The sequence below is a fragment of the Bradyrhizobium sp. WSM2254 genome, from assembly GCF_000472645.1.
Taxonomy (GTDB): domain Bacteria; phylum Pseudomonadota; class Alphaproteobacteria; order Rhizobiales; family Xanthobacteraceae; genus Bradyrhizobium; species Bradyrhizobium niftali.
The window spans coordinates 1-53,195 of the sequence record NZ_AXAB01000002.1 but is presented as its reverse complement, the minus strand read 5'-3'; the positions used below and the strand labels follow the sequence as shown (position 1 = coordinate 53,195).

The 53,195-nt window shown below is 64.7% G+C and carries 68 protein-coding genes (1 of these 68 running past the window's edge); 34 read left to right on the top strand and 34 right to left on the bottom strand.

Annotation, left to right across the window (positions count from 1 at the left end; translation table 11 throughout):
• Both A3M7_RS0102720 and A3M7_RS0102715 read right to left on the bottom strand, forming a co-directional pair.
• Positions 1–596, bottom strand: the 5' portion of a protein-coding gene (locus A3M7_RS0102720; RefSeq protein WP_027542541.1) for an FMN-binding negative transcriptional regulator. 46 nt of this gene lie to the left of the window's left edge; only the first 596 of its 642 coding nucleotides appear in the window; the start codon lies at positions 594–596; its stop codon lies beyond the left edge, outside the window.
• 92 nt (positions 597–688) lie between these two features.
• A complete protein-coding gene (locus A3M7_RS0102715) occupies positions 689–1,333 on the bottom strand; it encodes a TetR family transcriptional regulator (protein WP_027542540.1) in 645 nt (214 codons plus the stop codon).
• A 98-nt stretch (positions 1,334–1,431) separates the two neighbouring features.
• Between A3M7_RS0102715 and A3M7_RS0102710 the strand changes: the two genes are divergently transcribed.
• From A3M7_RS0102710 to A3M7_RS0102700, 3 genes are all read left to right on the top strand, one after another.
• A complete protein-coding gene (locus tag A3M7_RS0102710) occupies positions 1,432–2,097 on the top strand; it encodes an O-methyltransferase (protein WP_027542539.1) in 666 nt (221 codons plus the stop codon).
• Between the two features lie 215 nt (positions 2,098–2,312).
• Entirely contained in the window at positions 2,313–2,657 is a 345-nt protein-coding gene (locus tag A3M7_RS0102705; RefSeq protein ID WP_027542538.1) for a multidrug efflux SMR transporter, read from the top strand.
• Positions 2,657–3,226: a TetR/AcrR family transcriptional regulator gene (locus tag A3M7_RS0102700; RefSeq protein WP_027542537.1), complete on the top strand. Its 570-nt coding sequence runs from the start codon at positions 2,657–2,659 to the stop codon at positions 3,224–3,226. The genes A3M7_RS0102705 and A3M7_RS0102700 overlap by 1 nt, the downstream gene beginning before the upstream one ends.
• A gap of 17 nt (positions 3,227–3,243) precedes the next feature.
• On the opposite strand, the gene A3M7_RS0102695 is transcribed toward A3M7_RS0102700, so the two are convergent.
• The 5 genes from A3M7_RS0102695 to A3M7_RS0102675 form a co-directional block, all read right to left on the bottom strand.
• Positions 3,244–3,564: a hypothetical protein gene (locus A3M7_RS0102695; RefSeq protein WP_027542536.1), complete on the bottom strand. Its 321-nt coding sequence runs from the start codon at positions 3,562–3,564 to the stop codon at positions 3,244–3,246.
• 72 nt (positions 3,565–3,636) lie between these two features.
• The gene (locus A3M7_RS0102690) at positions 3,637–3,816 is read right to left on the bottom strand and encodes a hypothetical protein (RefSeq protein ID WP_027542535.1); all 180 of its coding nucleotides are present in this window, start codon (positions 3,814–3,816) and stop codon (positions 3,637–3,639) included.
• Between the two features lie 215 nt (positions 3,817–4,031).
• Positions 4,032–4,310, bottom strand: a complete 279-nt coding sequence (locus A3M7_RS0102685; RefSeq protein WP_027542534.1) for a hypothetical protein — start codon at positions 4,308–4,310, stop codon at positions 4,032–4,034.
• A gap of 169 nt (positions 4,311–4,479) precedes the next feature.
• A complete protein-coding gene (locus A3M7_RS0102680; RefSeq protein WP_027542533.1) occupies positions 4,480–5,526 on the bottom strand; it encodes an SH3 domain-containing protein in 1,047 nt (348 codons plus the stop codon).
• Between the two features lie 145 nt (positions 5,527–5,671).
• Complete coding sequence (locus A3M7_RS0102675; protein ID WP_027542532.1) at positions 5,672–7,594, bottom strand: FAD-binding monooxygenase; 1,923 nt, start codon at positions 7,592–7,594, stop codon at positions 5,672–5,674.
• Between the two features lie 103 nt (positions 7,595–7,697).
• On the opposite strand from A3M7_RS0102675, the gene A3M7_RS0102670 reads away from it, so the two are divergent.
• The gene (locus A3M7_RS0102670; RefSeq protein ID WP_027542531.1) at positions 7,698–8,162 is read left to right on the top strand and encodes a MarR family winged helix-turn-helix transcriptional regulator; all 465 of its coding nucleotides are present in this window, start codon (positions 7,698–7,700) and stop codon (positions 8,160–8,162) included.
• Between the two features lie 119 nt (positions 8,163–8,281).
• Positions 8,282–8,716: a hypothetical protein gene (locus tag A3M7_RS0102665; RefSeq protein ID WP_027542530.1), complete on the top strand. Its 435-nt coding sequence runs from the start codon at positions 8,282–8,284 to the stop codon at positions 8,714–8,716.
• Between the two features lie 23 nt (positions 8,717–8,739).
• Here A3M7_RS0102665 and A3M7_RS0102660 read toward each other — a convergent pair whose 3' ends face one another.
• Positions 8,740–8,937 (bottom strand): hypothetical protein, encoded by a 198-nt coding sequence (locus tag A3M7_RS0102660; protein ID WP_027542529.1) that lies wholly within the window; start codon positions 8,935–8,937, stop codon positions 8,740–8,742.
• Positions 8,938–9,059: 122 nt separating this feature from the next.
• Positions 9,060–9,713, bottom strand: coding sequence for a L,D-transpeptidase (locus A3M7_RS0102655; RefSeq protein WP_027542528.1), 654 nt, complete (start codon positions 9,711–9,713; stop codon positions 9,060–9,062).
• 275 nt (positions 9,714–9,988) lie between these two features.
• On the opposite strand from A3M7_RS0102655, the gene A3M7_RS0102650 reads away from it, so the two are divergent.
• Both A3M7_RS0102650 and A3M7_RS0102645 read left to right on the top strand, forming a co-directional pair.
• Positions 9,989–11,005 carry a hypothetical protein gene (locus A3M7_RS0102650; protein ID WP_027542527.1) on the top strand — a complete coding sequence of 339 codons (1,017 nt, stop codon included), beginning with the start codon at positions 9,989–9,991 and terminating at the stop codon, positions 11,003–11,005.
• 424 nt (positions 11,006–11,429) lie between these two features.
• A complete protein-coding gene (locus tag A3M7_RS0102645) occupies positions 11,430–11,660 on the top strand; it encodes a hypothetical protein (RefSeq protein WP_027542526.1) in 231 nt (76 codons plus the stop codon).
• Between the two features lies 1 nt (position 11,661).
• On the opposite strand, the gene A3M7_RS0102640 is transcribed toward A3M7_RS0102645, so the two are convergent.
• Positions 11,662–12,444 carry an SDR family NAD(P)-dependent oxidoreductase gene (locus tag A3M7_RS0102640; protein WP_027542525.1) on the bottom strand — a complete coding sequence of 261 codons (783 nt, stop codon included), beginning with the start codon at positions 12,442–12,444 and terminating at the stop codon, positions 11,662–11,664.
• A 128-nt stretch (positions 12,445–12,572) separates the two neighbouring features.
• Between A3M7_RS0102640 and A3M7_RS0102635 the strand changes: the two genes are divergently transcribed.
• Positions 12,573–12,962 carry a hypothetical protein gene (locus A3M7_RS0102635; protein ID WP_027542524.1) on the top strand — a complete coding sequence of 130 codons (390 nt, stop codon included), beginning with the start codon at positions 12,573–12,575 and terminating at the stop codon, positions 12,960–12,962.
• Positions 12,963–13,072: 110 nt separating this feature from the next.
• Positions 13,073–13,318, top strand: a complete 246-nt coding sequence (locus A3M7_RS0102630; protein WP_027542523.1) for a hypothetical protein — start codon at positions 13,073–13,075, stop codon at positions 13,316–13,318.
• A gap of 19 nt (positions 13,319–13,337) precedes the next feature.
• Here A3M7_RS0102630 and A3M7_RS49440 read toward each other — a convergent pair whose 3' ends face one another.
• The 5 genes from A3M7_RS49440 to A3M7_RS0102605 form a co-directional block, all read right to left on the bottom strand.
• The gene (locus tag A3M7_RS49440; protein ID WP_027542522.1) at positions 13,338–13,523 is read right to left on the bottom strand and encodes a hypothetical protein; all 186 of its coding nucleotides are present in this window, start codon (positions 13,521–13,523) and stop codon (positions 13,338–13,340) included.
• Between the two features lie 178 nt (positions 13,524–13,701).
• Positions 13,702–13,983 (bottom strand): cell division topological specificity factor MinE, encoded by a 282-nt coding sequence (gene minE / locus A3M7_RS0102620; RefSeq protein WP_025575378.1) that lies wholly within the window; start codon positions 13,981–13,983, stop codon positions 13,702–13,704.
• Entirely contained in the window at positions 13,980–14,795 is an 816-nt protein-coding gene (gene minD, locus A3M7_RS0102615) for a septum site-determining protein MinD (protein ID WP_025575380.1), read from the bottom strand. Before minD ends, minE begins: the two co-directional genes overlap by 4 nt.
• Before the next feature lie 21 nt (positions 14,796–14,816).
• Positions 14,817–15,515, bottom strand: coding sequence for a septum site-determining protein MinC (gene minC, locus A3M7_RS0102610; RefSeq protein ID WP_027542521.1), 699 nt, complete (start codon positions 15,513–15,515; stop codon positions 14,817–14,819).
• Positions 15,516–15,797: 282 nt separating this feature from the next.
• The gene (locus A3M7_RS0102605) at positions 15,798–16,802 is read right to left on the bottom strand and encodes an ABC transporter substrate-binding protein (protein WP_027542520.1); all 1,005 of its coding nucleotides are present in this window, start codon (positions 16,800–16,802) and stop codon (positions 15,798–15,800) included.
• A 100-nt stretch (positions 16,803–16,902) separates the two neighbouring features.
• On the opposite strand from A3M7_RS0102605, the gene A3M7_RS0102600 reads away from it, so the two are divergent.
• The 6 genes from A3M7_RS0102600 to A3M7_RS0102575 all read left to right on the top strand — a co-directional run bounded on the left by A3M7_RS0102600 (position 16,903) and on the right by A3M7_RS0102575 (position 22,130).
• Positions 16,903–17,550: a TetR/AcrR family transcriptional regulator gene (locus tag A3M7_RS0102600; protein WP_027542519.1), complete on the top strand. Its 648-nt coding sequence runs from the start codon at positions 16,903–16,905 to the stop codon at positions 17,548–17,550.
• Between the two features lie 83 nt (positions 17,551–17,633).
• Positions 17,634–18,404, top strand: a complete 771-nt coding sequence (locus tag A3M7_RS0102595) for an ABC transporter permease (RefSeq protein ID WP_027542518.1) — start codon at positions 17,634–17,636, stop codon at positions 18,402–18,404.
• A 48-nt stretch (positions 18,405–18,452) separates the two neighbouring features.
• Positions 18,453–19,490: an NAD(P)-dependent oxidoreductase gene (locus A3M7_RS0102590; RefSeq protein ID WP_027542517.1), complete on the top strand. Its 1,038-nt coding sequence runs from the start codon at positions 18,453–18,455 to the stop codon at positions 19,488–19,490.
• Positions 19,477–20,298 carry a GNAT family N-acetyltransferase gene (locus tag A3M7_RS0102585; RefSeq protein ID WP_027542516.1) on the top strand — a complete coding sequence of 274 codons (822 nt, stop codon included), beginning with the start codon at positions 19,477–19,479 and terminating at the stop codon, positions 20,296–20,298. Before A3M7_RS0102590 ends, A3M7_RS0102585 begins: the two co-directional genes overlap by 14 nt.
• Positions 20,299–20,304: 6 nt before the next feature.
• On the top strand, positions 20,305–21,360 hold the full coding sequence (locus tag A3M7_RS0102580) for a dihydrodipicolinate synthase family protein (RefSeq protein ID WP_027542515.1): 1,056 nt from the start codon (positions 20,305–20,307) through the stop codon (positions 21,358–21,360).
• A complete protein-coding gene (locus A3M7_RS0102575; protein WP_027542514.1) occupies positions 21,348–22,130 on the top strand; it encodes an ABC transporter ATP-binding protein in 783 nt (260 codons plus the stop codon). Before A3M7_RS0102580 ends, A3M7_RS0102575 begins: the two co-directional genes overlap by 13 nt.
• A gap of 169 nt (positions 22,131–22,299) precedes the next feature.
• On the opposite strand, the gene A3M7_RS0102570 is transcribed toward A3M7_RS0102575, so the two are convergent.
• The 3 genes from A3M7_RS0102570 to A3M7_RS0102560 all read right to left on the bottom strand — a co-directional run bounded on the left by A3M7_RS0102570 (position 22,300) and on the right by A3M7_RS0102560 (position 24,890).
• A complete protein-coding gene (locus tag A3M7_RS0102570) occupies positions 22,300–23,391 on the bottom strand; it encodes a TRAP transporter substrate-binding protein (protein ID WP_027542513.1) in 1,092 nt (363 codons plus the stop codon).
• A 224-nt stretch (positions 23,392–23,615) separates the two neighbouring features.
• Complete coding sequence (locus A3M7_RS0102565) at positions 23,616–23,873, bottom strand: hypothetical protein (protein WP_027542512.1); 258 nt, start codon at positions 23,871–23,873, stop codon at positions 23,616–23,618.
• A gap of 66 nt (positions 23,874–23,939) precedes the next feature.
• Positions 23,940–24,890, bottom strand: coding sequence for a DUF2778 domain-containing protein (locus tag A3M7_RS0102560; protein ID WP_027542511.1), 951 nt, complete (start codon positions 24,888–24,890; stop codon positions 23,940–23,942).
• 191 nt (positions 24,891–25,081) lie between these two features.
• On the opposite strand from A3M7_RS0102560, the gene A3M7_RS0102555 reads away from it, so the two are divergent.
• Positions 25,082–25,519: a DUF1810 domain-containing protein gene (locus A3M7_RS0102555; protein WP_027542510.1), complete on the top strand. Its 438-nt coding sequence runs from the start codon at positions 25,082–25,084 to the stop codon at positions 25,517–25,519.
• Between the two features lie 105 nt (positions 25,520–25,624).
• Positions 25,625–27,706, top strand: a complete 2,082-nt coding sequence (locus tag A3M7_RS0102550; RefSeq protein ID WP_027542509.1) for a methyl-accepting chemotaxis protein — start codon at positions 25,625–25,627, stop codon at positions 27,704–27,706.
• A gap of 166 nt (positions 27,707–27,872) precedes the next feature.
• On the opposite strand, the gene A3M7_RS0102545 is transcribed toward A3M7_RS0102550, so the two are convergent.
• Positions 27,873–28,463, bottom strand: a complete 591-nt coding sequence (locus A3M7_RS0102545; protein WP_025575402.1) for an NADPH-dependent FMN reductase — start codon at positions 28,461–28,463, stop codon at positions 27,873–27,875.
• A gap of 52 nt (positions 28,464–28,515) precedes the next feature.
• Complete coding sequence (locus A3M7_RS0102540) at positions 28,516–29,463, bottom strand: helix-turn-helix domain-containing protein (protein ID WP_027542508.1); 948 nt, start codon at positions 29,461–29,463, stop codon at positions 28,516–28,518.
• 300 nt (positions 29,464–29,763) lie between these two features.
• Here A3M7_RS0102540 and A3M7_RS0102535 point away from each other — a divergent pair, with 300 nt between their 5' ends.
• Genes A3M7_RS0102535 through A3M7_RS0102525 form a run of 3 tightly spaced genes read left to right on the top strand, consistent with a single transcriptional unit; the run spans position 29,764 to position 32,395 of the window.
• Positions 29,764–30,891 carry a DUF2336 domain-containing protein gene (locus A3M7_RS0102535; protein ID WP_027542507.1) on the top strand — a complete coding sequence of 376 codons (1,128 nt, stop codon included), beginning with the start codon at positions 29,764–29,766 and terminating at the stop codon, positions 30,889–30,891.
• A complete protein-coding gene (locus A3M7_RS0102530; RefSeq protein ID WP_027542506.1) occupies positions 30,888–31,220 on the top strand; it encodes a PilZ domain-containing protein in 333 nt (110 codons plus the stop codon). Before A3M7_RS0102535 ends, A3M7_RS0102530 begins: the two co-directional genes overlap by 4 nt.
• Positions 31,221–31,270: 50 nt before the next feature.
• Complete coding sequence (locus A3M7_RS0102525; protein WP_027542505.1) at positions 31,271–32,395, top strand: HD-GYP domain-containing protein; 1,125 nt, start codon at positions 31,271–31,273, stop codon at positions 32,393–32,395.
• A gap of 49 nt (positions 32,396–32,444) precedes the next feature.
• Here the strand turns inward: A3M7_RS0102525 and A3M7_RS0102520 are convergent, their stop codons facing one another.
• Positions 32,445–32,648, bottom strand: a complete 204-nt coding sequence (locus A3M7_RS0102520) for a hypothetical protein (protein WP_025575410.1) — start codon at positions 32,646–32,648, stop codon at positions 32,445–32,447.
• A 151-nt stretch (positions 32,649–32,799) separates the two neighbouring features.
• Entirely contained in the window at positions 32,800–33,477 is a 678-nt protein-coding gene (locus tag A3M7_RS0102515; protein WP_027542504.1) for a nitroreductase, read from the bottom strand.
• Positions 33,478–33,597: 120 nt separating this feature from the next.
• Between A3M7_RS0102515 and A3M7_RS0102510 the strand changes: the two genes are divergently transcribed.
• The 4 genes from A3M7_RS0102510 to A3M7_RS0102495 all read left to right on the top strand — a co-directional run bounded on the left by A3M7_RS0102510 (position 33,598) and on the right by A3M7_RS0102495 (position 37,908).
• Positions 33,598–34,560 (top strand): alpha/beta hydrolase, encoded by a 963-nt coding sequence (locus tag A3M7_RS0102510; RefSeq protein WP_027542503.1) that lies wholly within the window; start codon positions 33,598–33,600, stop codon positions 34,558–34,560.
• 26 nt (positions 34,561–34,586) lie between these two features.
• Positions 34,587–35,462, top strand: a complete 876-nt coding sequence (locus A3M7_RS0102505; protein WP_027542502.1) for a dienelactone hydrolase family protein — start codon at positions 34,587–34,589, stop codon at positions 35,460–35,462.
• 93 nt (positions 35,463–35,555) lie between these two features.
• On the top strand, positions 35,556–35,804 hold the full coding sequence (locus A3M7_RS0102500) for a hypothetical protein (protein WP_038970146.1): 249 nt from the start codon (positions 35,556–35,558) through the stop codon (positions 35,802–35,804).
• Between the two features lie 310 nt (positions 35,805–36,114).
• The gene (locus A3M7_RS0102495) at positions 36,115–37,908 is read left to right on the top strand and encodes an adenylate/guanylate cyclase domain-containing protein (RefSeq protein ID WP_245284187.1); all 1,794 of its coding nucleotides are present in this window, start codon (positions 36,115–36,117) and stop codon (positions 37,906–37,908) included.
• A gap of 157 nt (positions 37,909–38,065) precedes the next feature.
• On the opposite strand, the gene A3M7_RS0102490 is transcribed toward A3M7_RS0102495, so the two are convergent.
• A complete protein-coding gene (locus A3M7_RS0102490; protein ID WP_027542500.1) occupies positions 38,066–39,688 on the bottom strand; it encodes an ABC-F family ATP-binding cassette domain-containing protein in 1,623 nt (540 codons plus the stop codon).
• Positions 39,689–40,315: 627 nt separating this feature from the next.
• On the opposite strand from A3M7_RS0102490, the gene A3M7_RS48220 reads away from it, so the two are divergent.
• Positions 40,316–40,552, top strand: a complete 237-nt coding sequence (locus A3M7_RS48220) for a hypothetical protein (protein ID WP_156936808.1) — start codon at positions 40,316–40,318, stop codon at positions 40,550–40,552.
• Positions 40,553–40,729: 177 nt separating this feature from the next.
• Here the strand turns inward: A3M7_RS48220 and A3M7_RS0102480 are convergent, their stop codons facing one another.
• Complete coding sequence (locus A3M7_RS0102480; RefSeq protein WP_027542498.1) at positions 40,730–41,434, bottom strand: GrlR family regulatory protein; 705 nt, start codon at positions 41,432–41,434, stop codon at positions 40,730–40,732.
• On the opposite strand from A3M7_RS0102480, the gene A3M7_RS48215 reads away from it, so the two are divergent.
• Positions 41,427–41,705 (top strand): hypothetical protein, encoded by a 279-nt coding sequence (locus A3M7_RS48215; protein WP_156936807.1) that lies wholly within the window; start codon positions 41,427–41,429, stop codon positions 41,703–41,705. The two genes, A3M7_RS0102480 and A3M7_RS48215, sit on opposite strands and share 8 nt — an antisense overlap.
• Here the strand turns inward: A3M7_RS48215 and A3M7_RS46050 are convergent.
• Positions 41,702–41,851, bottom strand: a complete 150-nt coding sequence (locus A3M7_RS46050) for a hypothetical protein (protein ID WP_007609497.1) — start codon at positions 41,849–41,851, stop codon at positions 41,702–41,704. The two genes, A3M7_RS48215 and A3M7_RS46050, sit on opposite strands and share 4 nt — an antisense overlap.
• Positions 41,852–41,957: 106 nt before the next feature.
• On the opposite strand from A3M7_RS46050, the gene A3M7_RS0102470 reads away from it, so the two are divergent.
• Entirely contained in the window at positions 41,958–42,416 is a 459-nt protein-coding gene (locus A3M7_RS0102470) for a hypothetical protein (protein ID WP_027542497.1), read from the top strand.
• A gap of 87 nt (positions 42,417–42,503) precedes the next feature.
• On the opposite strand, the gene A3M7_RS0102465 is transcribed toward A3M7_RS0102470, so the two are convergent.
• From A3M7_RS0102465 to A3M7_RS0102450, 4 genes are all read right to left on the bottom strand, one after another.
• On the bottom strand, positions 42,504–43,325 hold the full coding sequence (locus A3M7_RS0102465; RefSeq protein WP_027542496.1) for a tetratricopeptide repeat protein: 822 nt from the start codon (positions 43,323–43,325) through the stop codon (positions 42,504–42,506).
• Positions 43,326–43,357: 32 nt separating this feature from the next.
• Positions 43,358–44,044 (bottom strand): substrate-binding domain-containing protein, encoded by a 687-nt coding sequence (locus tag A3M7_RS0102460; protein ID WP_027542495.1) that lies wholly within the window; start codon positions 44,042–44,044, stop codon positions 43,358–43,360.
• An 18-nt stretch (positions 44,045–44,062) separates the two neighbouring features.
• On the bottom strand, positions 44,063–44,764 hold the full coding sequence (locus A3M7_RS0102455) for a GrlR family regulatory protein (RefSeq protein WP_027542494.1): 702 nt from the start codon (positions 44,762–44,764) through the stop codon (positions 44,063–44,065).
• 196 nt (positions 44,765–44,960) lie between these two features.
• A complete protein-coding gene (locus A3M7_RS0102450; protein ID WP_025575433.1) occupies positions 44,961–45,995 on the bottom strand; it encodes a glutamine synthetase beta-grasp domain-containing protein in 1,035 nt (344 codons plus the stop codon).
• A gap of 97 nt (positions 45,996–46,092) precedes the next feature.
• Between A3M7_RS0102450 and A3M7_RS46045 the strand changes: the two genes are divergently transcribed.
• On the top strand, positions 46,093–46,557 hold the full coding sequence (locus A3M7_RS46045) for a hypothetical protein (RefSeq protein ID WP_198033684.1): 465 nt from the start codon (positions 46,093–46,095) through the stop codon (positions 46,555–46,557).
• Positions 46,535–46,738 (top strand): DUF2735 domain-containing protein, encoded by a 204-nt coding sequence (locus tag A3M7_RS0102445; protein WP_027542493.1) that lies wholly within the window; start codon positions 46,535–46,537, stop codon positions 46,736–46,738. The genes A3M7_RS46045 and A3M7_RS0102445 overlap by 23 nt, the downstream gene beginning before the upstream one ends.
• Positions 46,739–46,848: 110 nt before the next feature.
• Here the strand turns inward: A3M7_RS0102445 and A3M7_RS0102440 are convergent, their stop codons facing one another.
• Entirely contained in the window at positions 46,849–47,175 is a 327-nt protein-coding gene (locus A3M7_RS0102440) for an MliC family protein (protein WP_027542492.1), read from the bottom strand.
• Positions 47,176–47,223: 48 nt separating this feature from the next.
• On the opposite strand from A3M7_RS0102440, the gene A3M7_RS0102435 reads away from it, so the two are divergent.
• Positions 47,224–47,967 carry a tyrosine-protein phosphatase gene (locus tag A3M7_RS0102435; protein WP_027542491.1) on the top strand — a complete coding sequence of 248 codons (744 nt, stop codon included), beginning with the start codon at positions 47,224–47,226 and terminating at the stop codon, positions 47,965–47,967.
• On the opposite strand, the gene A3M7_RS43665 is transcribed toward A3M7_RS0102435, so the two are convergent.
• The gene (locus A3M7_RS43665) at positions 47,912–48,703 is read right to left on the bottom strand and encodes an SGNH/GDSL hydrolase family protein (protein ID WP_049823180.1); all 792 of its coding nucleotides are present in this window, start codon (positions 48,701–48,703) and stop codon (positions 47,912–47,914) included. The genes A3M7_RS0102435 and A3M7_RS43665 overlap by 56 nt on opposite strands.
• Before the next feature lie 119 nt (positions 48,704–48,822).
• On the opposite strand from A3M7_RS43665, the gene A3M7_RS0102425 reads away from it, so the two are divergent.
• The 3 genes from A3M7_RS0102425 to A3M7_RS0102415 all read left to right on the top strand — a co-directional run bounded on the left by A3M7_RS0102425 (position 48,823) and on the right by A3M7_RS0102415 (position 50,744).
• Positions 48,823–49,503 carry an SDR family oxidoreductase gene (locus A3M7_RS0102425; RefSeq protein WP_027542490.1) on the top strand — a complete coding sequence of 227 codons (681 nt, stop codon included), beginning with the start codon at positions 48,823–48,825 and terminating at the stop codon, positions 49,501–49,503.
• Between the two features lie 145 nt (positions 49,504–49,648).
• A complete protein-coding gene (locus A3M7_RS0102420; protein ID WP_027542489.1) occupies positions 49,649–50,335 on the top strand; it encodes a DUF2161 domain-containing phosphodiesterase in 687 nt (228 codons plus the stop codon).
• 103 nt (positions 50,336–50,438) lie between these two features.
• Entirely contained in the window at positions 50,439–50,744 is a 306-nt protein-coding gene (locus A3M7_RS0102415; protein ID WP_027542488.1) for a hypothetical protein, read from the top strand.
• A gap of 60 nt (positions 50,745–50,804) precedes the next feature.
• Here the strand turns inward: A3M7_RS0102415 and A3M7_RS0102410 are convergent, their stop codons facing one another.
• Both A3M7_RS0102410 and A3M7_RS0102405 read right to left on the bottom strand, forming a co-directional pair.
• On the bottom strand, positions 50,805–51,410 hold the full coding sequence (locus A3M7_RS0102410; protein WP_027542487.1) for a GNAT family N-acetyltransferase: 606 nt from the start codon (positions 51,408–51,410) through the stop codon (positions 50,805–50,807).
• A 150-nt stretch (positions 51,411–51,560) separates the two neighbouring features.
• The gene (locus tag A3M7_RS0102405) at positions 51,561–51,962 is read right to left on the bottom strand and encodes a PaaI family thioesterase (RefSeq protein ID WP_027542486.1); all 402 of its coding nucleotides are present in this window, start codon (positions 51,960–51,962) and stop codon (positions 51,561–51,563) included.
• A gap of 119 nt (positions 51,963–52,081) precedes the next feature.
• Here A3M7_RS0102405 and A3M7_RS0102400 point away from each other — a divergent pair, with 119 nt between their 5' ends.
• Positions 52,082–52,870 carry a cobalamin-binding protein gene (locus A3M7_RS0102400; protein ID WP_027542485.1) on the top strand — a complete coding sequence of 263 codons (789 nt, stop codon included), beginning with the start codon at positions 52,082–52,084 and terminating at the stop codon, positions 52,868–52,870.
• A gap of 101 nt (positions 52,871–52,971) precedes the next feature.
• Here A3M7_RS0102400 and A3M7_RS43660 read toward each other — a convergent pair.
• The coding region (locus A3M7_RS43660; RefSeq protein WP_156936805.1) for an integrase core domain-containing protein at positions 52,972–53,195 on the bottom strand (224 nt) is incomplete at its 5' end.

Sequence of the window (53,195 nt, the reverse complement as noted above, 5' to 3'; positions counted from 1 at the left end):
CGCGCCAGCCGGCGGTGGCCACTCTCCGCCGACCGCGCCAGGTAGCCGGCGACCGCGACATGGTCCGCATCGCTCTTGTGCTGGTTGAGCTTCGCCTGCCCCTCGATTTGGTCGACCACGAGATCGATGACGCGGATCGCAGCCAACATGCTCTCGCGCTTGTCCGGCTCCATCTGCGCGAGGTCCCAGGGCTGCTTCGGCAGCCGCGCCTCGGCGACCGCGAGCAGCGCATCGCCATGCCGGCGGTTCTCGTCGAGCCCGCGCAGATGCGCCACACCCGACAGGTGCACCGCCTCGTAGAGCCAGGTCGAGACGTTGTCTTGCGAGGCGTACCAGTCGTTGGAGATGTAGGCATCGTCGCCGGCAACGATCAGCAGGAAGCGCCTGGCGCCGTCCGCAAGCGGCACGAGTGGATTCCTGGCCGTGAGATGGATCTGCACGATGGCTTGCCCGTCGCGCTGGTCCAGCACGAACGGCACGTGCGAGGCGCGCGGGCCGCGCTCGTCCGCCGCCACGATCACGCCGAAGCCGCGCTCACTTGCGAATTCCAGCGCGCGCTGCTCCTCGATGCGGAACTGGGGACGGAGGACATGCATGGCGCGGCGCTCGATGGCTGGACGAAGGATGATGCGAGGCTAACTCATCATCCGGCGAAATCCGAAACGATATTGGGCCGCAAACGCAGATATCAGGAATGATCTCGGCGTCGTGAGAGCTCGCCGAGATAGGCGCAAAACATGTCGGCGAGCCCGTCGGCATGGCGCGCGATCTCCGCCTCGCTGCGCGGCGCCTCCGAGAAGTGCTTGCCGACCTCGCTCAGCGTCGTCTTGATCAGCTCCCCGGCGAGTTCGCGCGTCGCCTCCGAGGCTTTTGGTAGTGCCTCTTGCATGAAGGTCGCGACGATGCCCTTGCCGGCGGCCCGCGCATCGTGTGCCTCGGGCGCATCGCGATAGAGCGGCGCGGCGTCGCTGAGCGCCGTACGGATCGCAGCCTCCTCGCACTCGGAACGAATGAAAGCCTGGACCAGCGCACGCAGCCGCGCCGGTGGCGGTTTCGCCCGGTCGGCAAGGATCCCGCGCAGCAGTTCGCTCGTGCGTTGCCACTCGTCGCTCTGGAGGCGGAACAGGATTGCCGCCTTGTTCGGAAAATACTGATAGAGCGATCCGACGCTCACCCCGGCCCGCTCGGCCACCCGCGCCGTCGTGAAGCGCTGCGCGCCCTCCTTTGCCAAAACCTGAACGGCGGCATCCAAAATAGCCGCGACCAGCTCGTTGGAGCGGGCCTGTTGCGGCTGTTTTCGCGAGGAAACTGAACGACTTCGACGATCGGCCATGATGCGCTCGGGGTAATGCGAATAGGAAATGCGACGAATTAGTCGTATTTCAGTTCGCACGCAAGCCCGCGCATTGCCGCGAACTCTGGAGACACCAAATGACCACCCCGACTATCACGTCGCTGGCGCCGCTGCTGGATCGCCTGTTCGACCAGGACGAAGCAGCACGCAGCGCAACGCGAGCCGCGTTCGCTCATCTCACCGACGCCGACCGGGCGCGAATGATGCGGAGCAAGACCGATTACGCCGACCTCTACGGACGCCTGAAGGACGTCCCGCTCGCGGTCTCCCGCGAGACCGGCGCGCTGCTCTACATGCTGGCGCGCAGCTCCCGCGCCAGAACGATCGTCGAGTTCGGCACCTCGTTCGGCATCTCGACCCTGCACCTTGCCGCAGGCCTGCGCGACAATGGTGGCGGGCGCCTCATCACCAGCGAGTTCGAGCCGTCCAAGGCGGCGCGGGCACGCGACAACCTCTCGGCCGGCGGGCTGCTCGATCTCGTCGAAATCCGCGAAGGGGATGCGCTGAAGACGCTCAGCGCCGATCTGCCTGATACGATCGACCTCGTGCTGCTCGACGGCGCCAAGGCGCTCTACCCTGAGATCCTGGAGCTGGTCGAAGGCCATCTCAAGCCGGGCGCGATCATCATCGCCGACAACGCCGACGACAGCCCCGACTATCTGGCGCGGGTGCGCATGCCCGGCAGCGGCTACATGTCCACGGCCTTTGCCGAGGACGTCGAACTCTCCGTGCGGATCAACTGACGCCACATCGAACTGCCACGATACCACGGAGCCGCCGCACGATTCATCGCGCGGCGGCTTCGCCTTGTCGGCGACAGATCGCGGAACATCGGATCCGCGGCCGTGTCGCAGCCTCGTCACTCACATGTGATAGCTGCTGCCGGCAAGAGCCGTCTTCCACTGCTAAACATACCTACCGCGCGGTATCTTTCCTGCGCGCCACGCCCGAGCCTGCCATGACCTCCGCCTTTAACGCCTACATCGCGCTTGCCCTTGCCATCGTCTTCGAGGTCATCGCATCGGCCTTCCTGCAGCAGTCCGCGCAGTTCACGCGGCCGTGGCCGACGCTGGCCATGGTGCTGTTCTATGTCGCCTCGTTCTACGCGCTGTCGGTCGCGATCCGGGTGATCCCCCTGAGCATCGCCTATGCGATCTGGGGCGGGGTCGGCATCATCCTGACCGCCACGGTCTCCTTCGTGCTGTTCCGCCAGATGCTGGACGCCGCGGCCTTCGTCGGCATCGCGCTGATCGTGTCCGGGGTCGTCGTCATCAACCTGTTCTCGGAGACGACGGTGCATTGATGCCGGCCAGCGCCTATAGCCGCGCCAAGCAGCCGGAGCAGGTGCGGCGCGCCCTGCTCGACCACGCTGCGGCCATTGCCATGGACCATGGCGTCTCCGGCATCACGGTGCAGGCGGTGGCGGCGGCAGCCGGCGTCACCAAGGGCGGCCTGTTTCATCACTTCGGCAGCAAGCAGGCGCTGATCGAGGGCCTGTTCGCCGATCTGCTTGCGCGCGTCGATGCCGAGATCGACGCCGCAATCGAAGCCGATCCCAAACCGCGCGGCAGCTTTACGCGCGCCTATGTCAATGCGGTGTTTACCGGCAAGGCGTTCGGCTTTACGACGCCCTGGGCGGCGCTGAGCATGGTCGTCGTCACCGATCCGTCACTACGCCGGCTCTGGAACGACTGGATGAAGGCACGCCTGAAGCGGCATCGCGCAACCGACGGCACGCCCGAGCTCCATGTCGTGCGCCTCGCCGCCGACGGCGCCTGGCTGTCCTATGTCACGACGGGACAGACGCGCATGAATGCCGAGCTGCGCGCCGTGCATGGCCGGCTGATCGCGCAGACCTATCGGCGCGAATAGCGACCTTGTCGCACTGACTACTGGCTTGTCGCCGGCTTTGGCGGACGCGGCGCGGACCGGGATGATTTTGCGCCGGGCTTGGCCGCGGCCCGCGGCGGCGGCGCATCGACCGACACCAGATACGCGGCGAGCGCCTTGGCCGAGTCGGAACTGGTCGCGTAATGGTCCTTCAGGAACCAGGACAGCGTCAGGCTGAAGCGACCCTTGGCAAGACCGCGCGGGCTCCGATGGCAGGTCGCGCAACCATCGGCAAACAGCTTTTCGGGCGGCTTGCCGGCATCGAGATTTTGCGCGAACGCGACCGTCGCCGTCAGTGCGACGGCGGCTGAAAGAGTCATCAGGGGCGCGATCAGGTCGCGCCCCGGTCGAAAGTGCGAAGTCAAATGTCGTCCCCTAGCCCCGTCCTGCGGTCACGCCGCCAGCAATTGATCGAATTCGGGTGGCGCGTAGGCCTTGCCGTCCTGATCGGTGATGACGACCCGCCACCCCTCGCTCGCCCACACCCTTGCCTTCGCCACGATGAGCAGCCGGCTTTCGCGGGCGAAACTGTACTTCTCATTGTCGCGTTCTGCGACCATTTTGTAGGCCAATGCGCGTCCCCTTGCGTTGCCCTTGCACCCGCTCCCCTCGTGGCAGCGGGCTTTGGCGGCAATTCGCCGGGAGCGTGGCAATTTGGTGCCATCCGCAGGCAGCATCGCACCGGCGCACCCGCAGCCGGGTGACCGGATCGAGCGCTCCGCACTGGTAGCAGGGGGCCGGCCCGTCACATCAGCAACGGAACCGATCGCGCCCTGTCCGAGCTCCGCTAATGGACGCGGATGATGTGCGGACGGCCGAGATCGATCAGCCCTTGCACCGCCGACAGGCGATCGTCCAGGGCCGCGATCGTGAGCAGCAGATTGTTGCGCCGTTCGTCGAGAGCACCCATCTCGGCGCCAGACAGCTTGGTGTTCGCCCGCTGCTTGCGGATGCCGTCGAGCGATTCACGCAGTGTGGCGATCAAGCCGGTCAACTGCTTGACCTCTTTTGTCATCGACCGCTTCGCGACATTTTGGCGGCGCGTCTCCGCCTGGTTCTGTCTCATCGTCATCCTCCCGTGCCCCGCTGCCCCGAGTGGATGCTTACAGCTTTGGATAGACATATTACGATCGATGAAATCTGCCGGCGAAGAACTTTCTTAAATTGTACGCGCACGGAACCCGGGCCGCTCCGAAAAGAAAGCCCGGCACGAGGGCCGGGCTTTCGCAACGACGTTAGCGCTTCTCGTGACCGCCGCCGGGACCACCGGCCGGCGCGCCGCCACGCGGAGCGGCGTTGATGTGCGGAGCACCGCCGCCGGGATGCGGCGTCGCAGGTGCTGCCGCGCGCGGCGCAGGCATCTGCGCATGGGCATTCATCGGCGAGCCGTGGCTGACGTTCGGCTGTGCCACATGCGGCGTCGCGGGCCGGGCCGCAGGCGCGGCCGACACACGCGGAGCTTCATGAGCACGCGCCATCGGCTGAGTACGCGCCATCGGCTGCGCATGCGTTGGCTGTGCATGCGTTGCGGCGCGGTTCGCCGCATGCTCGTGCACCATGCGCGCCTGCGCATCGCGCGAGTTGCGGTTCTGCTGCACGCTCGTCCGCGCGTTCACCAGGCGATCGCTTCGTCCGGCGCGAGTCCGGTCCGCCGCAACCGCAGCGTCGCGCTTGGCGATCGCGGCGCCGCGCTTTGCGGTCGCAGCGTCGCGCTTTGCGATGGCCGCGTCATGCCGTGCCGTCGTCGCATCACGGCCGGAGATCGCGGGAGCGGCCTTTGCGTTCGCGCCGCCGCGTCCCAGTGCGATCGCCGCGTCGCGCGTCGCTGCACGCCCGATACGCGCCGCGCGCGGATCGATCGTCATCCGCGTCGCGAAGCGCTCGTGCGACGTCCAGTAATTATTCCAGTAGGCATGGCGGCGATACCAGGGTCGCCCCTGATAATAGCTCGACCAGTACGAGGTCAGCACGAAAGGCGCGACGGGTACGTCGATCTCGTCGACATAGTCGGGGAGATAGACGTAGTGATTGCGGTAGAGATATTCGAGATATTGCGACGACACCCAGCCGCGATCGTCGGAGAAGCTCACGTCGCACCAGGCATTGCCGCGCAGGCAGCCATGGATGTTGACGCGGGCGCCCTCGGGGATGCGATCGACCACGGGGAATCCCGAACCCGGCCCGGCGCGCAAGCCGGTCGAGACGGTGACGATGCCCGGCGCGGCCAGCGCGGCCGTGGGGGCGAGCAGCAATGCTGCAACCAAAATGCTTCTGAGTCTCATGGCGTATTCCTCCTCTGCGAGTCCGAACGCGCGGGAGGAACGAGCGTTCCGCCTGGAGCCGCCGCATCAGCCGAAAGATTGAATGCGCGCGAAGTTCAGTATTCATCCGCCGTTCATCTGCACGACGAGCGCAACACCGCGAACGTCAGTTCACCGGCAGCATGAACCCGTCGAAGTACGACGCGAGCCCAGTAAAATCGTCGAGCGGCAGCACGTTCGCGACATATTGGTCCGGCCGCACCACGACCATGCAGCCGGCCTTCCGATCGATGCCGCGCATCGCAAACACGTCGTGACCGCTCTTGAGATCCGGACAGAACATTTTTTCGTAGTCGAGCAAACCGTAGCGGCCTTTGCGCGGGAGCAGCAGCGACGGCATCGCCTCGACGGCGAGCTCGCGATGATCCTGCTGGAAGACCGCCCGCAGGTCGATCACGGCGTCGATGTCGGCGCCTTCGGGAGTATATCGCCTCACCGGCGATTCCCTCACCTCGGTGAGAAAGTTGCACAGCGCGCGAATGGCAGAGCCGGCCGCCGCCGGATTCTCCGCACCGGAAAATGCATAGATGCGGAAGCGTCCGTCGGCTTGCGCGGCGTGGCCGAGATGAACGGGCTTGGCGTCCGCCAGCCGGATCACCGGGGCGGAATGGAAGCGCTTGCCGATCACGAGGCCTTGCGCGAGGTGCTGATGGGATGCAGCCCCCGTGAGGATCGACGGCCTGTAATGCGTCGCTGTGCCCGCCGTGTAGCGGCCGTGCCGGACGAAATAGTCCTGCGTCCTGGCGGCATCGGCGCCACCGGCCTTGGCGGCAGAGGCCAGAATTCCCGCCCATTCGCGGTCGAAGTCGATCAGCTCTTTCGCAACGGCCTGACGCTCCGCCGAATAGGAATGCAGCAGGCTTGGCGCACTCTGCTTGCGGAGCACGGCGGCGAGCTTCCAGCCGAGATTGAAGGCATCCTGCATCGAGACGTTCATGCCCTGCCCCGCCTTCGGGCTGTGGGTGTGGCAGGCATCGCCGGCGATGAAGATGCGTGGCAGGCGGGTCGCGATCTCGGTCTCCGGCACGTCGTCGAACTTGTCGGTCAGGCGCTGGCCGATCTCGTAGACCGACCACCAGGCGATCTCCTTCACGTCCAGCGTATGCGGCTTCAGGATCCGCTGCGCCTTGGCGATCACGTCATCGGCGGTGATGTTGCGGCTCGCGACGCGCTCGCCGACGTCGAGCTTGGCGAGCTCGACATAGATCCGCACCATGTAGCCGCCTTCGCGCGGAATGATCAGCAGGCTGCCATCGTTCGCCGATTGGATCAGGGCCTTGAAGCGGATGTCCGGAAAATCGGTCACCGCCAGCACGTCCATCACGCCCCAGGCGTGGTTGGCGGAATCGCCATGCAGCTCGCGGCCGATCGATTTGCGCACGGTGCTGCGCGCGCCGTCGCAGCCGACGACATAGCGTGCCTTGACCGTCTCGACCTTGCCCTCGCTTCCGGGATCGACGCGTTCGACGCGCACGGTCACGGCATGGTCGCCGGGCCCCGCGGCCGGATCGACCTGGAGGTCGAGCAGACGGCGGCTGTAATGGGGCTCGAGCTTGGCCGGCGATTTGCGCATGAGGTCGAGAAAGCCGTCATGGATGCGCGCCTGGTTGAGGATGACGTGCGGGAATTCCGACAGCCCGTCCTCGACGTCCTGCACCCGGCCGCTGCGGACGATGGTCTCGGGCCGCCGTTCGTCCGGCTTCCAGAACGTCGTCTCGTTGACCCAATAGGCCTCCTTCAGCACGCGCTCGCTGAAGCCATAGGCGTGGAACATCTCCATGGTGCGGCAGGCGACGCCGTCGGCCTGGCCGACCGACAGCCGGCCCGGCTTCTGCTCGACGATGCAGGTGTTGATGTCCGGAAATTGCGCAAGCTGGGCCGCGAGCGTCAGGCCCGCGGGCCCGCAGCCGACGATGAGGACGTCGACCTCCTCGGGCACGGCGCCCGCCGCGCCGGGGACCTGAACGCGTTCGGCGGGATCGGCGATTTCAGGGTCGCCCGGCTGAAATCCATTGAGATGGAATTGCATGAGCACCTCTCCCGTCAACGTCTTCTTCGATATTGCTCAGTATGCTGACTATCAGTATACTTGTCAACGTTCCCGCACCGTCGCTGCGGCCGAGGAGAATTCGGTGAAAGACAACAACGACATGCCCGGTCATCTGGCGCGCCGGTTCCAGCAGATCGCGGTCGCGGTCTTCCTGGCCGAGGTCGGGGATGCCGGCTTCGACCTCACGCCGGTGCAATTCGCCGCGCTCGCGACCATCAAGGCCAATCCGGGGCTCGACCAGGTGACGCTCGCGGGATTGATCGCCTATGACCGCACCACCATCACCGGCGTGATCGATCGCCTCGTGCAGAAGGGGCTGGCGGAACGCCGCGCCTCGAGCCGCGACCGCCGCGCCCGCGAACTTGAGATCACCGACGAGGGCCGGCGCACCCTGCGCAAGATCACGCCGGTGGTCGAGTCCGCACAGCGCATCATGCTGCGCGGCCTCAACGCCAAGGAAGGCGAGGAGCTGATGCGTCTGCTGCGCAAGGCCATCGCTGCCGGCAACGAGCTCAGCCGCGCCCCGCTCCGCGATGTGCAGGCTTAACCCGCATCCAGGTCCGTAATTGTCGCAGTGCCGCGAAACCAGGAACTAACCTTCGGCTGCTACCGTCGGCGCCATTCGGCGCTTAACGCGCGATTAACTTTGCGGCCCGGGAGTTTCGGATGTTCAGGTTCCTCATTGCGGCCGCGGCCATCGCGCTCTCGACCGGTCATGCGCTCGCAAACGGCCATGGCGGCGGCGATGCCCCTCCTCCGCCGAAGCCCGAGGCGACGACCGCGCCGGCGAAGGTGGTCATCACCAGGCAGGGTCCCAAGCTCGTCGATCTCAAGGGCATGACGCTCTACTATTACGAGCGCGACACCACCGGCAAGACGTCGAACTGCAACGGGAAGTGCGCCGAAAGCTGGGTTCCGCTCGCCGCAACGGCCGACGCCAGGGCCGTCGGCGACTTCACCGTGATCAGCCGCAACGATGGTAGCAAGATGTGGGCATACCGCTATCGCCCGCTCTACACGTCACCCGCCGACAAGGTGCCGGGCGATGCCAACGGCAACGCCACGACGCTGCAATGGCGCGTCGCACGGCCTGGAGAGTAGGACCCGAGCGGCGGCAGCTCCGATCAGCGCTGTGACGCGCTCGTCACCTTCGCATGGGTCGTTGGACCGGCCGAGGCATAATTCACCTCCGGATCCCAATGCAGCGCCATATACACGGCCATTCCGGCCAGGATCGATCCATAAAATGCAACGGTCACCAGCCGCCACTTGCGGACAACCCGGCGATCGCTTTCGGTCAATTGATCAATGAATTTTTGCATGATGCCTCCAATGGCAACCGGCCATCGAGGCATAGCGCAAGGCGAGCGGATCGCCTGTGAACCAGTTCACCCTTGCGGAATCGCAGATCCCGCGCGCATTCACGCGTGAGTGAGCGCCCTTCTCACCCGCGCCAGTTCCTGGCCGTCTCGGCCTGCGCGTTCTGCCCGGGCGGCAGCACCACGACCATCGAATTGAGTTTCACCCGGTCGTAGAGATCGATCACGTCCTCGTTGCGCATCCGGATGCAGCCCGACGAGATCGCCTGCCCGATATATTCGGGCTGGTTGGTGCCGTGGATACGGTAGAGCGTGTCCTTGTTGCCGACAAAAAGATAGATGCCGCGCGCGCCCAGCGGATTGGCGGGACCACCGGCGACGCGCGCCGGATACGGTCCAAGCCGCGCCTGGATGTCCGCAGTCGGAACCCAATCGGGCCATTCCGCCAAGCGGCCGACGCGCGCGACGCCCGAGAAGGCCATGGCCTCCTCGCCGACCGCGACGCCGTAGCGGATCGCCTTGCCCTCGGGCAGCACGAAATAGAGGTAGCGCGCATTGGTATCGACCAGGATCGTGCCCGGCTGCTCCTTGCGCGGATAATCGACGATATGACGGAGATATTGCTCGGGCACGCTCGCCTGCGCGTATGGCGTATGCGCGAGCAACTGACGGTCGCGCGGCGTCATGCTCGCATCCGTCGATGGCGAAAGCGTCGTCTGCATGCAGCCGCCGAGCGGCAGCAGGGCAACAACGAAAAGAGCGAGAACAGATCTTGGCACCGCCGGCCCCCCCTATAGCGGATCGCAGCACCCCCAGCAGCGTCAGATATTGCCAAAATCGTGCTGAAAACAAGGCAATGCGGAACACGTCCGCGTGTTTTTCCGGCGGAGTTCCATCACCACAAAGGGCAGAAGTACCGTCGCATCATCTCCATCCCCTCGCCTTGCTTTGGTCAAACCCGACTGGACTCGTGCGTCATCAGACTTGGGATGGGGCTCACCTCAACAGATCGGCTCGCGCCAATGCGGACGACGAAGGCTTCAAAGGAGCTGCGATGCTCGCGATGCTGAACAGCAAGCAAATCGTCGATGAGATCGTGAAGGACACGGTCAAGGACAATGATCCGCACGACGCGGTTCAGATCTCGCCGGATATCGTGCTGGCCTCGCGCCCCATCAGCGTTGCCCCCGCGCTGGCGCCTGACGTCACGCCCCGTCCGGAGCCGAAATTCGCGCCGGCGCCCAGGAGCAATCCGGAGCCGAAGTTCAGTCCTGTCGTGGAGCCGCAGCCGGCGGCGCCCTCGGTCGACACCGCGGTGCGCGTAACTGCAAGCGATGGTCACGGCCGTCGGAAGCGATCCTCCGTCGGCAGATGGCTGCGCGGCGCGTTCGTCACGTTTCTGTTCGCGGGCGGCAGCGCGGCCGCCACCATCGCCTGGGAGAAACACGGCGACGTGGCGAGGCAGATGCTCGCCGACTGGAAACCCGTATTGGCGTCGCTGATGCCTTCGTCGCTGACGCCTTCGACGTCACAACAGACGGCGCCGGTCGCGGCCGCGCAGGCCGCGCCGCCCGCGGCGGAAGCGGCAACCGATCAAACAGCCGACCCATCCCCGACGCCGGCTGCGACTCAGTCTGCGGCCGTGCCCGCAGCAACGCCGCCCGAAGCAGCTCAGTCGGTGCAATCGATGACGCGCGATCTCGCCGCGATGGCGCAGCAGATCGAGCAGCTCAAGGCCAACATCGCCGAGTTGAAGGCCGGACAGGAACAGATGGCGCGCGAGCTGGCGAAGCCGTCCGCACCGAAGCCGATGGCTGAGACGAGGCCGATCGATCCGCGCCTCGATCCGCGCGCGCGCGTTTCCGCGCTACCGCCGCGGCCTCAAGCTCCGCCGGTTCGCAAGCCAAAGCCGGCCGTGTCGCAGACCTACATGCCGGCGTATTCGCCCGCACCGGTCGCATCACCGCCGCCGCCCTCGCAGGCTGCCGCGGTTCCGCCGCCGGTCGCCACGACACAAGCCGTTGCCGATGACGACGGACCTGTCGTGCGTCCGCCAATGCCGCTGCGCTAGACCAATGCAAGGCGATGCACGGCATCGCTCACGCAGCGTCACTGCAAGCTGTCCGACTCGATGTGATGCGTTGAGTCCGGGCGACTACGGAGATCGATGCTTCGATCGTCTTCCGCCAAACGAATCCGCCAAGAGAAAAGGCCGTCGGGATCTATGCCGACGGCCTTCTCTTGCAACTGCCGGTTCCCGGAGCCCGGTTCTGTTGCAATTCCATGCCTCATGATCACGCTGACATATTTAATAAAATCTTAACGCGCCTGCACGCTGCACATGATTTCTGCGCCATACGCACAGAGATTGCGCGCTTCGTTCGTTCGATAAAGATCGACTCAGTGGTACTATCCGACATGTGTTGAGACTTCCGTTGAAGACTTGTTTTCCAGACTTGTCGTCGAGACTTGGGTCGTCACAGCGGGGAATTCAGATGCCGTACTACTACTTCGATCTCGTGGTTGGTGAAGAGTTCAAGAACCAGGGCGGAATCATCCTCGAAGACATCGAGGTCGCCTCGGATCGCGCCCAGCAACTGGCCAACGAGCTGTCGCAGGTGAAGCCGGAGCTTCAGCAAAAGGGCTGCGCGGTGCGCGTCACCGACCGCGATCACAACGAGCTCTATCGCACGCCGCTCGATCCCGTGCCGGCCTGGCAACGCTAAGCTACTCCAGCACCGGCGCGTCGAACCAGTTCGTCAGCGACAATCCGCCGTCGACGACGAAGGCTGCGCCAGTGACGTAAGCTGACAGCGTGTTCGACAATACGGTCAGCGCCATCGGCGCAAGGTCTTTTGCCTCGCCGAGACGCCCGAGCGGGATGTGCCGCGCCAGCGAGGCATCCGCGACGAAACCGCCGGCCGCGATCGCACCGGGCACCAGCGCGTTGACGCGGATGTCGTGGCGCCCGAACGTCTTGGCGAGCTCCTTTACCAACATCGCCATCCCCGCCTTCGCCGTCGAGTAATGCGGCAGGTTGCGCGGCGTGCCCGCATGCAGCGAGGTGAGGAACAGGAACGAGCCGGGCCGCTTCGCCGCGATCAACCGCTTGGCGATCTCGCGCGCCAGGTGAAAACCTGCATCGAGATTGACGGCGTGCATCTCCTGCCAGGTCCGGCGATCGACCGCGAGCGCATGATCGGCCTCGCGCCGCGGCGGCGAGGCGCTGTGCACGAAATGCGTCACCGGCCCCAGCGCGGCATGCGAAGCGGCAAGCAGCGCATCGCAGGCGTCCAGCTCGGCGAGATCGCCGACCCAGGGCACCGCGTGTTCAGGCCTCTCGCTCGCGCCGATCGCGGCACTCACCCGTTCCGCACTCACATCGGCGAACACGGTCCGCACGCCCTCGCCGACCAGGGCCTGCGCGATCGCGCGACCGATGCCGTTGCCCGCGCCGGTGACGAGCGCCGTGTCGTGCTGGGGATCGAACGGCGTGCTGAACAGGCTCATGTCGCTCTCCGGGTCCGGGAGCAGCCAATTTAGCGCAGCGCACGCAGACGCGACAATTGCGTCCCGGCACCATTGCGGAGCGGCGCGCCGGACGCTAGCCTCCTAAAAAAATCGAGGAGGGACCAAGGATGCGCTATGGTTTTCTGATGGCAGGCCTGTTGCTGATCGCCGCGCCGGCCCGGGCGGAGGATCATCAACGCTCGGCCTATGTGACGATGGTCTTGCAGGCCTTCGCCGCCAGGGTCGAGTGCCCCAACACGGATCTCGTCTATCAGGACCTCGTGCAGAAGGCACAGCAGATGCAGCTGCCCGACGGCACCACCGAGAAGGTGCGCAAGGCGATCGCCTGGATGCATACTGGCGGCAAGATGGGCGAGAAGCAGGACGACGACCTGATGGCCGAGGTCGCGGTCGCGACGCAGGCGACCGATATGGACCAGCGCCGTCTCGGCATGCCCGGCTGGTGCGAGGCCCAGAAGACCAACCTCGCTGGCCTGATCCGCAGCAAGGGCGGCTAACCGGCTTTTCCAGGCGTTAAGCACACAGCGGCGGAACCGCCGCAGCAGCCAATAATGGTCACAATCCTCGCCAGCATGCGGGCCTCTTCGAATTCGAACAGGACCCCCTCATGCGGAAGATCCATGTCGTCTTCGCCGGCACGCTCGCGGCCGTCACGGCGCTGACCGTCCCCGTGCTGGCGAAGAATTCAGACACCCAGAAAGCCGAGGGCAAATCGCCCTCCTCGACCTGCAGCGCGTATCAGCAGGCACCGGATGGTACCTGGGAACAGCTTCCCTGCAAGGAGACCGGCGATCGCAGTCAGCCGCAAACCCAACGGTCCCCGTCGCAGGGAACCGAGCACGAGGACCGCTGAGACGTTTCGCGTCCGGCGATCAGCTGTGGTGCGGCCCACGCATGATCTTCATGGCATCCTCGATGTGACGCCACTCCTTGGCCTCATCGGCCTCGCCGCGGCCCTCGCAGGCCTGGGCCTGCTCGGCGGCCTTCGCAATCGCAGCGAAGCCGTGCCGCTCGACCATCTGGCGCGCGATGGTGTGGATTTGGAGCTCCGACATCATGGGCGCTCTCCCATTTGATGAAACCGCGCTGCACGCGTGGTGGATCCGCGGATTTCCTACAACGATCAAGTCGCAGGTCTCGTTCCGATCACCCACAGCGACGACAAAAGGCGGCCCGCCATGCCCGGCGGACCGCCTTCTCACCCACCCCAAAACCTGAAATCGTCGGCCGCGTCCCCTACGCGACCGCCACGCGCTTGCGCTCGAAATCGTTGGGCACCTCGATATCGACCTCCAGGGTCGACACCTCGTCGCCGCGCTCGAGCCGGACGATGACCTTGGTCGGATCCAGCGTGACGTGCCTGGACACGACAGCGAGGATTTCCTCACGCAGCACACCGAGCAGATCGGGCTGGCCGCGCATTCCGCGTTCATGGGCAAGCAGGATCTGCAACCGTTCGCGTGCGACGGGTGCCGAGGCCTTCTTGCCGCGGAGAAGTCGAAGCAGACCCATGCTCATGCAGCCCTCCGTCGCAGCAGACGATCCATCAGACCTCTGCGCTCGGCGGGAACGTGCATCGTGACGTTCTCGCCGCAGAGGCGCTTGGCGGCGTCCATATAGGCCCGCGCCGGCGCGCCGTCCGCGTTCGACAGAGTCACCGGCGTGCCGACGTTGGACGCCTTCAACACATCCTGGCTCTCGGGAATGATGCCGAGCAAGGGCGTGGCAAGGATCTCGAGGATGTCGTCGATGGTCAGCATCTCGCCGCGCGCCGCGCGGGAGGCATCATAGCGGGTGATGAGAATGTGCTTCTCGACCCGCTCGCCCTTCTCGGCCCGCACCGTCTTGGAATCGAGCATGCCGATGATGCGGTCGGAATCGCGCACCGAGGAGACTTCCGGATTGGTGACGATCACGGCCTCGTCGGCAAAGCGCATCGCCATGGAGGCGCCGCGCTCGATGCCGGCCGGGCTGTCGCAGATCACCCAGTCGAAACGGCCGCGCAGATCGTCGATGACCTTGCCCACGCCCTCTTCCGTTAGCGCGTCCTTGTCGCGGGTTTGCGAGGCCGGCAGCAGCCACAGATTCTCCAGCCGCTTGTCGCGGATCAGCGCCTGCGGCAGCTTTGCCACGCCCTGCACCACGTTGATGAGGTCGAACACCACGCGGCGTTCGGCGCCCATCACGAGATCGAGGTTGCGCAGGCCGACGTCGAAATCGACGACGACGACCTTGTCGCCGCGCTGCGCGAGCGCAGCCCCCAGCGCGGCGGTCGTCGTCGTCTTGCCGACGCCGCCCTTGCCTGATGTCACGACCAGTACCTTACTCATCTGAAATGTCTCCTTTGCTGGTCAGTTCAGCGCTGTAATTCGCATGGTATTCCCCTGCAGCCAGGCCTGCGCCGGCTTGCCGCGCAAGGCGGCGTCGATGTCGTCCGCAGTCTGGTAAAACCCGTCGATTGCAAGCAGTTCAGCCTCGATTTTCTGGCAGTAGATGCGCGCGCTCGTGTGCCCGTTGACACCCGCCATGGCGCGGCCGCGCAGCGCGCCATAGATGTGGATGGAGCCGCCGGCGACGACCTCGGCGCCGGAGCCGACCGAGCCGAGGATGGTGACGTCGCCTTCGGGGAAGATCACGGTCTGGCCCGAGCGCACCGGGGCCTCGAGCAGCAGCGAGGTTGGCTTGGCCTCGGCCTTCGCTTCGGCCTTTTTCGGCGCGCTCGGCTCGACCACGCAGCTGCGCCCGCCCGAGAGTAGCGGCGGCATCGTGGGGGTCAGCCGGCCCTCCTCCACGCCCTCGATCCCGAGCACGCGGATGTTGCGATCCTGAAGGCTGGTGAGCAGATGATTGATGCCGGACTGGCTGAGATCGACCGAGGACAGGTCGATCACCACGGGCCGGCCGGCGAAGAAGCCCGGCGAACGCGCGATGGTGGTGTCGATCTCCTGGAGCCAGTCCTGGATCGGAACCGTCGGCACGAACACGAAGGCCACGTAGGAGCGCCCGCGCAGGCGCACCATTTGGCGTTGGACTTTTGCTGCAGCCTCCATGGCGGCCGACTCGTTCCCTGTTATTGAATGGTTAACGATGCGGCGGATATGGTTAACGGCCGGTTAATTTCTCCGTTGGGTCACGTGAGGGGTGGCCTGGGTTTGCCCGTGGGCATGGACGCGAGACAGCCGCCTCAACCTCCAGTGTCGTCCTGGCGAAGGCCAGGACCCATACCGCGGAATCTATCGATTGCGGACGGTGGGAGTACCGAACGACAAGTCTTCGCCAAACGACGTCTTGGGGTAATGGGTCCTGGCTTTCGCCAGGACGACAAAGCCCCCCTACTTCTTCACCTTGCTCGCATCCATCTTGATGGCGGGATCCAGCATCCTGGTCGTGAACGCCGTCGTCACGTCGAACGGCTTCTCCATACCGAGATAGGTCTGGACCAGCTCGTAATCCTTCTTCATGCGCTCGCCGTCGATCCAGCCGAGGCTCTTCGTCGTCGTGAACTCGTCCGTCATCAGGAACTTGATGCGCTCCCACTGGCGCTCCTGGTTCTCCTTGTCGAGGCCGGAGACCTGGTCGAGCAGCGCCTTCAGGCACGGGGTGACGTCGGCGACGCAGGCCGCGAAGGCCTTCTGCGTGACGCGCACGAACTCCTCGACCAGCTTCGGGTTCTTCTGCAGATAGGCGCCATTGACGATCAGCGAATTGCCGTAGGGGTTGAGGCCGATGTCCTTCCAGTTGACGTAGCCGAGATCGGGTCCGAACTCGATCACCTTGAGATCGTGCTCGTTGTAGAAGTCGCTGATGATATCCACGGTGTGGCTCTTCAGCGCTGCGATCTTCGCAGTCGGCCCGACATTGACGAAGCCGACCGCATCGGGCGCAAGCCCTGCGGCCTTGGCGAAGGCCGGCCACATCACGCGCGAGGCGTCGCCGGGCGGATTGCCGATCTTGTGGCCGGCGAAATCCTTGACGCCGTTCACGCCGTAGCTCTTCAGCCAGTAGAAGGTCTGGCCGGTGTTGGCGTAGACGCTCATCACCGCGACGGTGTCGGCGCCCTTACTCTTGGCCACCAGCATGGTGGCGAGATCGGCGACGCCGAACGGCGAGCCGCCGGAGCCGACCTTGGCGGCGGAGACGCCGGAGCCCTTGCCGGTCTCGATGGTGAGGTCGATGCCGGCCTTCTCGTACCAGCCTTGCGCCTTCGCGTAATAATAGGGCGAATGGTCGGCCGTCGGCGTCCAGTTCAGGATCATGTTGACCGCCTCGCCCGCGTTCGCGGGCACGCCCGGCAAACCGAGCATCAGGGTCACAACCGCCGCCTGCAAACGCTTCATCGCATGTCTCCTCAATGCCGCGACCCGGCTTGTCGCTCTCCCCTTGTGAGGATACCAATGCAACAAGTCCGCCCTCCACTTGTCAACTGTTTGGTTGGAAATGCCCGCAAAACGATCTGGCGACACCGTGCCGCAGCGGCGCGACCCCGTCGCCACCCGCAAGAAGCTGCTCACCGCGGCGCGCCTGGAGTTCGCCCGGCACGGCCTTGCGGGCGCCCGCGTCGACGAGATCGCCGAGCGCGCCGGCGTCAACAAGCAGCTCGTCTACCACTACTTCGGCGACAAGGACGCGCTCTACCTCGCCGTGCTCGAATGGGTCTATGAGGACATCCGCGAGCAGGAGCGCAGGCTCAATCTGGAGGGCCTGCCGCCCGACAAGGCGATCCGCCGGCTGATCGAAGCCTCGTTCGATCACCTTGCGGCACACCCTGATTTCATCGTGCTTCTGAACGACGAGAACCGCGGCGGCGCCCGCCATGTCCGCGGTTCCACGCGGCTGGAGGCGATGCATTCCCCGCTGGTGAAGAGCGTCTCCCACATCCTCCAGGAGGGCGTGCGTAGCGGACTCTTCCGCAAAGGGATCGACCCTGTCCAGCTCTACATCTCCATTGCGGGCCTTAGCTATTTCTTCTTCTCCAACACGCCGACGCTGTCGGCGATCTTCGGCAAGGACCTGTCGAGCCGCGCCCAGCGCCGCGCCCGCCGCAGGCATGTCGTCGACCTGGTGCTCCAGTCGCTCCGCCCCTAATCAACCAACTGGTTGAAACTTGCCCCGGGGACGGTTAGGCTTGCCGTCGTGGCGGAGAGGCCGCGAGCAACGGGGAGCAAAAGGTGGCAGGTGACGGAGCAGGCCCGGCCCGCAACTTTGCGATCATCCTGATCGTGCACCTCGCCGTGCTCGTGCTGTGGCAGGTCGCGGTCGATGCCTTCCACGTGCCGAAATTCATCCTGCCGTCTCCGCTTGCAACCGTGCAGACGCTGGGAACCGCGAGCTATGCCTGGGGCGCCAATACGCTGGTGACGGCGATCGAGATCCTCGGCGGCTTCGCGCTCGGCGCACTCGTCGGCGTCACCCTCGCGGTGATCTTCAGCTGGGCGCCGCTGGTGAGCCTCGTGCTGCTGCCGCTGTTCGTGACGCTGAACATGATCCCGAAGGTCGCGCTCGGCCCGCTTCTGATCGTCTGGTTCTCCTACGGCATCGTGCCGAACATCCTGATCGCCTTCAGCATCTGCTTCTTCCCGATCCTGCTCACCACCGCCCGCGGCCTGCGCGAGGTCGAGCCGGATCTGCTCGATCTCGTCAAATCGCTGCGCGGCTCGCGCTGGACGCTGTTCCGCAAGATCCAGCTGCCGGGATCGCTGCCTTACGTGTTCTCCGGCATGAAGGTCGGCGCCATCCTGGCGGTCGCCGGCGCCATCGTCGGCGAGTTCATCGCCTCCGAGCGCGGGCTCGGCTACCTCATGATCCAGGTGCAGTCGTCGCTCGACACGCCCGCGATGGTGATGGCCGTCGTGCTGCTGACGCTGCTCGGCGTTGCCCTCTACGGCCTCGTACTCGCCCTCGAACGCATGTTCGTGGTCGGCGATGCAAGACAGACCTGACGACGGCAGACTTGAAAACGGCAAACCTGACTGACCAAGGACCGACCGATGCTCCTCACCCGCCAGACGCTGCCGAAGACCATTCCGGATATCGCAGCCCTCGACGATCTCCTGTGCCGGCCGACCCAGGCACTGATCGACGACCTCGCCAAGGTCGAGGGCGACATCATGATCCTCGGCGTCGCCGGCAAGATGGGCCCGACGCTGGCGGGGCTCGCCAGAGCGGCCGCACCCGATCGCCGCGTCATCGGCGTGGCGCGCTTCAGCGAGGCGGGCGTCAAGGATTGGCTGCATGGGCGCGGCGTCGAGACGATCAATTGCGACCTGCTCGACGAGGCCGCGATCAAGGCGCTGCCGAAGGCGCCCAACATCGTCTTCATGGCCGGCCGCAAGTTCGGCGCCGAGGGCGATCTGTCGCTGACCTGGGCGATGAACGCGCATGTGCCGGCGCTGGTCGCCCAGGCCTTCCCGTCGTCGCGGATCGTCGCGTTTTCGACCGGCTGCGTCTATCCCTTCGTGCCGGTCGACGGCAAAGGCGCGACCGAGGACATGGCGCCGAACCCGCCCGGCGAATACGCCCAGTCCTGCGTCGGCCGCGAGCGCATGTTCGAATATTTCTCGCGCAAATCTGGAACGCCCGGCCGGCTGTTCCGGCTCAATTACGCGATCGACATGCGCTACGGCGTGCTGCACGACATCGCCACCAAGGTCCTCACCGGCACGCCGATCGACGTCAGCCTTGGCCATGTCAACTTCATCTGGCAGGGCGATGCGTCCGCGCAGGCGCTGCGCTGCCTCGCCCATTGCACGGCGCCGACCTCGCCGATCAATGTCAGCGGCCACGAGATCCTGGCGGTGCGCGATCTCGCGGCGAAATTCGGCGCCCGCTTCGGCCGCACACCGGTGCTGACCGGCAAGGAGGAGCCGACGGCGTGGCTCACCGATACCTCGCAGGCGGTCGGGCTGTTCGGCCTGCCGGTCGTCGACACCGAGCAGTTGATCGCCTGGACCGCCGACTGGGTATCCCGCGCCATGCCAAGCCTCGGCAAGCCCACCAAATACGAGGTGCGCGATGGCCGCTACTGACACCCCGCCCATCCTCAAGCTCGGCGCCGACGACGCGATCGCCGGGCTCGTTCTGTCGGTCGAAGCGCACTGGAACCAGACCGAAGAGGACTGGCGCATCTTCCTGCGCGACGGCGTCGTGTTCGGCATCCGCGACGGCATGCGCCTGGTCGCAACCGCAGCGCTGCTGCCCTATTCCGGCAACAACGCCTGGATCAGCATGGTGCTGGTGACGGCGACGCATCGCCGCCGCGGCCTCGCAACGCGCCTCGTCGATGCCTGCCTGGAAACTGCGTGCAAGAACGGCCTGACGAGCTGGCTTGACGCAACGCCCGACGGTGTTGCCGTCTACGGGCCGCTCGGCTTCACGCCGACACTGCAATTGCGCCGGCTGAAGCTGGCGAAACCCGCGCGAGCCGAAGCGCCGCGACCTTCTTCCGCGACCATCGAGGCGCTTCGCGCGCGGGACCGGCGGGCCACCGGCTTCGACCGGAGCGCCCTCCTCTCCGCCTTCGCACAACGCTCCGGCTCGCGCATCGTCTCCGCGAACGGCGCCATCGCGCTGGTTCGCGACGGCAGAACCGCCCGCCATATCGGCCCGTTGTTTGCGAATGACGCCGCGGAAGCATTGGCTCTGGTTGGTGCGATCGCCCGATCCGAGACCGCCCCTCTGCTGATCGATGCCGTCGCGTCACAAGGCGCGTTCCTGGAAGGATTGACCGCATCCGGCTGGACCGTCGAACGGCCGTTCCAGCGCATGCGCTTCGGCCCCGCCACCGCTACCAGCGAGGAAATGCCGTTCGCCGTCGCCGGCCCCGAATTTGGATAGGACATCATGCACCACAGCCAGATCAACAGCGACATCCGCAAGCTGATCGCCGACGGCACCGTGCTGCCGGCGCACCCTCTCGCGCTCACCGCCGAGCGAAAGCTCGACGAGAAGCATCAGCGCGCGCTGACGCGCTACTATATCGACGCCGGCGCCGGCGGCCTTGCGGTCGGCGTGCACACGACGCAATTCGCGATCCGCGACGTCGGCCTCTACCGTCCCGTGCTGGAGCTCGCCGCCGAGACCGCCGCGAGCTGGACCAGGCGTCCGCTGGCGATGGTCGCGGGACTTGCCGGTTCAACCCGGCAGGCAACCGCCGAGGCGCGCACGGCCCGCGACATCGGCTATCACGCCGGCCTGCTCAGCCTGGCCGCGATGAAGAGCGCCTCCGAGGACGAGATCATTGCGCATTGCGCGGCGGTCGCCGCCGAGGTCCCGCTGGTCGGCTTCTACCTCCAGCCGGCGGTGGGTGGCGTCATCCTGTCGAGCCGGTTCTGGCAGCGCTTTGCCTCGATCGACAACGTCATCGCGATCAAGATCGCGCCATTCAACCGCTACCGCACGCTCGACGTCCTGCGCGGCGTCGCGGCGGCGAGTGCGCTCGACCGCGTCGCGCTCTACACCGGCAATGACGATCACATCCTGCTGGACTTGATGCTGCCGTTCGACCTCCGCGACAACGGCGTCACCACGCGGACCTACTTCAAGGGCGGCCTGCTCGGCCACTGGTCGGTGTGGACGGCGAGCGCGATCAAGCAGTTCGAGCGCTGCAAGGCAGCGCGACACAAGGACAGCGTGCCAGCGGATCTGCTCGCGCTCGATGCCCGCGTCACCGATTGCAACAGCGCCTTCTTCGACGTCGCCAACAACTTTCACGGCTGCATTGCCGGCTGCCATGAGATCTTGCGGCGTCAGGGCCTGATGCAGGGGCTGTGGTGCCTCGATCCGGCCGAGGGCCTGAGCCCCGGCCAGAAGGAAGAGATCGACCGCGTCTGCCGCGAGCACGCCGACCTCAGCGACGATGCCTTCGTGGCCGCCAACCTCGACAGATGGCTGGCATGACGGAAGAGCCCTTCATCAGCCTGCGCGGCGTCAGGAAAGTCTACCGCAGCGGCGGCGCGGAGTTTCTCGCCGTCTCCGACGTCACGATGGACGTGCAGGAAGGTGAGCTCGTCTCGCTGGTCGGCCCGTCCGGCTGCGGCAAGACCACGGTGATGAAGATTCTGGCCGGCCTGCATGGCGCCGACGGCGGCACCGTGAAGATCGGTAATGCCACAAGCCCGTTCGACCCGACCCGCGACATCGGCATGGTGTTTCAGCAGGCGCTGCTGCTGAAATGGCGCACCATTCTGGACAACGTGCTGCTGCCGGCCGAGATCGTGGGCTTGCCGATGAAAGCTGCGCGGGAGCGGGCGCGCGACCTGCTCAATCTGGTCGGGCTTGCCGGCTACGAGCAGAAATATCCGCAGCAGCTCTCCGGCGGCATGCAGCAGCGCACCGCGATCGCGCGGGCCTTCATCCACGATCCCAAACTGATCCTGATGGACGAGCCGTTCGGCGCGCTGGACGCCTTGACGCGCGAGCAGATGAACCTGGAAATGCTGCGGATCTGGCGCGAGAGCGGCAAGACCATCATCTTCGTCACGCATTCGATCCAGGAAGCGGTGTTCCTGTCCTCGCATTGCGCCGTGCTGACCGCAGGCCCGGCGAAGATGGCCGATTACTTTGCCATCGACCTGCCCTTCCCGCGCGACCTTCCGCTCAAGACCACGGATGCGTTCGGCACCTATGCACGGCGCATCTACGCGAAGCTGGGCCTGGGCGCGGCGTAGACCGCTCGCTCCGCCGTCATTCCGGGGCGCGACGAAGTCGCGAGCCCGGAATCCATCGGGCGGCACTACACGCGGTGAAATGGATTCCGGGTTCGCGCCAAGAGGCGCGCCCCGGAATGACGGTACAGTTTCCAGGGCGCGGCGTAAGCGCCGCGCCCTCTTCCCACACTCAGGTCTTGTTGCGCATCTTGCTGAGCAAATAGTTGTCGTAGAAGTTCTCCGCGATCTGCGTGTAGAACAGCAGCTCCTTCATATACGCGTCGTGGCTCTCCTTGGTCCGCTTGAACAGGTCGCTCTTGGCGGCGAGCTCGTTCAGATGGTCCTGGGTCGCGTTGTAGCAAGCCTCCAGCACCGGCTGCGGGAACGCCTTCAGCTCGGCGCCGTTGGCGATCAGCCGCTTCAGCGCCGCCGGATTCACGCTGTCGTACTTCTCGAGCATCCAGGCGCCGGCCGCCGAGGCGGCCTGGTTGACGATGGCCTGATACTGTTTCGGCAAGCTTGCCCACTTCTCGTCATTGACGATCATGTGCAGCATGGCGCCGCCTTCCCACCAGCCCGGAAAGTAATAGTATTTGGCGACCTTCTGGAAGCCGAGCTTCTCGTCGTCATAGGGACCGACGAACTCGGCGGCGTCGATCGAGCCCTTCTCTAGTGCCGAATATACGTCACCGCCGGCGAGCTGCTGCGGCACGATGCCGAGGCGCGCCAGCACATGACCGCCCATGCCGGCAATGCGGAATTTGAGGCCCTTGAGATCGTCGACGGTCTTGATCTCCTTGCGGAACCAGCCGCCCATCTGGGTGCCGGAATTGCCGCAGAGGATCGCATGCGCCTTGAACGGCTTCAGCGCCTCGTTGGCAAGATCAGCGCCGCCGCCGAAATGCCACCAGGACTCCTGATGGCGATGGTTCATGCCGAACGGCGCGCCGGTGGCATAAGCCAGCGCCGGCTCCTTGCCGATGTAGAAATAGAGCGGCGTCTGCGCCATCTCGACGGACGCCGCGCTGACGGCGTCGAGCGCCTGCAAACCGGGGACGAGCTCGCCGGCCGCAAAGGTCTGGATCTGGAATTTGTTGTCGGTGGCCTCGGCGACGAATTTCGCGAAGGTCTGCGCCGTGCCGTAGATGGTGTCGAGCGATTTCGGGAAGCTCGAGGTCAGGCGCCATTTGATCTCGGGCGCGCCTTGCGCAATCGCAGGTGCAGCAACCAGCGTCGCCGCGCCGGCGACCGCGCCACCCTTGAGGAATGTACGGCGTTTCATGATGGGGTCTCTCCCTAAAGCAAGGCTTCAAATGGATGATTTGGGCCACGGTCTTCGCGGACCGTTTGCCCGTTCCCGTCGCCGAGTTCAAGCTGGGAGCGGAAGGCCTGTAGCCCGGATGGAGCGCAGCGTAATCCGGGGTTCGTGCCACACGGAAGGTCGTACGGTGTGGTTTGGTCTGTCCCGGATTGCGCTTCGCTCCATCCGGGCTACGAAGTGCCGCCTTAAAGCAGCTTGGCGCTGACGAACAGCACCCGCACGGCGTTGGTCGCCTGCACCGCGAGCATGGCGTTGCCGGCGGCGCCTTCCAGGGCCGCGATGGCTTCCTCATGAAGCGAGCGGAATTCCATCCACTCGACCGACTTGAAGTTGGTGAGGAATTGATAGGCCTGGCCGACGGTCGCGATCGCCAGCGTGTCGCCGTTCAGCTTGATCTTGAACGTCGTACGCAGCGGGGTCTCGGAATTCTGGGGATCACTCATGGGCTGCTTCTGGACGAGGACGGCTTAACGAAGGGGAAATGGCAGCCCCGCCGCGGCAGGCAAATATCAGGAATCGGTGCTGGCGCGCTGCGAGGCGGTCGCCGATCCTCTCAGGCTCGGCACCACGACCAGGCGGTTGAACTCGCCGTTGTCGTAGGCCTTGAGGAAGCGCTCATAGTCCTTGATCGAGACGCAGCCGTTCGAATCGCCGCGCGGCCCGAGCATGTAGTTGTGGGTGAGAAGGCCGACGCGGCCGAGTGCGCTGGTGCCCTCGGTCGGAGTCAGGCGGAGCGCCCGGACGCCATGGAACAGTTTTTCACGCGGCTTCAGATCGTAGGTCGCCGGCGGGGTCGCGCCCACCATGCGCTGGTCGACATGCTGTGGATCGTCCATCAGCGGGCCCATGCCCGAATGCGCTTCCAGCGCGACGCCGCTCGGCAGGTAAAGCGCCTTGGCCGAGATGTCGTAGACCGCCGTGCGCGAATCGTAGCCGAGGGCGCCAAGATCCGGCGCCCTGCCGAGCAGGCCGCTGTCGGGCGTCAGCGAAGCCAGCTTGATCTTGTCGGTGAATTTTTCGAAGAAGTTGCGGTTGTCGACCTTGGGACTGGTGTCGGCATAGGCCTGGCTGGACGCGATCTGGGCCGAGAAGTCCGCCTGCACCGGCCGCGAACGCGGCATCGGGACCGCGTCGGCGCGCTGCGAGGACTGCCGCTCGTCAACCGGCGGCCGGTCATCCTCGGTCAGGATCGAGCGCCAGTCGTCGCCCTGGAGCTTCTGAGCCAGCATCGCCTTGGCATCGCGCAGCTTGAGCTGGACCGCATTCACGGCGGAGCGCTCCAGCGTCCGCAAGCCGAGTTCGCGTGCGGCATGGCTGCCAGATGCGGAAGCAAAACGGTCCTCGAACGAAGGGGCGTTGGCCGGCGGCAGCGCGGCGGAAACCAGCGGGGTCGAGTCGCCCATGTCGGCAACCCAGGCGGCAGCACCGAGCGACAGCGCAACGGCGGCCAGAGACAGCAATAGCGTCTCGGCCCGCCCGATACGGCGGCGCGACAACAGCCTCTCGGCTCTTGCGGTGTCGGAAACCATCAGATCCCCAAATCGACCCCCGGGGGACCCACCCCCACCCGGAGACTCTATACCAGCTACCACATTGGGAGCCAAAAGTTAGGCATAATCACGGCCGGCGTTGCGCCCCCAAAAGGTATCCAATGACCGCTCTTTTTGATCTGGACCGGTTCGTTCAGGCCCAAAACCCGGTCTATCCCACCGTGACCGGGGAGCTGTCCCGGGGCCGGAAGCAGAGCCACTGGATGTGGTTCGTCTTCCCGCAGGTTGCCGGCCTCGGCTTCAGCGCCATGGCGCAGCGCTACGCCATCGGCTCGCGCGCGGAGGCCGAAGCCTACCTCGCCCACCCCGTCCTTGGCCCGCGCCTGATCGAGTGCACCAGGCTCGTGCTCGCCGTTCAGGGACGGACCATCAACGCGATCCTCGGCGCGCCTGATGACGCCAAATTCCGCTCCTCGATGACGCTGTTCGGCGCGGTGTCAGACGATCCCATTTTCGGCGAGGCGCTCGCCCGGTACTTCGCAGGCGAGCGCGACGGCGCGACACTGGAGATCCTCGCTGCGCTGGATCGAAAGGCCTAGCGATCACGACTGTTCGCCGGCAGCAAACAGCGTAAACCCGGGATTAACACCGCCTGCCTATCTTCCGTGCAAAATTATTCTCCCGCGCCAATTGCCGGACAGATCATGAAAATCGGAACGCTCCTGACCACCGCCATCGTCTCGCTCTCGACCGTGGGCGGCGGCCTCGCCGTCTACGTCGCCGTGACGAAATACCAGACGATGGAGCGGATCACCGAAGCACAGGGGCGGCTCGCGATCGTCCGCGCTGCCAGCGACATCCCGCGCTATCTCAACCCCGAGCGCGGCTTTTCGACCAACATCCTCTATGGGCCGGCGAGCATCGACCCTGCGCTGCTCGCCGAGCAGGACAAGCTGCGCAAGCAGACCGATGGCGCCCGCGACCGGATGAATGCGCTGCGCAAGGAGTTGCCCGGCCCGTTCGACGACGGCGCCACCACCGGCAACAACATCGACGGCATCAATTCGAAATTCACCGCGCTGCGCGAAGCCATCGACAAGGCGCTCGCGGGACCTGTGGAGGCGCGCAAGGACGCCGCCAAGAAGATCGTTGCCGACAACGCCGTGCTCAACGGCGCCGTGACCGCGCTGCTCAACGAGCAGGTCCGCCGCATGGCGATCCTCAACGGCGACGCCTACCGGCAGGCCAGCTACGCCAACATCGCGATGACGCTGCGCGACGTCGGCGGCTTCAACTCCAGCCTGCACAAGAACCTCGTCGGCGGCAAGAAACCGGCGACGGACGCCGAGAAGGCCGAGATCAGCCGCTCGCAGGGCCGCAACGACCAGATCGTGATGGGGCTGCTCGAATTGCGCGGCAACCCGGCAACTCCGGCGAACGTCGCCGCTGCGCTGGAGAAGTTCAACTCGGTCTATATCGAGGAGTTCGGCCGCGAGCTCAAGCTGGTCAAGGACGGTGCGGTCAGCGGCAAGTACGAACACGACATGGACACCTATTACGCCGCCACGCAGCGCGGCCTCAGCACCATCATCGAGGTCCGCGACGCGTTCTACGACAATGCCGAGCAGATCCTCGCCGGCGCTTCGGCAGCCGCGCGCACCAGCTTCACTATCGCGCTCCTCGGCCTTGCCGCCGTGCTGATCGCGAGCGTCGGCCTCGTCGTGACGGTCCGCCGCCGCGTCTGCGCGCCGATCGTCGACCTCACCACGCGGATGTCGCGGCTGGCCGATGGCGACGTTGCCGAGGAGATCCCGGGCGCAGAGCGCTCCGACGAGATCGGGGCGATGGCCGCGGCCGTGCAGGTGTTCAAGGACAACATGATCAGGGCCGACCGGCTCGCGGCCGAGAAGCAGGCCGAGAACGACGGCAAGATGCGCCGCGCCCACGCACTCGACGAGCTCACCCGCGCCTTCGAGGCCAAGATCACCGAGCTCGTCGGCGGTCTGTCCCGGGCCTCCTCCACCATGGAGAGCACGGCGCAATCGATGACCTCGACGGCGGCCCAGACCAACAGCCAGGCCGCGGTCGTCGCCGCCGCCTCCGAGCAGACCTCGACCAACGTGCAGACGGTCGCCAGCGCCACCGAAGAGCTGACCTCCTCGATCGCGGAGATCGGCCGTCAGGTCGCACAAAGCACCGAGATCGCGGCCCGCGCCGTCGACAATGCCCGCCGCACCGGCGACACGGCACGTGCGCTCGCCGAGGGCGCGCAGAAGATCGGCGACGTCGTCACCCTGATCCAGAGCATCGCCGAGCAGACCAATCTCTTGGCGCTGAACGCGACCATCGAAGCCGCCCGTGCCGGCGACGCCGGCCGCGGCTTTGCCGTGGTCGCGTCGGAAGTGAAATCGCTGGCCGGCCAGACCGCCAAGGCCACGACCGAGATCTCCGAGCAGATCACGGCAATCCAGTCCGCGAGCGACGAGACCGTGGCCGCGATCCGCAACGTCGCCGACGTCATCGCCGAGATCGACCAGATCGGCACCGCGATTGCCGCGGCAATCGAGGAACAGGGCTCGGCGACCAAGGAGATCGCCCGCAGCGTCCAGGAGGCCGCCCGCGGCACCCAGGAGGTCAACACCAACATTTCAGGCGTGCAGCGCGCCGCCGACGACGCGGGAGCTGCCGCCAGGGAGGTGCTGGGCGCGGCCGAGCAGCTCTCGACCCAGTCGCGCGATCTCGCGGGACAGTTCGACCGCTTTCTCGGCGAGGTCAGGGCCGCCTAGGCTCCGGGCTGCGCAGATTCGTAGCCCGGATGGAGCGAAGCGTAATCCGGGACGGTGCCGTTGACGTACGATATCCCGGATTTGCGCGGAGCCTGTCATCGGGCGGCGCTTTGCGCCGACCCGTTGGTTCCATCCGGGCTACGGCACGTCTTCGCGGTGGGGGATATCAGTAAGGCGGCGCCTTGCGCGCCCGCTGCGCCTTGGCCGCCTCGATCCACCATGCAAGGTCGTCGGCAAAGCGCGGGAACGAACGCTCCAGCGCCTTGCCGCCCTCGCCGATCGGCTCGGCGTCCGCCGACAGCGTCTGCGCGATCGGGCCGACGCCGATGGTGCTCGACACCACCACCATGCCCATCTCCGACAGCGTGCCGTGCCAGGCGGTCGAGGCGCGCGCGCCGGACAGGCGGCCGGCGGAATAGCTGACGATCGCGGCCGGACGCCAGAACCATTCTTCGAGGAAATGGTCGGTGAGGTTCTTCAATCCGGGCTGAATGCCCCAATTGTATTCCCCGGTGACGAAGACAAAACCGTCCGCGCCGCGGATCTGCCCGGCCAGCTTCTCCAGCGCCTCGGGCGCGGCGCCTTTGGGATATTCCTTGTACATGCGGTCGAGCATCGGCAGGCCGATCGCCTTGGCGTCGATGAACTCGACATCCTCGCCGCGCTCGCGCAGGCGATTGATGACGAAATTCGCAAGGCGGATGCCCATGCGGTCGGAACGGTAGGAACCGTAGAGGACGAGAATGCGGTTGCTCATGGCGGGCAGGCTAGCACGAAAATGACGGAACGGCCCCACTCCAATTGTCTCGCTACGCCCTTCGCCCACGCTCCAGCGTTTGCGACGGCGTCTCGCCGAACTGGTCGCGATAGCTCTTGGAGAAGTCGCTCAGATGCCAGAAGCCGAACGCCAGCGCCACGGCCTTGACGCTGTCGGCTCCCGCGAGCAGCCGCCTGCGCACCAGCCACAGCCGGCGCAGGCGCAAGTAGCGATGCAGGCTCATGCCGCGATAGCGGCGGACGACGTCGTGCAGGGTGCGGACGGACAGGTTGAGTTTGCGCGCAATCTCCTCGCTGTAGATGGGCTGTGAGAGATCGCCGGACAACAGCGCGCGGATTTCCTGAAATGTCTTGAACTGCCGCCCGTCGTTCGGTCGCACCGTCCATCGCGCGGGAACCAAATCGGCGAACGCGGCATCGACTGCCCCGAACAAGGACTCCTTCATCGCCGCGGCCTTCAGCGGCACATCGGCGGGATCGATGGGCTCGGACGCGGCGGCCACCACCTCCCTGACAACTTTCCGTAGCCAGTGCAGCGCCGGCGTGCTCGTCTCGAAAATCTTGAAGCAGGAGTGCGTCTCGGGCCAGCCGCGGTCCGTGACCTCTGGTCGGAAGATGACCGAGGCGATTTGCCGCTCCACTTCCTCAATGGTGTTGTAGGCCGCACCGCTGCCGCCGATGACGATGACCGCGCGGTCGCGTTGTGCGCCGTTGAAGCGAATGGGAACTTCAAGGTCGTCCATCGCAAAACCAACCGCCGTGCAATCCGCGATGAGCTGCGCATCCACGACGCGCGGAAACGACCGCGTCACGTTGACGTCGCAGCCGGGCAGTTGCAAAATGATCTGCTCGGCCGCGATCGTTCGCACCAACGGCGTGAACTCGAAATTCAGACCGCGGATCGCGTTGCGAAACTCATCCACGTCTGCAAAACGGAATATCTTTGGCGCCAGCCCAGGCGCATCATCAATATTGGTCATGGCAAATGAAAAGCAGCGTCTCGAAACGACGCGCATCCGGCGACAGTACCGGTCTGATTCCCCCCTTTCGGTTGCCCGTTAGATCGAAAGAATCATCCTATCCCCTCTCCATCAGTTGGCGAGGGTCCAATCCAAAGGACAAGTGACGGTTCCCGTCCTGCCAAATTTCGATAGCGTTTCCAGTGAAGACGACGGTGTGGCGATACCCTAGCGATTAAGGTGCGTAAGTTCAAATTAACAACTATGAGGCGCAATGAAGCTCGTTGAATAGTTGAAGTCATTTGAATTCAGGCTCCTGCCATGATGGCAAATTCGCCTGCTGATATTCTTGTCGAATTGGAAGAAGCGGTCGCAGCGAGCCCGCCGGAGCGCTGCGCGCGTATCCTCTCCGACATTGTGCAACTTCTCACTAGCAGGCACGACGGGCCCCATGAAAAGCTCGTCAACGTGGTCGACAGCATCCTCCTGCGCCTTGCTGAGAGGGTCACTTCCAGTGCGCTCGTCCAGCTCAGCAAGGCACTTGCTGAATTCAATGTTGCACCGCAGGACACATTGCGGCACCTCGCTTCGCACGACGATCCGGAGGTGGCGTGCCCGATCCTGCTCAAATCGCAGGCATTGTCCGCAACCGACCTTGAAGCGGTGGCGAGGTCTTGCGGCGAAAAGCATCAGCTTGCGATTGCGACCCGAGACAAAGTCGAAGCGGCCGTAGCCGAGGCACTGCTCAGGCGCGGTGGCCGCGCGATCTACCTTGCGCTGATCAAGAACCCTGGAACGAGGTTCTCCGATGCGGCCTATGCCGGGCTCATCGAGAAGAGCGCGGCGGATGGCGAGATCACGAAGACGCTGGCGCTCAGGCCGGGCACACCCGACGTCGTCTTGCGCAAGTTGCTCGCTGCGCCATCCGGCGAGAATGCGCCGGCCAAGCCCAACGCTTCCTCCGTGCCGCCGGCGCAAGACGCCGCCTCGAGCCCAATGCCCGCCCGGATCGCATCAAAGCGGCCTTGCTCGACCGACTATGCGAACGCAAGGCCCGAGATCGTCGCACTCAGCCGCGTCGGCAAGCTCAACGACTCCACAGTGAACCGCTTCGCGATCCGCGGTGAGATGGCCAACCTCTTCACGGCATTGTCGGTGCTTTCCGCCGTCCCGATCGAGATCATCGAGCACGTGATGACCGATGCCGACTGTGAGGGCCTGGTCATGGCCTGCCGGGCGTCGCGCCTGAACTGGCAGACCACGCTCGCGATCCTCAGCAACCGCGGCGGTGCACGTCTCTCCTTTGCCGAGCGCGAACGAGCGCAGCAGATTTTCGACACGCTTCTCTTGTCGACCAGCCAATGGACAGTGCGCTGGGGGGAAATTGCTGCGAGTGCCAGCACCAGCGATCCGGGACATCGCGGCACAAAAATGGGGGCTAACCGATGAGGTTCGACGGTCGCAAGGCGCTTCGCGTACGGATGGATCACAAGCAGGCTGTCAATCTGATGGGCTCGGACGGCACCTGGCGACGCAGCTGCGTCCTGCTCGACGTGTCGCAGAGTGGCGCCAAGATCGAGGTCGAAGGCACGCTCGACGTCCTCCAGGCCAAGGAATTCTTCCTGCTGCTGTCGTCGACGGGTCTCGCCTACCGCCGCTGCGAACTGGTGTGGATCGACGGCACCATGGCCGGCGTGCACTTCATCACCGCAGACGGGAAGAAGAAGCCGGCGAGCGCAAAAGCTGCTGCCGCGCCACACTCCACTCCGAGCAAATAGGCTCCCGACTTCATCAAGCTCATTCAATGTCATCATAGTCCCGGTCCGCCGTGCAGAGTGCCCGAACCATATCCAGCCCCGTCAAAGGCGACGGCGGCATCCGAAAGGCGGAAGCGGCTCGCCCCTTCGTGCATGTGCTGGCCGATTCCTCCGACAAATTGGCAAGCGTCTGCTCGATCCTCGAACAGCAGTTTACCGTCGCCGGTGAACGGCTCGATGCGGAAGCCAAGTTGTCGCAAGTGCCATTCGCATACGTCATTCGCGCGGAGCTGCGTGATGTCTGCAACATCGCGGCCCTCAAGAAGCGGGCCGCCAAGCTGGCGAAGGCCACAAAACGTGTCTTCCTCGTCGAGCACTCCGCTCACGTGAGTATCTCGCAGGCCTACGCGCTCGGCGCCACGCTCGTTCTTCCCGGGACGATCAACAAGATCAACCTGCTGACGGCGCTGGCTGACCCGGCCGAACTGGCCTCTGCGGCCTTATCGAGCGACACGCCGCAGCCGGACAACGCCGTGGAAGCCGCGGCGACCGCCATCGCATCGATGTTCACGGCCGTCACGCTCGGCGAGCCCCTTGATGTCGGCGGCACAAAAGAGGCCGGCCGCAAGATTGCCGATCGCATCAGCGAACACGGTCTGTCCGAATGGCTCACGACGGTGCGGCGCCATCACGAGGGAACCTACCAGCATTGCCTGCTGGTGACCGGCGTCGCGATCGACTTCGGGCTGAGCCTCGGCGTCGGGCGAGCCGACCTGGAGCGCCTGTATTCGGCGGCCATGTTCCACGACATCGGCAAGGCCCAGATTCCCCTTGCGATCCTGGACAAGCCCGGCCGCCTCGACGCCGAGGAGCGCGCCATGATCGAGACCCATCCGGCTGCCGGCTACGAATTTCTCAAGAGCCACGAGAAGATATCGCCCGAGATTCTCGATGCCGTGCGGCATCACCACGAATATCTCGACGGGAGCGGTTATCCCGACGCGCTGTGCAGCGAGAGCATCAATGACGTCGTCCGCATTCTGACGATCTCGGACATCTTCGCCGCGCTGATCGAGCACCGGCACTACAAGCCGACAATGCCGCGCACCGAGGCCTACAACATCCTTTGCGGGATGACCGGAAAGCTGGAGAAGGCTCTCGTGACCTCGTTCAAGCAGGTTGCGCTCGCGCGATGACCGCGCAGGCGGGGCGATCCCGCAGCGAGGACCTCGTTACGAACCGCGCTTAGTGCGTGGCCCGGTATTTGGCGCGATACGGAATCGACCGGGAAGCCAGTCCTTCCGCAAGCAGCTTCATGTCCTCGCGTCTGCCGCTGCGGATCAGCTTGCCGAACTCATCGGATGTGAAGGGAAGATTTGGATCGTCATCGATCGGGTACCGCGGTCGCGGACCGAAGAACCGTCGAACCAGGCTAGCCAGCCGCCGCATGTCAATTCCCTCGCGCCAGCAACAAACCTTTCACTGCGCGTATTGTTCCTCCCGTGCGATCGAGATTGCAAGAGCCACTAATGGCTCGGCATCAAAAAATATTCTCTCCCCCGCCGCCACAGTCAGCTCTCCACGTCAGTGACTTCTCGCGCTAGTCGGCAAAGCCGACATAACGCACGAAATCGTCGTTGTGCTCGCGATCCGAGCGCACCGCGTTGGCGGCAAAACTGTCGTCGGGATACCCCATCGCGACACATGTCATGATGACCTCGTCTTCCGGAATCCTTGCAACCTCGCGCACGATATCGGAGCGCATGATGCCCTGCCCGTTGATCACCGAACCGAGGCCGCGGTCCCAGGCTGCGAGCACGATGCCGTAGCAGAGCGCGCCGAGATCGAAATGGCAGACTGCGCCGGGATCGAGCACGCGGTCATAGGTCAGGACCAGCGAGACCGGCGCGTCGAACTGGCGGAAGCCGCGCAGCACCCAGTCCTGGCGCATCGGCTTGTCGTCACGCGCGATCCCCATCGCGCCGAACAGTTTCTTGGCGATGTCGACCTGCCGCGTGCGATGCACGCCCTGGTACTCGCCATGGCTTATGATGTCGCGCTTGACCCTGGCGCCGGCGATCATCTCTTCCATGTTGCGGCGGCGCACCTCTTCCAGCGGGCGGCCTGTCAGCACGTGGACATGCCAGGGCTGGGTGTTCATCGACGACGGCGCGCGCTTGGCGCTCTCGATGATCGCTTCGATCACCCCGCGCTTCACCGGCTTGTTCTTGAAGCCGCGCACGCTGCGGCGCGACTGGACCAACGCTTCGAATTCCAACTCGAGACCTCCCTGCCCGTTCATCCCGCGGCATTGCCGTTGCCGATGCGGCGCGCGAAATCTATGCTAAGCCGCAAGCAAGACCAAGAACCCTGGCAAGAATCCCGTGAGGACCCGCAAATGGCCGCACCGCTCGATCCCGTCATCGCCCAGATCATTCCGCTGCTGCCGATGCGCGATCCCGCCACGATGACGCCACAGAGCGCCCGCGATTCCTTGCGCGCACTGGCTGCCGCGCGCGCGGCCGTACCGCCGCCGCCGGTCGAGACCGTGCAGGATATCAAAGTCAAAGGCGGCGCCGGCCCGCTCGATGCACGCGTGTACCGGATCGGCACCGATCCCGCGCCGACCGTGGTGTTTTTTCACGGCGGCGGCTGGGTCGCGGGCGACATCGAGACCCATGACCGGCAGGCACGCAACCTTGCGATCGAGACCGGCGCGGTCGTCGTCTCCGTCGACTATCGTCGCCCGCCGGAGACGCGCTTTCCCGGCGCCTTCGAGGATGCCTTCGCCGCGGTGAGTGACATCTTCAACCGCGTCGCGGAATTTGGCGGCGTCGCAAAACGCTTCGGCGTTGCCGGCGACAGCGCCGGCGGCAATCTCGCAGCCGCCACCGCAATCGCCTGCCGCGACGCCGGCATCAAGCTCGCCGCGCAGCTCCTGGTCTATCCCGTGACCGACGTCCTCGGCACTTACGCCGATGCGCGCGAGAACGCGCGCTATCCCTCGCGCGCGGAGAATGCCGACGGCTATTTCCTCACGCGCGCCACGATGGAATGGTTTTGCGGCCATTATCTCGCCGAACCCGGCCATGCCAAGGACTGGCGGGTCTCACCGCTGCGCGCTGCATCCCTTGCAGGTGTCGCACCCGCGGTCGTGACCACCGCCTGGTTCGATCCGTTGCGCGACGAGGGCGCGGCCTACGCGCGGGCGCTCGAAGCCGCCGGCGTACGGGTCAGGCATCATGAGGGTCCCGGCCTGATCCACGGCTATTTCGGCCTGGGCGACGCCTCGGACGTCGCCAGGGCCGAGGCGCAGCGCGCGCGGGCCGACTTCAAGGCGCTGCTCGTGCGGGGCGTGTGATCACGTTGCGATCAGGCCCGACCGACTTGCCAGCTCATCTCGTCCGTCTCTTCATCGGCCTCGTCGCCTCGCTGGTGCCGGTCGCGGCCGTCTCCGCCGCACCGCAGACGGTCTATTTTCGCAGCGCCGACAACCGCACCGCGCTCGTCGGCTACCTGTTCCAGCCAACGACGCCGGGCCCCTGGCCTGCCGTCGTCATGCTGCATGGCCGCGGCGGCCCCTACTCCAGCAACAACAATTCCGGCTGCACGTCCGTCGGCGCCGGTACCGCTTCGCCCTGCGACGCCACCACCTTGTCCAAGCGCCACAGGATGTGGGGCGAATATTGGTCTGCACACGGTTACCTTGCCTTGCTCCCGGACAGTTTCGGCCCACGCGGCAAGGCGCACGGCTTCGGCCGCTTCACCCACGACGATCCCGACCGTGCCGACGTCAACGAACTGACCGTGCGCCCGCTCGATGCCGAGGGGGCGCTCGCTTATCTGCGCGGGCGCAGCGACGTGATCGGCAGGCAGGTCTTCCTCCAGGGCTGGTCCAATGGCGGCAGCACCGCACTGAACGTGATGATCCGGCAGGGCGACAAGACAGCCGGTTATCGCGGCGCGCTCGTGTTCTATCCGGGCTGCGGACGGAAGGCACTGGTCGCGCCGACCATCTCCAGCGCCGCTCCAATCGCGATGTTTCTCGGCGCCGACGACGAAGAGGTCTCGCCGCAGACCTGCCAGCAATTCGCCGACCGCTCGCGGCAGGCCGGAAGCCCGATCGACGTCACGGCCTATCGCGGGGCAACCCACGGTTTCGACGAGCCCTCGTCCCGGCGGCAGTCGACGCCCGGGAATCAGGCGGCGATGAACGACGCGCGCGTCAAGGCCGTTGCCACCCTCGACCGCTGGAAAAAATGAACCGCGCGAAGACGCGTCGGCGCCGATCCTGCTTGATTGCGCCACGATTCCCGGCTCCAATCCCCTCGCCATTTCTGGTTTAGGGAGACACCCATGATGAAGCGGATTTTCCTGGCTGCGATCGTCGCGACCTTTGCAGCGGGATCGGCCTTCGCGCAAGAAACCTGCGAGAGCAAGGCGGTCGGCAAGGACGGCAAGCCGCTCGCAGGCGCAGCCAAGACCTCGTTCCTGAAGAAGTGCAAGGCCGACGCCTGCACGCCCAAGGCCGTCAGCGCCGACGGCAAGCCGCTGGCCGGCGCCGCCAAGAACAGCTTCATGAAGAAGTGCGAGGTCGGCGCGTAAGGCGCTGAGAATTCGCTGCTTCCCTAGCGAACAATCGCTCCACAAACGCCTCATGCCCGGGCTCGTCCCGCCTGCGCGGCCAAAGCCGCTTCGGCGCGGCGAAGGCCCGGGCATCTACGTTTTTCGGTGCATGTGAAAGTTCGTGGATGGCCGGGACAAGCCCGGCATGACGGCGAGTATCACTCCCGCTTGACTTGCAACTGGTTCGACCCGGTCGCGAATGCCCCGTCTCGGGCATGAGCATAGCCGGACATCGGCTCAAGATTTCTGCTATATAACCATTCAATTTCCCCGAGCATGGGGGTGCATCTTGAGCAGTGAGCACGTCGAGCGGCGACTGGCGGCTATTCTGGCGGCGGATGTCGCTGGCTCTTGCCGCTTGATAGGGATCGACGAAGAAGGCACGCTGGCGCAACTGAAAGCGCTTAGAAAGAAGCTTTTCGATCCCAAAATCGTTGAGCATCACGGACGTGTCGTCAAGAATACAGGGGACGGCGCCCTCGTTGAGTTCGGGAGCATCGTGGATGCCGTACGCTGCGCCGTCGAAATTCAGTGCGGCATGGCTGAACAGAATATCGATGAGCCGAAGGTCAAGCGGATCGAATTCCGCATCGGCATTCACGTCGGTGACGTCATTTTCGATGACAACGACATCTTCGGCGATGGCGTCAACATTGCTGTCCGCCTTGAGGGCATCGCCGAACCGGGCGGCGTCTGCATGTCCGATGATGCCTATCGGCAGATTCGGGGCAAGGTCGAGATTGCCTGCGATGATATGGGACCGCAGCCCCTCAAAAATATTGCCGAGCCTATGCGGGTCTGGCGGGTTCGGCTGACTGGTCAAATCCCTTCCGTAGTGCAATCAAGTTCGGCTGTGAGCCAACCTCAGGCGCTTCCGCTTCCCGACAAGCCGTCCATCGCCGTGCTGCCGTTCCAGAACATGAGCGGCGATCCGGAGCAGGAATATTTTGCGGACGGGATAGTGGAGGAAATCATCACGGCGCTGTCTCGTTTCAAGGCGCTGTTCGTCATCGCCCGCAACTCGAGCTTCACATACAAGGGGCGCGCAGTCGACGTGAAGGTGGTCGGGCGCGAGCTTGGGGTGCGCTACGTGCTGGAAGGGAGTGTTCGCAAGGCGGCAAATCGAGTACGCATCACGGGACAGCTCGTCGATGCCGCCACTGGGGCACATCTTTGGGCAGACCGGTTTGATGGTGGTCTCGGCGACATCTTCGATCTGCAGGACCAGGTGACCGAGAGCGTTGTCGGGGCGATTGCGCCGGCGGTGGAAAAGGCCGAAATCGAGCGTGCCAAGCGCAAGCCGACCGACAGCCTCGACGCCTATGCCCTCTATTTGCGCGGTTTGGCCAAGTTTTATCAGTTTGCCGGCCGGCAAGCGAACGACGAGGCACTGCGCCTGTTCAACAGCGCGATCGAGCTCGACCCGGATTTTGCGGCCGCCTACGGTCGTGCCGCCTCTTGCTACCTCATTGCCAAGACCAATGGCTGGTTTTCAGGCACTCCGAATGAGATTGCCGAAGTAAAGAGGCTCGCTCATCGGGCGGTTGAGTTGGGCAAGGATGACGCGATAGCGCTCGCCACCGGCGGGTATGCATTGGTGTATGTCGTTCGCGATCCCGGGGTAGGCGCCGCCTTAATCGATCGCGCGCTTGTGCTCAATTCCAATTTGGCCGAGGCATGGTTTTCGGGCGGCTGGGTAAAAGTCTTTCTCGGCGAGCCGGACGCGGCGATCGAGCGCTTCGCGCGTGCCATGCGCTTTAGCCCACTTGATGCGCGGGTGAACGGGATGCGAGCGGGGACCGCGCATGCAGATTTCTTCCTGGGCCGCTATGATGAGGCCACATCGTGGGCGGCAATGGCATTGCAGGACAAGCCGGACTATCAACCTGGATTGCGCATCGCCGCCGCGAGCAACGCAATGGCCGGACGGCTGGACGAAGCACATAAGGCAGTGGCTCGGCTGCGGCAACTGAATCCCGCGCTACGTGTTTCCACTCTCAAAGACGTGTGTGGCCCTTATCGGCGTGCCGAAGACCTCTCGCGATACCAGGAAGGATTGCGGCAAGCCGGGCTGCCCGAATGACCATCACGGCCAGGTGCTCGCCCGGTCGCGACGAGTTGATCGAGTGAGTGCGACTTCCGTTCCTGGCCGATCGCGTCATTTCGACGTGCTGCGGAACTTGGTCGCTATCGGGGCATAGCGGACTCTGGCAGGCCGACCGACCGGCAGATTTATGGGTTCACGGCCGCAACCCCGGCGCTTCCTGCCCCGTGCGCGCGACATACTCCGTGTAGCCGCCGCCAAACTGGTGGATGCCTTCGGGCGTCAGCTCCAGCACCCGGTTCGACAGCGTCGCCAGGAAGTGCCGGTCGTGCGAGACGAACAGCATGGTGCCCTCGAAATCCGACAGCGCCGTGATCAGCATCTCCTTGGTGGCGAGGTCGAGATGGTTGGTCGGCTCGTCCAGCACCAGGAAGTTCGGCGGATCGAACAGCATTTTTGCCATCACGAGGCGCGCCTTCTCGCCGCCTGAGAGCACGCGGCAGCGCTTTTCGACGTCGTCGCCGGAGAAGCCGAAGCAGCCGGCGAGCGCGCGCAAGGAGCCCTGCCCCGCGGTCGGAAACGCGTCTTCCAGCGACTGAAACACGGTGCGCTCGCCGTCGAGCAGGTCCATGGCGTGCTGGGCGAAATAGCCCATCTTGACGCTGCCGCCGACTGCCACCGTGCCCTCGTCCGGCTCGCTGGCGCCCGCGACGAGCTTGAGCAGCGTCGACTTGCCGGCGCCGTTGACGCCCATCACGCACCAGCGCTCGCGGCGGCGGATCATGAAATCGAGACCGTCATAGATGCGCTTGCTGCCATAGCCCTTGTGGACGCTCTTGAGCGCCACGACGTCCTCGCCCGAGCGCGGTGCCGGCGGAAAATCGAACGCCACCGTCTGGCGGCGGCGCGGCGGCTCGACCCGCTCGATCTTGTCGAGCTTCTTCACCCGGCTCTGCACCTGGGCTGCATGCGAGGCACGCGCCTTGAATCGCTCGATGAACTTGATCTCCTTGGCGAGCATGGCCTGCTGGCGCTCGAACTGCGCCTGCTGCTGCTTCTCGTTCAGCGCGCGCTGCTGCTCGTAGAATTCGTAATCGCCGGTATAGGTCGTCAGCGAGCCGCTATCGATCTCGATCACCTTGGAGATCACGCGGTTGATGAACTCGCGGTCATGCGAGGTCATCAAGAGCGTGCCCTCATAGTCGTGCAGGAATTTCTCCAGCCAGATCAGGCTTTCCAGATCGAGATGGTTGCTCGGCTCGTCGAGCAGCATGACGTCGGGCCGCATCAAAAGAATACGCGCCAGCGCCACGCGCATCTTCCAGCCGCCGGAGAGTTTTCCGACGTCGCCGTCCATCATCTCCTGGCTGAAGCCGAGACCGGAGAGCGCCTCGCGCGCGCGGCCGTCGAGCGCATAGCCGTCGAGTTCCTCGAAGGCGTGCTGCACCTCGCCATAGCGCGCGATGATCTCGTCCATCTGGTCGGCCTTGTCAGGGTCGGCCATGTCAGCCTCGAGCTGGCGCAACTCGGCCGCGACCTCGCTGACGGGGCCGGCGCCGTTCATCACCTCGGCCACGGCGCTGCGGCCGCTCATCTCGCCGACGTCCTGATTGAAATAACCGATGGTGATGCCGCGATCGGTCGAGACCTGCCCTTCGTCCGGCAGCTCCTCACCGGCGATCATACGGAACAGCGTGGTCTTGCCCGCGCCGTTCGGGCCGACGAGCCCGATCTTCTCGCCCTTGTTGAGGGCGGCGGAGGCTTCGATGAACAGGATCTGGTGGCCGGCTTGCTTGCTGACGTTGTCGAGGCGGATCATGAGGTCATTTTGGGGGAATTTTTGCGTTGCAGCGTCATAGGCCATGCCGGTCCCAAGGGGAAGCCCGGCCGGGCCCGGATTCCGCCTCGCCGGTCACGCCAGCTTGCTGGAATTCGTCCCGAAACGGCGCTTCGTGCCCGCTGACAGCCAGTTCGCTGTCCGCGTCCGGCCCGAAGCGCGCCGTCCGAGCCGCAAACCGTGAGGTCCGTTGATGCCCCATCCGCTGGCGACATCATGCGCGGCATTGCGCCCCGCGTGGCTGCCAAGGGGAATACATTTGGCGCGCGCCTACGTCAGATCTCTACCTAACGAAGTCCGTCGCAGGCGGCGGTGGCGCGCGACGCGCCACATTGAATGATTTCACTTCCCACGTAGTCGCGAGACGTCGGCCCGCTTCGGGAGCAGCAAGCCGAGTTCGCGTGCCTTCTTTCTGACTGAAGTGACATGGCGATCAAGCTCACGGGCTATGTCGCCGGCGCAGGTTTTCTGACGCGCGAGAGTCGTCAATCGCTGCGCCTCGTGCCTCGACCATTCGCGCGGTTTTGAAAACATCGCGGACCCTCATTCGTCTGAAGCGATAGAAGGCGCGGTGACCTCCCCATCCGAGATGGGCGATATGAAGTCCCTGTGCAGGCACGTTGGTCTTCGGGCGCCATCGAACAGCACGGTGATGCCAGTGGTGCGACGGCTCACGTCAATGACGATGCCACTCCGGTCGGCAATCTCTGGGCATCGAGCGGCACCAAGCTCGCTCATCCTGAAACGCATACCGACAGCAATTCTGTCGACGTTCTGGTAATTCATTACCGATATCCGGTAAGGGAAATTGACAGGAAAAAAAGCGAAAACTCAAAATCAGCCTAAAACTATATGAGAATTATCATCTATGCAACCAGGGGACGAAAATTGGGCCGCAAACGCGCGCAACAGGCGCGACCTGGTGGCAGCCCACCCGCTGTTGGCCCAGGGACGCCGTTGATCCAGAACACCTTCGATGTCCGCTTTTCAGGGCAGCGGACGTAGTTTCTACGAGTATCCGCCCTACGCCCTTCGCATCAGCTTGAGCGAGGCCGCAAGGCGCAGGCTGCGCTTGCCGGCGAGCGCAATGCCCTCGAGCTCGCTGCTATCGGCCGTGCAGGTTCCCGAGAAGCCGATCCCGACCTCATAGCCGCCGAAGACGGGATTTTCGTCCTTCGCCGGCGTGTGCTCCTGGTTCAGCATCTCGCCCTTCCAGCGGCCATCCGCCGAGGAATAGGAGCCGAGATAATAGAAGAACCCATCGCCGCCGAGGATGCGGCCATCCATCAGCAGCATCACGCCCGACAGCCCGGCATCGATCCCGTCGAGCGCACGGATGTGGATTGAGTACAGCCCGTTGACGATACCGCCGGGGCCGACCGTGCCGCGCGGCGGCAGCGCCTCGTCGTCGAGCGGCGCGAGGTTGGCCCAGAACACGCTGCCCGGCACCGGATCGGCCTTGCCCTCGAACAGGATCGTCGATCCCTCCGTCCGGCCGCGCACCTTGATCGCGGCGACGTCGGTGCCCATCAGCGGCTTGTAATTGGGATCCTCGTTGTGGCGCTCCGTGATGACATTGGCCTCGATCGCGCCGTCCCTGACCTCATAGGTCCCGAGATGCGCGAAGGCGGAATTGCCGCCCAGCATCTTGCCATTGTGCATGCACATGATGCTGCGGCCGAAGGCGCCGTTGATGCCGTATTCAACCTTGTAGAGCCCGTTGAGCAACGCCTTGAACCCGCAAAATCGGAAAAGAATCGCAGGCTACCTAGCACTGCCGCCGCATCGGTTCCATCCGGCTTTTTCGCGCAAGGGCCGCTCGCCGGACCTTTCGCTGCATGATGCCACCATGCCCCTGTTTTGCCCGACGGGTCAAACGAATTTCGCTAAATCCGCAATCAATGATTTCGTTGTGATTTCAGCGCCGCGGCTACTGTGCATGGGGTTGTTTTTCGACTTTTTTGTCTTGCGTGGTCACGGCCCTCTCGCCACGCGCTAGTGACGCTTGAAATACTGCACCTCGCGCTCGTGCTTCTCGGCCGCAGCCCGGCTCTTGAAGGTGCCGAGGTTGCGACGCTTGCCGGTCTTCGGATTCACCTTGCGTGAGTAAAGGCGATACTCGCCGGATGCCAGTTTGCGGATCATGATCGGGCCTCCCGCTTGTTGTCATCTCAACAGCGCTTGCCGGAGCTGGTTCCTTCCCTTCGACAGCGCCTTCGAACCCGTCGGCACGAGCGCGCGACAAAGCGGCATGGATCAGACGGAGCCATCAGCTGACGCGCAGATCGCTGCCATCATCGCCAGCGCGGCGAAGCAACCGCTGCTCGATGCCGCGTTCGAACTCTGGCGCTGGCGTTACCGGCTGGATTCGATCGAAGGGCGCCCGACCGCCGAAGAGGTTCGCATCAATCGCACCCTCACGCCGGAGCAGATCAGCGCGAAATACCGCTGGGATCGCGACCATGCCCATGAAGGGCCGATGTTCGGCTACCTGAAGCGCGCCCATCCGCGCGCCGATGACGCCGCGATCAAGCAGGCCATCATCACCGCGGTCAAATTCGAGGACGCGACCTTCACCCATTTCAGCTGGGATGGGGATTTCTGGACCTGCGTCGTGCGCGCCGTGGCGCGGGCGGCGGCGCAGTATCCTGATTTTCTCGAGACGACCTATCGCGACGCCCGCAACAACGTCGCCTACTACTACAAGTGAGCTACAGCATGATCCGGAAAAGCGGGCAGCGGTTTTCCGAAAAGATCATGCTCAAACAATAATTCTAAAGCGCGATCTCATCGCGCTTTAGAAGCACAGTGTGGTGACGAGCTTGCCCTGCTTGTCCTTGATCGCGTAGGGGCAGCGCAGCCGCTCCAGCGCCTTCTTGGCGTCTTCGTCGCCAAGCGCTGCGGCGCGCTCGTAATAGGCTTTCGCGGCATCCTTGTCCTTCGCGCCGCCGCGGCCTTCCTGTGCGAAGGCGCCCATCCGCTCCAGCGCGCCGGGATGGTTTTGCGCGGCCGCCTTCTCGAACAGCGCGCGCGCCGCGACGTCGTCCTGCGCGCCGCCCGTGCCTTCGGAGAGCATCAGGCCGAGCTGGTACTGCGCCTCCGCGTTGGTCTCGGCGGCCTTGCCCAGCAGCGCGCGCGCCTGCGCGGGATCGGCGGGCGCGCCACCGCCGGCGCCGCCGAGCGCGGCAAGATTGCTGACGCCGCGGGGATTGCCGGCCTGCGCCGCCTTCTCGAACAATTTGCGCGCCTGCGCTTCGTCCTTGGCAACGCCGGCGCCGGTGCCGTAGAGCACGCCGAGCTCGACCATGGCCGCGCTCGATCCCTTGTCGGCAGCCTTCCGCCAGGCAGCGATCGCCTCCGCCGTCTGCCGGTTGGCGGCATAGGCACGGCCGAGCGCGAACATCGCACGCCGCGAAGATGGCGCGGCCTGCTTGCAGAACTTGATGGCGGTCGCGACGTCGGAGGCCGCGACCTCCGCGGCGCCCTTCACGTCAGCCGGCTTGTCGGGATCGCTGGGATCGGCCGCAACCCGGTCGCACAGGACGAGGTCGGCCGACTGAGCATGCGCCGCGAGGGGCGCGGCAAGCGCAAGGAGAATGGCAAGAAGATAGGTCCGCATGGACACCACGTTGCGTCCCAGCTCCGGCAAATTCAAGGCTCGAGTCCCGATTGACGCAGAACGGGCACGACCTCCGGCGATGCGAGGTAGCGCAGCAACCGGTCCGCGGCTTCGGCATGTTTCGCGCTCGCCATGCGGCCGGCGGAGAACACGGCCGGTGTCTGCAAATCGTGCGGGACCGGCCCGATCACTTCGATGCCGTCGACCTGTTTCAGCTCGCTGATCTGCTGCACGGCCAGATCCGCCTCGCCGCTGACGAGCCGCTGGGCGGTAAAGCCCTGTTCGACGATGGTGGCCTTGGCGTTGATCTCGGCGGCGATCCCCATCCGCACGATCAGCTGGGCGAAGTACACGCCGCTCGCGCCCAGCCGCGAATAGGCGACGGACCGCGCCGCAAGCAGCGTCTTGCGCAGCGCAGCTTCGGTCGCAATGTCGGGATGCGCCTGCCCTGCCCGTACGGCAATGCCGACGAAGGAGCGCGCGAGATCGGCTGCGTTCTCGGCGATCACACGGCCCTCGCCGATCACCTCATCGAGCCCCTCGCGCGTGAGGATGACGAGATCGGCGGCCTCGCCGTCGCGCAGCCGCTTGAGCAGCGCCAGGGTCGGCGCGAAGTCGGCATCGATGTGGATGCCGCTGGCGGTCTCGAAGGCGGACGACAGGCTGCGCATCGCGCCCATCAGGCCGAGCGTCGAAAGCATGCGGATGGACTTTTCCATGTGTATTCCCGGATGAGTTCAGGCGCGGTGCATCAGCTTGAGCGCGGCGGTCAGGCGCAGGCTGCGCTTGCCGGCAAGCGCCGTTGCCTCCAGCACCGCCTGCTCCGCGTCGTAGCTGCCGGAGAAGCCGATGCCGACCTCGTGGCCGCCGAAGATCGGATCGTCCTTGGCCGGCGTGTGCTCCTGATTGAGGATCTGGCCCTTCCAGCGGCCGTTCGTGGCGGTGTAGCTGCCGAGATAGTAGAACGAGGCATCGCCGCCGAGAATGCGGCCCTGGTTGAGCAGCATCACGCCGGTGAGGCCGCCATCGACGCCGTCGAGCATGCGCAGGTGGATCGAATAGAGGCCATCGCCGATACCGCCCTCGCCGACGCCGCCGGCGATCGGCACCTCGTCCTCGGTGATCGGCGTCATCACCGACTGAAAGGGAACGCCCGGCAGCTCCTTCAGCTCGCCCTTGAAACGATAGAGATCGCCGTCGGCCCAGCCTTTCGCCAGCAAGGTCGCATCATCGGTGCCGGCCATGGCGCGGTAGTTCGGATCGGGGTTGTGGCGGACGGTCTTGATGACGATGTCGACGCCGTCGTCGGTCTTCTCGTAGGTGCCGATATGGGCGAAGGCCGAATTGCCGCCGAGCATCTTGCCATTGCCGGCATGCATCACGCTCCGGCCAACGGCGTCGCCGAGCTGAAACCGCACCTTGTAGAAACCCTCAAACACCAGCCGTCCCCGGCCCTGCGCGCATCCAGTAACACTCTATCCCGCTTTCGATGGCGATGGACAAGTTTCACACCGCCGGGGTCGACAGGCCACAGGAACGCCCGTCATCAAAATGCAAAAAATCCGCCGGAGCCTTTCAGCTCCGGCGGATCGAAAGCCAACCCGGGCAAGCCCCCCAGCCCGGGCCGGGAGGATCTTAGGCGACCGCCTTCTTCTCTGCCGGCACGGACGCGATCGTCTTCAGGATCTGCGAAGCGATCTGGTATGGGTCGCCCTGCGAGTTCGGGCGACGGTCTTCCAGATAGCCCTTGTAGCCGTTGTTGACGAAGGAGTGCGGCACGCGGATCGAAGCGCCGCGGTCGGCCACGCCGTAGCTGAACTTGTTCCACGGCGCGGTCTCGTGCTTGCCGGTCAGACGCTTGTCGTTGTCCGGGCCGTAGACGGCGATGTGGTCCATCAGGTTCTTGTCGAACGCGGCCATCAGGGCCTCGAAGTACTCCTTGCCGCCGACCGTGCGCATGTACTCGGTCGAGAAGTTGGCGTGCATGCCGGAGCCGTTCCAGTCGGTGTCGCCGAGCGGCTTGCAGTGGAACTCGATGTCGATGCCGTACTTCTCGGTCAGGCGCAGCATCAGGTAGCGGGCCATCCACATTTCGTCAGCGGCCTTCTTGGAGCCCTTGCCGAAGATCTGGAATTCCCACTGGCCCTTCGCGACTTCCGCGTTGATGCCTTCATGGTTGATGCCGGCCGCGAGGCAGAGGTCGAGATGCTCTTCGACGATCTTGCGGGCGACGTCGCCGACGTTCGAGAAGCCGACGCCGGTGTAGTACGGGCCCTGCGGCGCCGGATAACCCGAAGCCGGGAAGCCGAGCGGACGACCGTCCTTGTAGAAGAAGTATTCCTGCTCGAAGCCGAACCAGGCGCCCGCATCGTCGAGGATGGTGGCGCGCTTGTTGGAGGCATGCGGGGTCTTGCCATCGGGCATCATGACTTCGCACATCACGAGCACGCCGTTGGTGCGGGCAGCGTCCGGGAAGACGGCGACCGGCTTCAGCACGCAATCGGAGCTGTGGCCCTCGGCCTGCTGGGTGGAGGAGCCATCGAAGCCCCAGAGCGGAAGCTGCTCGAGCGTCGGGAACGACGCGAATTCCTTGATCTGAGTTTTGCCGCGCAAGTTCGGAGTCGGCGTATATCCGTCGAGCCAGATGTACTCGAGCTTGTACTTGGTCATTGAGCCTCTCTGTAGATGATGCGAAAGGTTGGGGGCCCTGGGGCCCCCGCACGTTTGTACCCGGCCACCATCGGCCGACCGCTTACAAGCATTTTACGTGCCAAAAGGCCGCACTACGGAAGGTTTTCCCCTGCCGCCGGGCTCTCCGCGCCGCCGGCTGGGCGTCCACAACGGCGTGCGTCATAGCGGCGCACCTTTGCGTGAAGCTGCACCGCAAAAATCCCGCGGAAAACGCCTGATTCTGGAGCAGCCCGACCTGCGCCGGAGGTTGCCGATGAAACGCGCATCAACGTCCGGCAATATTCGCAAAGTCTTCGCCCCGTCGCCAGCAACCTTCGCAATGGCCCAAGCGTTAGTCACCAAGCTGGTGCCTTGGAGGATGCAGAAAGCACGCTGCCTAGAAAATGGGCTGAAACTGATTTCCTTTTCAGCACTTTGCATTTCGGGGCGCGCGGCCGATATGGGGATTCCAGTAACCACAATCGAACGAGTCGGGCGCACCATGGAGGCCAAGCGCTTCGACCCGAGGAGATACCGCAATGATGAACAATGGTCTGAGTGAGGGATCTGCAAAGATCTACCAATTCCCCGCCGGGGGCCGCGCGGCTCTCGGAGGACGCCGCTACGGTGAGGCCCGCCTTCCTGCCGACCGTCTCTCGCTTCCCGCCAACGAGACGATTTGCAGCGGAAGCTGGTACCATCAGGAGGCCGTCGACGAAGACAAGCCGAAATGGGATCGCTAATGCCTGCGTTTGGTTCAATCCCGCGACGCTCCCTGGAGCGACCGGCAGCAGTTTGAAGAGGGTCGAAACAACGAGGTTTCGACCCTTTTTGATTCTTGATCGCCTCGCGGCTAGAGCCCGGGCTTTTCGACCACCGCGCAGGCCGTGACCGGCCGCTTCAGATGCTTGACGGTGGTCGCTCCCGACTTGCCGATCCTCAGCGTGACCCCCGCCCCCGAATAGCGCGCGCCCGAGACCGTCAGCCGCTTGGCGAGCGTGACGGGTTCGCCGTCGATCTGGAGGAAGGCGCGCTTGTCGGCGTCATAAAACCCGACGATGAACTGCGTACCATCGGCGCAGCGGTAGGTCTGGAACGTCTGTGCACCGGCCGGCCGCATGCCGAAGATTCCGCCCGCCAGCATGGTGATCGCCAAAACAATGGCCTTGTGCCGGTTCATGATCGCCCCCTGTAATGATCCGCCGGCAACATAACAAAAGCAAATCCGATGTCCGACTCCCCTACCCGTCACCTCGCCTTGCAAGGCGCCAGCAATTTCCGCGATCTCGGTGGCTATCCGACCACCGACGACCGCACCACGCGCTGGCGGCATATCTTCCGCTCCAACCATCTCGGTCAGCTCACCGCCGATGACATCGAAATCGTCCGCGCGCTCGGCGTCAGAAGCGCGTTCGATTTTCGCGGGCTGGAGGAGCGCGCCGCCGGTGTCTGCGTCGTGAACGAGATCACCGTGCACTCGCTGCCGATCGAGCCGACGGTTGTTGCCGCCCTGCGCGCCGAACTCGCCCGGGGCACGTTGACCGCGCCGGTCGCACTGGAGCTCATGCGCGAGTCCTACCGCAACTATGTCCGCCACAACACGCACAGCTTTCGCGCACTGTTCGGCCATCTGCTGGAAGACCGCGCCCCGCTCGTGATCCACTGCACCGCCGGCAAGGACCGCACCGGCTTTGCCAGCGCGCTGATCCTGCATGCGCTCGGCGTTTCCGATGACGTCATTGCCGAGGACTACCTGTTGACCAACCAGTTTTACCGGCGCGACGCCACGGCTGCCATCGACCTGCCCGAGGACGTGCGCAATGCCATCGGCAGCGTCGAGGCCTCCTACCTTACCGCTGCGTTCGAAGCCGTCGGCAAGGAATACGGCGATCTCGAAACCTATTTGCGCGATGGGCTCAAGATTGGCCCACCGGAGCGGGAGGCGCTGCGGGCGCGTTATCTGCAGTCGTAATCAAGCACCCGCATTTTTGCGTGGCTCCGGCGGCCTTGAGGATCGCCGAACGAAGGGCACGGGCGACATGCATTGTGCTCCAGTCGCTCTGGTGCAACAGCAGCCCATCGTCCGGGGCAACGAGCTGCTCGAACGACGCCTTGTTGTACACGTGCCAGTGCCGCATCAGCGCCCAGCGCTGGAACAGGTTAACCTCGGCGTCTTGCGCAGCGGTTCGGATCGCTGAAACCATCTTTTCGGCCAGCTCGACGTTGTCGTCGAACAGCATGGCCGTCGTGTATTGCGGATCGATCAGCACGACATCGATGGTCGGATGATCGTGCAGGAGTTTCAATCCCTCTGCGATTTTGCCGACCACCTCATCGAAGTTGAAATCTTTCTGGCGGAAAACGGCGTTGGTTCCAACTTGCCAAAGTACCAGCGATGGATTGTCAGCAAAGATGTCGTCGTTGAACCGAGGCACTTCCAGGTTCGCTTCTTCGCCGCCCTTGCCCCGGTTGAATACGTCGATCCGGATGTTCGGACGCTGATCGTGATCCTTGAAGTGTCTTCTCAAGTACAGTTCGAGCCGTGCGGGATAGGCAACGACATTGTCGAGTCCGGCCGTCGAAGACGATCCCATCGCCACGATGCGTACGGGCCCCGTTCCGGCCAACGCGGTTCGGAAGTTGTCGAGCGGATGTTTGAAATCAACGATCGAAGCGGGAAATTCGAGGGTTGGAAAATTGTCAGGCATGAAACAACCTCCTCGACGATCTAAAGTTGCATTTGTACCCCAGCTTGGAAGCCGTCGCCATTGCAAGTCCAATTCGAGCGGAGCAATAGTCCCAGCGAAGTGGAACGACGGAGAGCATCGTGCAGGGAAAAGTCATTGTCGTGACCGGCGCGCTCGGCGCTCTCGGCAAAGTGGTTGCGGAGGTCGCGCAGTCTCGCGGCGCACGGATCGCCGGCATCGATTACGCGCCCTCGCAAATGCCAGCGTCGCCCGAGCGCATCGAGATCGGCGGCGTCGATCTTTCCGACGCGGCGCAGGCGAAGGCGGCGATCGAGGCTGCGGCAAAACATTTCGGCAGGCTTGATGCCCTGATCAACATCGCCGGCGGCTTTGCCTTCGAGACCGTCGGCGACGGCGACATCACGACGTGGCAGCGCATGTATGCGCTCAACGTGCTGACCGCGCTCAACGCCTCGCGCGCGGCGCTGCCGCATCTCGCCGCGTCCAGCGCCGGCCGCATCGTCAACATCGGCGCCATGGGCGCGCTCCAGGCCGGCAATGGCATGGGACCCTATGCGGCGTCGAAAGCCGGCGTGCATCGCCTCACCGAGGCGCTGGCCGGCGAGTGGAAGGGCAAGGTGACGGTGAACGCGGTGCTGCCGTCGATCATCGACACCAAGGCCAACCGCGCCGACATGCCGAAAGCTGACTTCGCCAAATGGGTGACGCCGCAGGAGCTTGCTGAAGTCATCCTGTTCCTCGCCGGCCATGCCGCGAGCGGCATCACCGGCGCGCTGATCCCGGTCAGCGGGCGGGTGTGATCAATCCGGCACCAAGAGCCGCAGATCGCCCTTGAAGCGGATGCTCTGCTTGCCGGCGGACCATCTGTTCCCGATCAAATGGCGGAGAGCCCCGAGTCCGATCCGGGCTAGACTGGCTGGAATTGATTCTCCGATCGGAACACCTGTGGAAACCGCGCTCTACCTGCCCGTCAAACGTTTCCTCGAAGAGCTCGGCTTCACGGTCAAGGGCGAGATCGGCGGCTGCGATCTCGTGGGCCTCAGCGCCGGCGACCCGCCGGTGGTGGTGATCGGCGAGCTCAAGCTCGCCTTCAATCTCGAGCTGATCCTCCAGGCGGTCGACCGCGCGCCGGCGGGCGACGAGGTCTGGATTGCCGCCAAGATGTCGATCCGTGGCAAGGGGCGCGAGAGCGACGCGCGCTATCGCAATCTCTGTCGCCGCCTCGGCTTCGGTATGCTGGGGGTCACCGACCGCGGGCAGGTCGAGGTGCTGGTGAAGCCGCCGACCGCGGCGCCGCGACGCGAGCCGAAAAAGCGTTCGCGGCTCGTTGCCGAGCATCAGCGTCGCCAGGGCGATCCGGTGCTCGGCGGCAGCACCCGCGCGCCGATCATGACGGCCTACCGGCAGCAGGCGCTGGCCTGCGCCTCCGCGCTCGCCGAGGGGCCGCGGCGCGTGCGCGAATTGCGCGAACGGTGTCCCGATGCCGGCAAGATCTTGCTTAACAATGTGTATGGCTGGTTCGAACGCACGGAGCGGGGAATCTACGGGCTCACCGAGGCCGGCCATGCAGCGCTGAAGCGCTGGCCCCAGCAACGGATCGAGGTGAACGCAGGTGCTCCGTCACCGGCATGACACAGGATCGATGCAAGTCGTGAATAGCTGAGATGCCACACCAAATTCATATTGCAATGCAACATAGGCGGCACTAGGTATCCCGGATCGAAACGAGGCCCCCATGAGCGCAGACTGGAATACCAAGTACGGCACGCGGCGCGTGCGTCACGATCCGCCCACCCTGGACGAGGCGATCTTCGCCGCCGTCGGCATCACCGACGACCAGGAGCAGCAGGCCGAGATCGCCGCAGCTCTGATGGGGATGCCGCTCGATGTCGTGCAGGCCGAGGTGAAGAAACTGGCCCGCACCAACAGCCGCATCACCGCCACGCGCGTGATCGCCGGCGAACAAGGCGCACAGCGCTCCGTCGTGGTCGAACGCCGCGTCGTCCGCCGCTTCGGCACCGGCACACGCACCGGCACCTGAGCGCCTCGCCCACGACCCCCAATACAAAAGCGGACCGGTTTTGCCGGTCCGCTTTTTGATTCAGGCGGCGCGATTGCCGTACATGCTGGAGATGATCTTCCAGCAGGTCGAGTTGAAGCTGAGAAGCGCGCGCCCGGCCGTGAACGGCGCGGCTGCGAGTTCGGCCAGCTCGGCTTCCGGCGTCTTGGCCAGATCGATCGTGCCGGTCGATTCGCCGTGGCGGAAGGCGAGATGCGCACCGAACTTCCGGGCAAGCGCCCGCATCGCGTGATTCTCGGCGCCGGTGGTGATGCGCAGGTGCTTGTAGCCCTTCCAGCGCGCTTCCGCGATCAGGCGGCGGAACAGCACGCTGCCGACGCCCTTGCGGCGCGCAGAGGCCTCCACGCTGAACGCGACTTCGGGCAGAGAATCGTGCTCCGGCGGATGCAGCTCGGCCGCACCGCGGACTACGCCGTCGACGATATAGGCGACGATCACGGTGCCGTCCTCGGCACAGCGGGCGGCGTAACGCTCGATGAAGCTGTCGTCGAGAAAACCGTTGAAACGATCATGCCGGCTTTCGGCATCGAGCCTTAGCAGGTGATCGCGCAGCAGCGGCAATTCTTCCTGCTGGATCAGGGTCCGCACATAGCCTGGGGCGGTGCGGACGGTCTCTTCAAGTACCACGTCAAAACTCCTCTTGGTGTCCCTCGAGGAGGCGTTCGAATCCCTAGGACCCCTATGTTGTGCATCGCACCATAATTTTCAAGACGGGAACCTGCCCAAGTTTCGGGCATCGGGAGCGACTATTTCGTTAACAAAATCAAAGCCCCGTAATCATACGAGGACCAGCTGCGTCTGGGTCACCACGGCCACCAGCTTGCCGTCCTCGGTTTCGAGCCGGGTGGTCCAGACCTGGGTGCGTCGGCCTCGGTGAACCGGGGTCGCGGTGGCGATGATCGTGGTTCCCTCCCTGGCGCCGCCGATGAAATTGGTCTTGCTCTCGAGCGTCGTCGTGCCCTTGGCGTCCTCGGGCAGGTTGATCACGGTCGCCGCCGCGCCGACGGAATCGGCCAGCGCCATCACCGCGCCGCCGTGGATGGTGTGGTGGAGGGTGCAGAGATCGGGCCTGACGGTCATCCGTGCCACCACGCGGTCCTTCTCTGCCTCGACGAACTCGACGCCCTTGAGCTCGGCGAACGGCATCTTCATCGCTTTAAGTTTCTCGAGCGGCGTCATCGGATATCCTCCCAATTCGTTGTTGTCTCAGCGTGAATTGCTTCGCGCGGCAAAGCAATGACGTCCGAGGTAATGGCCATGCTGACATCGACGCCCGCATTTGTGCATATGCTGCTCCCATGCGTCACTTCCCTCCCCGCCGCATCGTCTGCCTGACCGAAGAGACGGTCGAAACGCTCTATCTGCTCGGCGAGCAGGACCGCATCGTCGGCGTCTCCGGCTACGCCGTGCGCCCGCCTCAGGTGCGGCGCGAGAAGCCACGGGTGTCGGCCTTCGTCTCCGCAGACATTCCAAAGATCCTGGCGCTGGAACCGGACCTCGTGCTCGCCTTCTCCGATCTCCAGGCCGGTATCGTGGCCGATCTCGTGCGGGCCGGCGTCGATGTCCACGTCTTCAACCAGCGCGACGTTGCGGGAATCCTGGCGATGATCCGGACTCTCGGTGCTCTGGTCGGCGCCGCCAAGCGCGCCGAGGAACTCGCCCAAGGATTCGAACGGCGTCTCGCCGCGATCGCCGCAACGTCCCGCCCCTTGCCGCAGCCAAAGGTCTATTTCGAGGAGTGGGACGATCCGCTGATATCAGGCATCGGCTGGGTGTCCGAGCTGATCGAGATCGCCGGGGCTGAGGATGTCTTTCCAGAGCTGCGGCATCGGCAGGCGGCGAAGGATCGTATCGTCTCGGCGGACGACGTGCGTAAGGCAGCCCCCGACGTGATCCTCGCATCATGGTGCGGCAAGAAAGTCGTGCCTGCCCGCATCCGCGCGCGCGAGGGCTGGAGCGAGATTCCGGCCGTGCGCGACAACCGCATCGTCGAGATCAAGTCACCGATCATCCTGCAGCCGGGACCTGCGGCGCTGACGGATGGACTGGATGCAATCGTGCAGGCGCTGTGGGGAGAACGCTTCTGATCTTTCTTCCGTCATTGCGAGCGCGGCGAAGCAATCGAGAGCGTCTCCGCGGAGGGACTCTGGATTGCTTCGTCGCAAGGGCTCCTCGCAATTGTCGATGTTCAATAATTCGCTGATTGGATCGGGGTGGCCTTGGTAGCGGCGAAGGCCTTGGGAGTTTGTCCTGCCAAGGCCTGATGGGGTCTGTGGTTGTTGTAGTAGACGAGGTACTCGAACAGTTCTTTGGCGAAGTGGTCGAGATGGTCGAAGGTCGCGCCTTCGATGACGTCCTCATCGAGGGTGCGCCAGAAGCGTTCGACTTTGCCATTGGTCTGCGGCCGATATG

Coding starts and splice junctions, on each gene's coding strand:
- A3M7_RS0102465 (WP_027542496.1), bottom strand. CDS start 43,325: ATGCGGACCTATCTTCTTGCCATTCTCCTTGCGCTTGCCGCGCCCCTC.
- A3M7_RS0102600 (WP_027542519.1), top strand. CDS start 16,903: ATGCCCGCAAAACGATCTGGCGACACCGTGCCGCAGCGGCGCGACCCC.
- minD (WP_025575380.1), bottom strand. CDS start 14,795: ATGAGTAAGGTACTGGTCGTGACATCAGGCAAGGGCGGCGTCGGCAAG.
- A3M7_RS0102415 (WP_027542488.1), top strand. CDS start 50,439: ATGAGCGCAGACTGGAATACCAAGTACGGCACGCGGCGCGTGCGTCAC.
- A3M7_RS0102565 (WP_027542512.1), bottom strand. CDS start 23,873: ATGAGTGATCCCCAGAATTCCGAGACCCCGCTGCGTACGACGTTCAAG.
- A3M7_RS0102650 (WP_027542527.1), top strand. CDS start 9,989: ATGCTCGCGATGCTGAACAGCAAGCAAATCGTCGATGAGATCGTGAAG.
- A3M7_RS0102645 (WP_027542526.1), top strand. CDS start 11,430: ATGCCGTACTACTACTTCGATCTCGTGGTTGGTGAAGAGTTCAAGAAC.
- A3M7_RS0102675 (WP_027542532.1), bottom strand. CDS start 7,594: ATGCAATTCCATCTCAATGGATTTCAGCCGGGCGACCCTGAAATCGCC.
- A3M7_RS0102510 (WP_027542503.1), top strand. CDS start 33,598: ATGGCCGCACCGCTCGATCCCGTCATCGCCCAGATCATTCCGCTGCTG.
- A3M7_RS0102555 (WP_027542510.1), top strand. CDS start 25,082: ATGACCGCTCTTTTTGATCTGGACCGGTTCGTTCAGGCCCAAAACCCG.
- A3M7_RS0102535 (WP_027542507.1), top strand. CDS start 29,764: ATGATGGCAAATTCGCCTGCTGATATTCTTGTCGAATTGGAAGAAGCG.
- A3M7_RS0102700 (WP_027542537.1), top strand. CDS start 2,657: ATGCCGGCCAGCGCCTATAGCCGCGCCAAGCAGCCGGAGCAGGTGCGG.
- A3M7_RS0102705 (WP_027542538.1), top strand. CDS start 2,313: ATGACCTCCGCCTTTAACGCCTACATCGCGCTTGCCCTTGCCATCGTC.
- A3M7_RS0102590 (WP_027542517.1), top strand. CDS start 18,453: ATGCTCCTCACCCGCCAGACGCTGCCGAAGACCATTCCGGATATCGCA.
- A3M7_RS0102405 (WP_027542486.1), bottom strand. CDS start 51,962: ATGACGCCGCTCGAGAAACTTAAAGCGATGAAGATGCCGTTCGCCGAG.
- A3M7_RS0102545 (WP_025575402.1), bottom strand. CDS start 28,463: ATGAGCAACCGCATTCTCGTCCTCTACGGTTCCTACCGTTCCGACCGC.
- A3M7_RS43665 (WP_049823180.1), bottom strand. CDS start 48,703: ATGCCTGACAATTTTCCAACCCTCGAATTTCCCGCTTCGATCGTTGAT.
- A3M7_RS0102605 (WP_027542520.1), bottom strand. CDS start 16,802: ATGAAGCGTTTGCAGGCGGCGGTTGTGACCCTGATGCTCGGTTTGCCG.
- A3M7_RS0102400 (WP_027542485.1), top strand. CDS start 52,082: ATGCGTCACTTCCCTCCCCGCCGCATCGTCTGCCTGACCGAAGAGACG.
- minC (WP_027542521.1), bottom strand. CDS start 15,515: ATGGAGGCTGCAGCAAAAGTCCAACGCCAAATGGTGCGCCTGCGCGGG.
- A3M7_RS0102470 (WP_027542497.1), top strand. CDS start 41,958: ATGGATCAGACGGAGCCATCAGCTGACGCGCAGATCGCTGCCATCATC.
- A3M7_RS0102540 (WP_027542508.1), bottom strand. CDS start 29,463: ATGACCAATATTGATGATGCGCCTGGGCTGGCGCCAAAGATATTCCGT.
- A3M7_RS49440 (WP_027542522.1), bottom strand. CDS start 13,523: ATGATGTCGGAGCTCCAAATCCACACCATCGCGCGCCAGATGGTCGAG.
- A3M7_RS0102500 (WP_038970146.1), top strand. CDS start 35,556: ATGATGAAGCGGATTTTCCTGGCTGCGATCGTCGCGACCTTTGCAGCG.
- A3M7_RS0102575 (WP_027542514.1), top strand. CDS start 21,348: ATGGCTGGCATGACGGAAGAGCCCTTCATCAGCCTGCGCGGCGTCAGG.
- A3M7_RS0102635 (WP_027542524.1), top strand. CDS start 12,573: ATGCGCTATGGTTTTCTGATGGCAGGCCTGTTGCTGATCGCCGCGCCG.
- A3M7_RS0102445 (WP_027542493.1), top strand. CDS start 46,535: ATGATGAACAATGGTCTGAGTGAGGGATCTGCAAAGATCTACCAATTC.
- A3M7_RS0102520 (WP_025575410.1), bottom strand. CDS start 32,648: ATGCGGCGGCTGGCTAGCCTGGTTCGACGGTTCTTCGGTCCGCGACCG.
- A3M7_RS0102665 (WP_027542530.1), top strand. CDS start 8,282: ATGTTCAGGTTCCTCATTGCGGCCGCGGCCATCGCGCTCTCGACCGGT.
- A3M7_RS0102450 (WP_025575433.1), bottom strand. CDS start 45,995: ATGACCAAGTACAAGCTCGAGTACATCTGGCTCGACGGATATACGCCG.
- A3M7_RS0102680 (WP_027542533.1), bottom strand. CDS start 5,526: ATGAGACTCAGAAGCATTTTGGTTGCAGCATTGCTGCTCGCCCCCACG.
- A3M7_RS0102440 (WP_027542492.1), bottom strand. CDS start 47,175: ATGAACCGGCACAAGGCCATTGTTTTGGCGATCACCATGCTGGCGGGC.
- A3M7_RS0102530 (WP_027542506.1), top strand. CDS start 30,888: ATGAGGTTCGACGGTCGCAAGGCGCTTCGCGTACGGATGGATCACAAG.
- A3M7_RS0102715 (WP_027542540.1), bottom strand. CDS start 1,333: ATGGCCGATCGTCGAAGTCGTTCAGTTTCCTCGCGAAAACAGCCGCAA.
- A3M7_RS0102660 (WP_027542529.1), bottom strand. CDS start 8,937: ATGCAAAAATTCATTGATCAATTGACCGAAAGCGATCGCCGGGTTGTC.
- A3M7_RS0102630 (WP_027542523.1), top strand. CDS start 13,073: ATGCGGAAGATCCATGTCGTCTTCGCCGGCACGCTCGCGGCCGTCACG.
- A3M7_RS0102550 (WP_027542509.1), top strand. CDS start 25,625: ATGAAAATCGGAACGCTCCTGACCACCGCCATCGTCTCGCTCTCGACC.
- A3M7_RS0102640 (WP_027542525.1), bottom strand. CDS start 12,444: ATGAGCCTGTTCAGCACGCCGTTCGATCCCCAGCACGACACGGCGCTC.
- A3M7_RS0102460 (WP_027542495.1), bottom strand. CDS start 44,044: ATGGAAAAGTCCATCCGCATGCTTTCGACGCTCGGCCTGATGGGCGCG.
- A3M7_RS0102490 (WP_027542500.1), bottom strand. CDS start 39,688: ATGATCCGCCTCGACAACGTCAGCAAGCAAGCCGGCCACCAGATCCTG.
- A3M7_RS0102685 (WP_027542534.1), bottom strand. CDS start 4,310: ATGAGACAGAACCAGGCGGAGACGCGCCGCCAAAATGTCGCGAAGCGG.
- A3M7_RS0102435 (WP_027542491.1), top strand. CDS start 47,224: ATGTCCGACTCCCCTACCCGTCACCTCGCCTTGCAAGGCGCCAGCAAT.
- A3M7_RS0102570 (WP_027542513.1), bottom strand. CDS start 23,391: ATGAAACGCCGTACATTCCTCAAGGGTGGCGCGGTCGCCGGCGCGGCG.
- A3M7_RS0102580 (WP_027542515.1), top strand. CDS start 20,305: ATGCACCACAGCCAGATCAACAGCGACATCCGCAAGCTGATCGCCGAC.
- A3M7_RS0102695 (WP_027542536.1), bottom strand. CDS start 3,564: ATGACTCTTTCAGCCGCCGTCGCACTGACGGCGACGGTCGCGTTCGCG.
- A3M7_RS46050 (WP_007609497.1), bottom strand. CDS start 41,851: ATGATCCGCAAACTGGCATCCGGCGAGTATCGCCTTTACTCACGCAAG.
- A3M7_RS0102710 (WP_027542539.1), top strand. CDS start 1,432: ATGACCACCCCGACTATCACGTCGCTGGCGCCGCTGCTGGATCGCCTG.
- A3M7_RS0102585 (WP_027542516.1), top strand. CDS start 19,477: ATGGCCGCTACTGACACCCCGCCCATCCTCAAGCTCGGCGCCGACGAC.
- minE (WP_025575378.1), bottom strand. CDS start 13,983: ATGAGCATGGGTCTGCTTCGACTTCTCCGCGGCAAGAAGGCCTCGGCA.